The 57,671-nt window shown below is 54.2% G+C and carries 42 protein-coding genes, 2 other RNA genes and 3 pseudogenes (1 of these 47 running past the window's edge); 30 read left to right on the plus strand and 17 right to left on the minus strand.

Annotation, left to right across the window (positions count from 1 at the left end):
- The first annotated feature begins 27 nt into the window (after positions 1-27).
- Together ACLJZ5_RS10230 and ACLJZ5_RS10235 are read left to right on the plus strand one after the other, a co-directional pair.
- Positions 28-161: non-coding RNA, RtT sRNA (locus ACLJZ5_RS10230), on the plus strand.
- A gap of 35 nt (positions 162-196) precedes the next feature.
- Positions 197-315: non-coding RNA, RtT sRNA (locus tag ACLJZ5_RS10235), on the plus strand.
- On the opposite strand, the gene ACLJZ5_RS10240 is transcribed toward ACLJZ5_RS10235, so the two are convergent.
- Positions 306-1,313, minus strand: coding sequence for a substrate-binding domain-containing protein (locus ACLJZ5_RS10240; RefSeq protein ID WP_024798353.1), 1,008 nt, complete (start codon positions 1,311-1,313; stop codon positions 306-308). The two genes, ACLJZ5_RS10235 and ACLJZ5_RS10240, sit on opposite strands and share 10 nt — an antisense overlap.
- A gap of 149 nt (positions 1,314-1,462) precedes the next feature.
- On the opposite strand from ACLJZ5_RS10240, the gene ACLJZ5_RS10245 reads away from it, so the two are divergent.
- The 7 genes from ACLJZ5_RS10245 to dppF all read left to right on the plus strand — a co-directional run bounded on the left by ACLJZ5_RS10245 (position 1,463) and on the right by dppF (position 10,225).
- A complete protein-coding gene (locus ACLJZ5_RS10245) occupies positions 1,463-2,587 on the plus strand; it encodes an aryl-sulfate sulfotransferase (RefSeq protein WP_024798352.1) in 1,125 nt (374 codons plus the stop codon).
- 57 nt (positions 2,588-2,644) lie between these two features.
- Positions 2,645-3,970: a uracil-xanthine permease family protein gene (locus ACLJZ5_RS10250; RefSeq protein WP_001136076.1), complete on the plus strand. Its 1,326-nt coding sequence runs from the start codon at positions 2,645-2,647 to the stop codon at positions 3,968-3,970.
- A 555-nt stretch (positions 3,971-4,525) separates the two neighbouring features.
- Complete coding sequence (gene dppA, locus ACLJZ5_RS10255; RefSeq protein WP_000028047.1) at positions 4,526-6,133, plus strand: dipeptide ABC transporter periplasmic-binding protein DppA; 1,608 nt, start codon at positions 4,526-4,528, stop codon at positions 6,131-6,133.
- A gap of 156 nt (positions 6,134-6,289) precedes the next feature.
- Complete coding sequence (dppB, locus tag ACLJZ5_RS10260) at positions 6,290-7,309, plus strand: dipeptide ABC transporter permease DppB (RefSeq protein WP_000938843.1); 1,020 nt, start codon at positions 6,290-6,292, stop codon at positions 7,307-7,309.
- A 9-nt stretch (positions 7,310-7,318) separates the two neighbouring features.
- Complete coding sequence (gene dppC / locus ACLJZ5_RS10265; RefSeq protein ID WP_000084690.1) at positions 7,319-8,221, plus strand: dipeptide ABC transporter permease DppC; 903 nt, start codon at positions 7,319-7,321, stop codon at positions 8,219-8,221.
- Between the two features lie 10 nt (positions 8,222-8,231).
- Positions 8,232-9,215 (plus strand): dipeptide ABC transporter ATP-binding protein, encoded by a 984-nt coding sequence (gene dppD, locus ACLJZ5_RS10270; protein WP_024798351.1) that lies wholly within the window; start codon positions 8,232-8,234, stop codon positions 9,213-9,215.
- A complete protein-coding gene (dppF, locus tag ACLJZ5_RS10275; protein ID WP_024798350.1) occupies positions 9,212-10,225 on the plus strand; it encodes a dipeptide ABC transporter ATP-binding subunit DppF in 1,014 nt (337 codons plus the stop codon). Before dppD ends, dppF begins: the two co-directional genes overlap by 4 nt.
- Before the next feature lie 310 nt (positions 10,226-10,535).
- Here the strand turns inward: dppF and ACLJZ5_RS10280 are convergent, their stop codons facing one another.
- Both ACLJZ5_RS10280 and ACLJZ5_RS10285 read right to left on the minus strand, forming a co-directional pair.
- Complete coding sequence (locus ACLJZ5_RS10280) at positions 10,536-11,834, minus strand: aromatic amino acid transport family protein (RefSeq protein WP_001150163.1); 1,299 nt, start codon at positions 11,832-11,834, stop codon at positions 10,536-10,538.
- 117 nt (positions 11,835-11,951) lie between these two features.
- Positions 11,952-12,172 (minus strand): annotated as a pseudogene (locus ACLJZ5_RS10285) (PLP-dependent transferase); the annotation flags it as partial.
- 293 nt (positions 12,173-12,465) lie between these two features.
- Between ACLJZ5_RS10285 and ACLJZ5_RS10290 the strand changes: the two are divergent.
- The gene (locus ACLJZ5_RS10290; protein ID WP_001537650.1) at positions 12,466-12,573 is read left to right on the plus strand and encodes a type I toxin-antitoxin system toxin Ldr family protein; all 108 of its coding nucleotides are present in this window, start codon (positions 12,466-12,468) and stop codon (positions 12,571-12,573) included.
- A gap of 81 nt (positions 12,574-12,654) precedes the next feature.
- On the opposite strand, the gene bcsG is transcribed toward ACLJZ5_RS10290, so the two are convergent.
- The 3 genes from bcsG to bcsE are packed head-to-tail and all read right to left on the minus strand — an operon-like array spanning position 12,655 to position 16,090.
- Positions 12,655-14,334, minus strand: a complete 1,680-nt coding sequence (gene bcsG / locus ACLJZ5_RS10295; protein ID WP_024798349.1) for a cellulose biosynthesis protein BcsG — start codon at positions 14,332-14,334, stop codon at positions 12,655-12,657.
- Positions 14,331-14,522, minus strand: a complete 192-nt coding sequence (gene bcsF, locus ACLJZ5_RS10300; protein WP_000988321.1) for a cellulose biosynthesis protein BcsF — start codon at positions 14,520-14,522, stop codon at positions 14,331-14,333. The genes bcsG and bcsF overlap by 4 nt, the downstream gene beginning before the upstream one ends.
- The gene (gene bcsE, locus ACLJZ5_RS10305; RefSeq protein ID WP_023197652.1) at positions 14,519-16,090 is read right to left on the minus strand and encodes a cellulose biosynthesis c-di-GMP-binding protein BcsE; all 1,572 of its coding nucleotides are present in this window, start codon (positions 16,088-16,090) and stop codon (positions 14,519-14,521) included. Before bcsE ends, bcsF begins: the two co-directional genes overlap by 4 nt.
- Positions 16,091-16,334: 244 nt before the next feature.
- Between bcsE and bcsR the strand changes: the two genes are divergently transcribed.
- From bcsR to ACLJZ5_RS10350, 9 genes are all read left to right on the plus strand, one after another.
- Positions 16,335-16,538, plus strand: coding sequence for a cellulose biosynthesis protein BcsR (gene bcsR / locus ACLJZ5_RS10310; RefSeq protein ID WP_000282616.1), 204 nt, complete (start codon positions 16,335-16,337; stop codon positions 16,536-16,538).
- Entirely contained in the window at positions 16,539-17,291 is a 753-nt protein-coding gene (bcsQ, locus tag ACLJZ5_RS10315) for a cellulose biosynthesis protein BcsQ (protein WP_024798348.1), read from the plus strand.
- Positions 17,288-19,912, plus strand: a complete 2,625-nt coding sequence (bcsA, locus tag ACLJZ5_RS10320) for a UDP-forming cellulose synthase catalytic subunit (RefSeq protein WP_024798347.1) — start codon at positions 17,288-17,290, stop codon at positions 19,910-19,912. Before bcsQ ends, bcsA begins: the two co-directional genes overlap by 4 nt.
- Positions 19,913-19,922: 10 nt before the next feature.
- Positions 19,923-22,223, plus strand: coding sequence for a cellulose biosynthesis cyclic di-GMP-binding regulatory protein BcsB (gene bcsB, locus ACLJZ5_RS10325; protein WP_024798346.1), 2,301 nt, complete (start codon positions 19,923-19,925; stop codon positions 22,221-22,223).
- A gap of 3 nt (positions 22,224-22,226) precedes the next feature.
- Positions 22,227-23,336, plus strand: a complete 1,110-nt coding sequence (bcsZ, locus tag ACLJZ5_RS10330) for a cellulose synthase complex periplasmic endoglucanase BcsZ (RefSeq protein WP_000988802.1) — start codon at positions 22,227-22,229, stop codon at positions 23,334-23,336.
- Positions 23,318-26,860 carry a cellulose synthase complex outer membrane protein BcsC gene (bcsC, locus tag ACLJZ5_RS10335; protein WP_024798345.1) on the plus strand — a complete coding sequence of 1,181 codons (3,543 nt, stop codon included), beginning with the start codon at positions 23,318-23,320 and terminating at the stop codon, positions 26,858-26,860. Before bcsZ ends, bcsC begins: the two co-directional genes overlap by 19 nt.
- 173 nt (positions 26,861-27,033) lie before the next feature.
- On the plus strand, positions 27,034-29,040 hold the full coding sequence (gene hmsP / locus ACLJZ5_RS10340; RefSeq protein ID WP_001266348.1) for a biofilm formation regulator HmsP: 2,007 nt from the start codon (positions 27,034-27,036) through the stop codon (positions 29,038-29,040).
- 157 nt (positions 29,041-29,197) lie between these two features.
- On the plus strand, positions 29,198-30,484 hold the full coding sequence (dctA, locus tag ACLJZ5_RS10345; protein WP_000858228.1) for a C4-dicarboxylate transporter DctC: 1,287 nt from the start codon (positions 29,198-29,200) through the stop codon (positions 30,482-30,484).
- 219 nt (positions 30,485-30,703) lie between these two features.
- On the plus strand, positions 30,704-32,191 hold the full coding sequence (locus ACLJZ5_RS10350; protein WP_001163182.1) for a M16 family metallopeptidase: 1,488 nt from the start codon (positions 30,704-30,706) through the stop codon (positions 32,189-32,191).
- A gap of 53 nt (positions 32,192-32,244) precedes the next feature.
- Here ACLJZ5_RS10350 and ACLJZ5_RS10355 read toward each other — a convergent pair whose 3' ends face one another.
- On the minus strand, positions 32,245-33,174 hold the full coding sequence (locus ACLJZ5_RS10355) for a sugar kinase (RefSeq protein ID WP_000037583.1): 930 nt from the start codon (positions 33,172-33,174) through the stop codon (positions 32,245-32,247).
- A 228-nt stretch (positions 33,175-33,402) separates the two neighbouring features.
- Between ACLJZ5_RS10355 and pdeH the strand changes: the two genes are divergently transcribed.
- Positions 33,403-34,170, plus strand: a complete 768-nt coding sequence (gene pdeH / locus ACLJZ5_RS10360) for a cyclic-guanylate-specific phosphodiesterase (RefSeq protein ID WP_000595625.1) — start codon at positions 33,403-33,405, stop codon at positions 34,168-34,170.
- A gap of 109 nt (positions 34,171-34,279) precedes the next feature.
- On the plus strand, positions 34,280-36,340 hold the full coding sequence (locus tag ACLJZ5_RS10365; protein WP_000158671.1) for an AsmA family protein: 2,061 nt from the start codon (positions 34,280-34,282) through the stop codon (positions 36,338-36,340).
- A gap of 39 nt (positions 36,341-36,379) precedes the next feature.
- Here ACLJZ5_RS10365 and ACLJZ5_RS10370 read toward each other — a convergent pair whose 3' ends face one another.
- The 3 genes from ACLJZ5_RS10370 to ACLJZ5_RS10380 form a co-directional block, all read right to left on the minus strand.
- Positions 36,380-37,702 carry an MFS transporter gene (locus tag ACLJZ5_RS10370; protein ID WP_001148981.1) on the minus strand — a complete coding sequence of 441 codons (1,323 nt, stop codon included), beginning with the start codon at positions 37,700-37,702 and terminating at the stop codon, positions 36,380-36,382.
- 350 nt (positions 37,703-38,052) lie between these two features.
- Entirely contained in the window at positions 38,053-39,081 is a 1,029-nt protein-coding gene (gene yhjD / locus ACLJZ5_RS10375) for an inner membrane protein YhjD (RefSeq protein ID WP_000191235.1), read from the minus strand.
- Positions 39,082-39,153: 72 nt separating this feature from the next.
- Positions 39,154-40,053 (minus strand): LysR family transcriptional regulator, encoded by a 900-nt coding sequence (locus ACLJZ5_RS10380; protein ID WP_024798344.1) that lies wholly within the window; start codon positions 40,051-40,053, stop codon positions 39,154-39,156.
- Positions 40,054-40,683: 630 nt separating this feature from the next.
- On the opposite strand from ACLJZ5_RS10380, the gene ACLJZ5_RS10385 reads away from it, so the two are divergent.
- Entirely contained in the window at positions 40,684-41,286 is a 603-nt protein-coding gene (locus ACLJZ5_RS10385; RefSeq protein ID WP_023218886.1) for a helix-turn-helix transcriptional regulator, read from the plus strand.
- 5 nt (positions 41,287-41,291) lie between these two features.
- Here ACLJZ5_RS10385 and ACLJZ5_RS10390 read toward each other — a convergent pair whose 3' ends face one another.
- Positions 41,292-41,648 (minus strand): glycoside hydrolase family protein, encoded by a 357-nt coding sequence (locus ACLJZ5_RS10390; RefSeq protein ID WP_001120252.1) that lies wholly within the window; start codon positions 41,646-41,648, stop codon positions 41,292-41,294.
- Positions 41,649-41,928: 280 nt separating this feature from the next.
- Between ACLJZ5_RS10390 and ACLJZ5_RS10395 the strand changes: the two genes are divergently transcribed.
- Complete coding sequence (locus ACLJZ5_RS10395) at positions 41,929-43,518, plus strand: STY4199 family HEPN domain-containing protein (protein WP_000185014.1); 1,590 nt, start codon at positions 41,929-41,931, stop codon at positions 43,516-43,518.
- Positions 43,519-43,530: 12 nt separating this feature from the next.
- Here the strand turns inward: ACLJZ5_RS10395 and ACLJZ5_RS10400 are convergent, their stop codons facing one another.
- Positions 43,531-45,180, minus strand: coding sequence for an alpha,alpha-trehalase (locus ACLJZ5_RS10400; protein WP_000934254.1), 1,650 nt, complete (start codon positions 45,178-45,180; stop codon positions 43,531-43,533).
- Between the two features lie 325 nt (positions 45,181-45,505).
- Here ACLJZ5_RS10400 and ACLJZ5_RS10405 point away from each other — a divergent pair, with 325 nt between their 5' ends.
- The 3 genes and pseudogenes from ACLJZ5_RS10405 to ACLJZ5_RS10415 form a co-directional block, all read left to right on the plus strand.
- Positions 45,506-46,225: a GntR family transcriptional regulator gene (locus ACLJZ5_RS10405; RefSeq protein ID WP_023224158.1), complete on the plus strand. Its 720-nt coding sequence runs from the start codon at positions 45,506-45,508 to the stop codon at positions 46,223-46,225.
- 157 nt (positions 46,226-46,382) lie between these two features.
- Positions 46,383-46,607 (plus strand): annotated as a pseudogene (locus tag ACLJZ5_RS10410) (SIS domain-containing protein); the annotation flags it as partial.
- A pseudogene (locus ACLJZ5_RS10415) lies at positions 46,534-46,864 on the plus strand (asparaginase domain-containing protein); the annotation flags it as partial. The pseudogenes ACLJZ5_RS10410 and ACLJZ5_RS10415, both read left to right, overlap by 74 nt.
- A gap of 46 nt (positions 46,865-46,910) precedes the next feature.
- Here ACLJZ5_RS10415 and gorA read toward each other — a convergent pair.
- Positions 46,911-48,263 carry a glutathione-disulfide reductase gene (gene gorA, locus ACLJZ5_RS10420; RefSeq protein WP_000160773.1) on the minus strand — a complete coding sequence of 451 codons (1,353 nt, stop codon included), beginning with the start codon at positions 48,261-48,263 and terminating at the stop codon, positions 46,911-46,913.
- 104 nt (positions 48,264-48,367) lie between these two features.
- Positions 48,368-49,210: a 23S rRNA (adenine(2030)-N(6))-methyltransferase RlmJ gene (locus tag ACLJZ5_RS10425; protein WP_000954233.1), complete on the minus strand. Its 843-nt coding sequence runs from the start codon at positions 49,208-49,210 to the stop codon at positions 48,368-48,370.
- A 210-nt stretch (positions 49,211-49,420) separates the two neighbouring features.
- Here ACLJZ5_RS10425 and ACLJZ5_RS10430 point away from each other — a divergent pair, with 210 nt between their 5' ends.
- From ACLJZ5_RS10430 to rsmJ, 3 genes are all read left to right on the plus strand, one after another.
- Positions 49,421-50,692 (plus strand): acid phosphatase, encoded by a 1,272-nt coding sequence (locus tag ACLJZ5_RS10430; RefSeq protein ID WP_024797730.1) that lies wholly within the window; start codon positions 49,421-49,423, stop codon positions 50,690-50,692.
- A 181-nt stretch (positions 50,693-50,873) separates the two neighbouring features.
- Positions 50,874-52,916: an oligopeptidase A gene (gene prlC / locus ACLJZ5_RS10435; RefSeq protein WP_021000874.1), complete on the plus strand. Its 2,043-nt coding sequence runs from the start codon at positions 50,874-50,876 to the stop codon at positions 52,914-52,916.
- A gap of 6 nt (positions 52,917-52,922) precedes the next feature.
- The gene (gene rsmJ / locus ACLJZ5_RS10440; protein ID WP_001165127.1) at positions 52,923-53,681 is read left to right on the plus strand and encodes a 16S rRNA (guanine(1516)-N(2))-methyltransferase RsmJ; all 759 of its coding nucleotides are present in this window, start codon (positions 52,923-52,925) and stop codon (positions 53,679-53,681) included.
- A gap of 91 nt (positions 53,682-53,772) precedes the next feature.
- Here rsmJ and dtpB read toward each other — a convergent pair whose 3' ends face one another.
- Positions 53,773-55,245: a dipeptide/tripeptide permease DtpB gene (gene dtpB, locus ACLJZ5_RS10445; RefSeq protein ID WP_024797729.1), complete on the minus strand. Its 1,473-nt coding sequence runs from the start codon at positions 55,243-55,245 to the stop codon at positions 53,773-53,775.
- 324 nt (positions 55,246-55,569) lie between these two features.
- Positions 55,570-56,004, minus strand: coding sequence for a universal stress protein UspA (uspA, locus tag ACLJZ5_RS10450; RefSeq protein WP_000323565.1), 435 nt, complete (start codon positions 56,002-56,004; stop codon positions 55,570-55,572).
- Between the two features lie 387 nt (positions 56,005-56,391).
- On the opposite strand from uspA, the gene uspB reads away from it, so the two are divergent.
- Positions 56,392-56,727, plus strand: a complete 336-nt coding sequence (gene uspB, locus ACLJZ5_RS10455; protein ID WP_000626193.1) for a universal stress protein UspB — start codon at positions 56,392-56,394, stop codon at positions 56,725-56,727.
- Between the two features lie 140 nt (positions 56,728-56,867).
- Here uspB and pitA read toward each other — a convergent pair whose 3' ends face one another.
- Positions 56,868-57,671, minus strand: the 3' portion of a protein-coding gene (gene pitA / locus ACLJZ5_RS10460; RefSeq protein WP_000902764.1) for an inorganic phosphate transporter PitA. 693 nt of this gene lie beyond the right edge of the window; 804 of the gene's 1,497 nt are visible here — the last part of the coding sequence; its start codon lies beyond the right edge, outside the window; it ends in the stop codon at positions 56,868-56,870.

Here is a 57,671-nt window from a genome sequence, read left to right on the forward strand (position 1 = left end):
AAACCCTGCTCAACGAGCAGGGTTTTTTGCATCTGAAGCCTGACGAGGATGAGAACCTCCGGGGGCAAGAGGTTCGACTCGAGCGCAGCGAGAGAACGTTGCGTCAGCAACGGCCCGCAGGGCGAGCCACGCAGTGGCGAGTCATCCTCTATCACCGACCAAATTCAGAAACCCTGCTCAACGAGCAGGGTTTTTTGCATCTGAAGCCTGACGAGGATGAGAACCTCCGGGGGCAAGAGGTTCGACCCGAGCGAAGCGAGAGAACGTTGCGCCAGCAACGGCCCGCAGTGGCAAGTCATCCTCTGTCACCGGCAGGTTGACGCTCGCACCACCAGTTCAGGCATGATCCCGTCGCTGTAGCTGACCTTCTCACCCGACAGAACGGCAAACAGGAGCGTGATTGCCTGTCGCGCCACCTCATCAAGATGCATATTCACTGCCGTCAGCGGCGGCAGCGATTCGCGCGCGCGGATACCGTCATAGCGGGTAACCACCCGCATTTGTTCAGGTATGGCGATGTCTTGTTCCTGGAAAGCCCGTACCGCGCCGCTGGCAAAGGTGTCGATCAGCACCAGCACGCCGTCAACGTCGGGATGCGCCTGTAATAGCTGCTGCGCGGCCTGGTAGCCGGCATTTTCACCCTCGCTTTCATTGAGAGAGTAGACGACGGGGTCCTGGCGCCCCGCGCACCAGCGCTGGTAAGCCGCTTCGCTCTCCAGAACTGATGTTCGCCGTGTGTTACCGACAAATAACGCACATTTGCTGGCGCCGGAGGCCTCCAGATGCGTTAGCAGAAGCTGTGCTGTTGCCGCCGAGTGCAGCTCCACCCACGGCACAGGCGTGTCGGTCCCCGGCGTGCGGCCAATGGTGACGCAGGGAATGCCCGCTTGCGCCAGCGCCTGGAGCTGCGGGTCATTCTCCGCCGGCTCAATCAGGATCGCCGCGTCAAAGCTGACGGCATCCTGTGGATTTGCCCCCGGCGGCACCAGAATCAGCGCATGCTGTTTTTCCAGCGCCATCATCGCGGACGTTAACGCCACCTCCATCATAAATCCCAGTCGTGACGCGCCGGAGGCAATCGCCAGCGGCACCGAAGAGAGCAAGGCAATGGTATTGGTTTTGCCGGTTCGTAACTGGCGGGCGCGAATATTCGGCGTGTAGTTGAGCGCAACAATGGCCTCTTCAATACGCCGTCGCGTCTGCGGCTCGACAAAGCGGGTGTTGTGCAATGCATTGGATACCGTCCCTGGCGACACGCCTGCATGGCGGGCAACATCAATCAACTTTGCGCGTTTTTTATTTTGAACAGCCATCTGCTTCCTGACCTGCGAAAATTTGCGCACAGGGTAGCATATTTACCAGACGGTAACGTTTGCTTTTTTTCGGTGAGGATCGTAAAAAACTCTTCATTAAAACGTTTTAATGGGGTATTTTGGCGCAAATTTATTCCTCAGGAGGCGATGTGGCACACTTAACTCAGGATTCGACTTTCACCCTTGGACGCCGTCTGGCGGGCCTTATCTACGCTGATAAGGCGAAGAGCTTTGGCGGCTATACGCTTTTTGCGCCGCAAACCGCCGAAGGGCGGGTTTACCTGGTGGACGAGCAGGGCGAAGTCGCGCATCAGTGGCAGCTTCCGGTTCGCGCCGGGCGTGATGCGGTGCTGCTGCCGAACGGTAATCTGGGTTATAACGGCAGCCACCGCACTTCAGCGAACCTCTATCCGGCGTGGGATCTCTGGCACGGCGGCGACTTCTACGAAGTGACGCCGGATAACGAAATCGTCTGGCATTACGAAGATATTTACCATCACCATGATGCGCAATGGTTGGCGAACGGTAATCTGTTGTATACCGCCGCGTCGCCGTTACCTGCCGATATCGCCGCCCGTGTTACCGGCGGCGACCCGCGACGTGATGCGCCGGACGGCGTGATTCAGAGTGACGTCGTCAAAGAGGTCAATCGCGACGGTGAAGTGGTCTGGGAATGGCGTGCCTGGGAGCATTTGAATCCGGAAGATTTCCCGATTCATGATATTTTCGACCGCCGCCACTGGCCGATGATTAACGGCCTGTCCGTCACCCGTGATGGCCTGGTACTGATGAGCCTGCGTACCACTTCCGGCGTCATTGCCGTGGATAAAGAGAGCGGGAAGGTTATCTGGCATGCAGGGCAGGAAGTCGTAGCGCAGCAGCACACGCCGGTTGAGATGGAGAACGGGTCGATTCTGGTTTTCGATAACGGCAACCTGCGTCCCGGCGTCACCTCGCCGCATTCCACGGTGCTGGAGTTCGATCCGCAGACCAAAGCGATTACCTGGCAGTATCGCGATATCTTCCCGCCGGCGTTTTTCTCGCCGTATATGGGGAGCGCGCAGCGGCTGGCGAACGGCAACACCTTTATCTGTGAATCGGCGTTTGGCCGCCTGTTTGAAGTCACCCCGGAAGGCGAAACGGTATGGGAATATATCATTCCGTTCTTTAATGAATATCCGGAGCACCTCAGTAAAGGCATTATTCCTGGAAAACAGAACAGCGCCTTCCGTGCGCATCGCTATGCCGCTGATGCCATTAGTTGGTTGAAATAATACAGACCGCCAGCCCGCGCTGGCGGTTATTTTTTTGATGTTTTATGGGAGTTAATCATGCCGCAACCTGGCCTTACTACGCCGGATAACGATGCATTACCCTGGCAAACCACCTTACTTTTGGCGCTTCAGCATGTGCTGGTCGTTGCCGCCACCCCCATTACCTCCGTCTTTCTGATCGCCAAAGCGCTCCACTTTACCGATACGGTGACCGCCTCGGTACTTAGCGCGACCTTTCTGATGTGCGGTCTGGGCGCTATTCTGCAAAGCCTGGGTGTGAAAGGGGTGGGCGCGCGTTTGCCGTTTATTATGGTACCGGGGGGCGCGCCGATTGCGATTTTCGTTGCGATCGCTTTACAGACCAATATCCAGACCGCGATTGGCGCCGTAATTCTGACCTCGCTGTTCTACTTTATCGCGTTGCCGATTTTCCGCCGCTGCCTGCACCATTTTCCCCCCTTTATCATTGGCATCATGCTGCTAATGGTGTCGATTAACCTTATTCGCCTGTACGGCGGGTTGATCATTGGCCAGCCAGGGAGCGCCGACTTCGCTCATCCAACCAGTATCATTTTATCGCTGGGGACTATCCTGATAACGCTGATTTTCGCGCTGGCGTTTAGCGGTATTTTGCGCCAGCTGGCGGTGATGTTCGGCCTTTTAGCGGGAACGCTGCTGGGAATGGCGCTGGGCAGCACCGATTTTAGCGGTGTTGGTCACGGGCCGCTGTTTAGTTTCCCACAGCTTTTGCCGTTCGGCTGGCCGATTTTTGATCTCTCCGCCTCGCTGCCGTTGCTGATTTACGCGGTCATCTCTATGGCTGAAGCAACCGGGCAAACGATTGCGACCGCGGAAATAGTCAATTCCACGCAAAATGTGCAGCAGGCGATTCCACGTACCATTCGTGGTGATGCGGTAATGTCGCTGCTGGGGGGGATTTTTGGCACCTCCTTAATTATCACCTCCGGCGAAAATATTGGGGTGGTACGCACCACTAATGTGAAATCGCGTTTCGTGACTGCGGCTGCCGGAGGATTGTTAATCCTGATTGCCATATTCGCGCCGCTGGTACGTCTGGCGACCTGTCTGCCAGGTTCGGTGGTGTGCGGTACGGCGGTGATTGTCTTCAGCATTATCGGGGTTATCGGTATTGATATGATTGCGCGTGAGCCACTGCATACGCCGGGTAAAACCTACGCGCTGGCGATGGGGTTGGCCATGGGAATGCTTCCTATACTGGTACCCGGCCTGTATCAGAATTTTCCGGCGGGCGTACAGATGGTCTTTGGCAACGGCATGGCAGCGGGGACGTTGACGGCGATTCTGGTGAACTCGTTGTTTAACTGGAGCGAAAAGCGCACGCAGGCCAGGGTCAAAAGTTAGTTTTTGTGATCGCGGTAGGCCGCACGACGGCCTACTTATTTACAATTTTGTGACATATTCGATGGTGTTTTTCAATGTCCGTATAACTCTTTTTTGCACACGGCTTATGGATAACCTCAGCATTTTCGCCTGTGCGTTTTAGCGTTAGTGGTATTAATCGCTCAGATAATCAACATATCGAAAGAAATTTTTCAATTAATGTCTAATTGTTAATCACTAACTGTTGCAAAATATTAAGTGAATAACTCTGCCTTTCTGCCTATAGCACAAATTTCCCTGCTGAAAATACCCTTCTGAACTTTTTTTAATCTTTGTTTGTTAATTCTCACCGTTGTTGTAAAAGCTGGTTACCTGTATTGACGTTTTGACATTCTATTGACAGATTGTAGGGAATGAGGGGCATTTTATGGAGAATCCGCACTGCAACTCAGTCGATTATGCGAACGGAATCCCCACCTCTCACTACTGACCTGACCAGGTAAAAAACAAAAAAGGCCGGGCGGTAAAAGCCTTTGCAAAGGGCAAAACAACATACATCACAATTGGAGCAGAAGAATGAGTATTTCCTTGAAGAAGTCAGGGATGCTGAAGCTTGGTTTGAGCCTGGTGGCTATGACCGTTGCAGCAAGCGTGCAGGCCAAAACCCTGGTTTATTGTTCAGAAGGCTCGCCGGAAGGCTTTAACCCACAGCTCTTTACGTCTGGCACCACCTATGATGCCAGCTCCGTACCTATCTATAACCGTCTGGTTGAATTCAAAACCGGCACCACGGAAGTGATCCCGGGTCTTGCTGAGAAGTGGGATATCAGCGAAGACGGTAAAACCTATACGTTCCACCTACGTAAAGGGGTGAAATGGCAATCCAGCAAGGATTTCAAACCCACGCGCGAGCTGAACGCCGATGATGTCGTGTTCTCTTTTGACCGGCAGAAAAACGAGCAGAACCCGTACCATAAAGTGTCTGGCGGCAGCTATGAATACTTTGAAGGCATGGGGCTGCCGGATCTGATTAGCGAAGTGAAGAAGGTAGACGATCACACGGTGCAGTTTGTGCTGACGCGTCCGGAAGCGCCGTTCCTTGCCGATTTAGCCATGGACTTCGCCTCTATTCTTTCCAAAGAATATGCTGACAACATGCTGAAAGCCGGTACGCCGGAAAAAGTGGATCTGAACCCGGTCGGCACTGGCCCGTTCCAACTGGTGCAATATCAGAAAGACTCCCGCATTCTCTACAAAGCCTTTGACGGCTACTGGGGCACGAAGCCGCAGATCGACCGTCTGGTCTTCTCCATCACGCCTGACGCCTCTGTGCGTTACGCCAAACTGCAGAAGAACGAATGTCAGGTGATGCCGTATCCGAACCCGGCGGATATTGCGCGCATGAAAGAAGATAAAAACATCAACCTGATGGAGCAGGCTGGTCTGAACGTGGGTTATCTCTCCTATAACGTACAGAAAAAACCGCTGGATGATGTCAAAGTTCGCCAGGCGTTGACCTATGCCGTGAATAAAGAGGCCATCATCAAAGCCGTTTATCAGGGCGCGGGCGTTGCGGCGAAAAACCTGATCCCGCCGACAATGTGGGGCTACAACGACGATATTAAAGACTACGGCTACGATCCGGAAAAAGCGAAGGCGCTGCTGAAAGAAGCCGGTCTGGAAAAAGGCTTCACCATCGATCTGTGGGCGATGCCGGTACAGCGTCCCTATAACCCGAATGCGCGTCGTATGGCGGAAATGATCCAGGCGGACTGGGCGAAGATTGGCGTTCAGGCCAAAATTGTCACCTATGAATGGGGCGAATACCTCAAGCGCGCTAAAGATGGCGAGCACCAGACGGTGATGATGGGCTGGACCGGCGATAATGGCGATCCGGATAACTTCTTCGCCACGCTGTTCAGCTGCGATGCCGCCCAGCAAGGCTCCAACTATTCAAAATGGTGTTATAAGCCGTTTGAAGACCTGATTCAGCCTGCGCGTGCGACCGACGACCATAACAAGCGTATTGAGCTCTATAAACAGGCCCAGGTTGTGATGCATGACCAGGCGCCAGCGCTAATCATCGCTCACTCCACGGTTTATGAGCCAGTACGTAAAGAAGTTAAAGGCTATGTGGTTGATCCATTAGGCAAACATCACTTCGAAAACGTCTCTGTCGAATAATTAAAAGAGCGCTGCGCCCCGGTGTTGTGTAGGCCGGATAAGCGCAGCGCCATCCGGCGTAATGCTTTATCCGCGATGCAGTTTGCGTGGGATAAGATTTGTGAGCAATACAGACTCACGGTTCCAGGCCGTGGGTCATGAGAGAGAATTCGGGTTATGTTGCAGTTCATTCTCCGACGTTTGGGACTCGTTATCCCGACGTTTATCGGTATTACCCTTCTCACCTTTGCCTTTGTCCACATGATCCCCGGCGATCCGGTGATGATCATGGCGGGTGAGCGAGGTATTTCCCCTGAGCGTCATGCTCAACTGCTGGCTGAACTCGGTCTTGATAAACCGATGTGGCAGCAGTACCTCCATTATATCTGGGGGGTGATGCATGGCGATTTAGGCATCTCGCTGAAAAGCCGAATCCCTGTATGGGACGAGTTTGTGCCTCGCTTTAAAGCGACGCTGGAACTTGGCGTCTGCGCCATGATTTTTGCCGTCGCCGTGGGGATTCCGGTGGGCGTGCTGGCCGCAGTGAAGCGCGGTTCTATCTTCGATCACACTGCCGTTGGCCTGGCGCTGACCGGTTACTCTATGCCTATCTTCTGGTGGGGCATGATGCTGATCATGCTGGTCTCCGTCCACTGGAACCTGACGCCGGTTTCCGGGCGCGTGAGCGATATGGTGTTCCTTGATGATACCAATCCGTTGACGGGCTTTATGCTGATCGACACCGCTATCTGGGGCGAAGAGGGTAACTTTATTGATGCGCTGGCGCATATGATCCTGCCTGCGATGGTGCTCGGCACAATCCCGCTGGCCGTCATTGTGCGTATGACCCGTTCGTCGATGCTGGAAGTGCTGGGGGAGGATTACATCCGTACCGCACGCGCCAAAGGGTTGACCAGGATGCGCGTCATTATCGTTCATGCTCTGCGTAACGCCATGCTGCCAGTCGTCACCGTGATCGGCCTGCAGGTGGGTACGCTGCTGGCGGGCGCGATTCTGACAGAAACTATCTTCTCGTGGCCCGGTCTGGGGCGCTGGCTGATCGATGCGCTGCAACGCCGCGATTATCCGGTAGTGCAGGGCGGCGTGTTACTGGTAGCGACGATGATTATTCTCGTCAACCTGCTGGTAGACCTGCTGTACGGCGTGGTGAACCCGCGTATTCGGCATAAGAAGTAAGGGGCCATCATGTCACAGGTTACTGAAAATAATGTTAATGCCGCACCGGCGCCCATGACGCCATTGCGGGAGTTCTGGCACTATTTTAAACGCAACAAAGGCGCGGTCGTCGGGCTGGCGTATGTTCTCATCGTGATCCTGATTGCGGTGTTTGCCAACTTTATTGCGCCGTACAACCCGGCAGAGCAGTTCCGCGATGCGCTGCTGGCGCCGCCGGTCTGGCAGGAAGGCGGCAGTTGGGCGCATATTCTGGGAACGGATGATGTTGGTCGCGATGTCCTCTCGCGCCTGATGTATGGCGCGCGTTTGTCACTGCTGGTCGGCTGTCTGGTGGTCGTCCTGTCGCTGGTAATGGGGATTATTCTCGGCCTGGTCGCGGGCTACTTCGGCGGTCTGGTCGATAACATCATCATGCGCGTGGTCGATATTATGCTGGCCCTGCCGAGCCTGCTGCTGGCGCTGGTGCTGGTGGCGATCTTCGGCCCCTCCATCGGCAACGCTGCGCTGGCGTTGACGTTTGTGGCGCTGCCGCACTATGTCCGCTTAACCCGCGCGGCGGTTCTGGTAGAGGTGAACCGCGATTATGTGACTGCCTCCCGCGTGGCGGGCGCAGGCGCGATGCGTCAGATGTTCGTCAATATTTTCCCGAACTGCCTTGCGCCGCTGATCGTTCAGGCATCGCTCGGTTTCTCTAACGCCATTCTCGATATGGCCGCCCTCGGCTTTCTTGGCATGGGCGCACAGCCGCCTACGCCGGAATGGGGCACCATGCTCTCTGATGTATTGCAGTTCGCGCAAAGCGCCTGGTGGGTCGTGACCTTCCCGGGGCTGGCGATTCTGCTGACGGTACTGGCATTTAACCTGATGGGTGACGGTCTGCGTGACGCGCTCGATCCCAAACTGAAGCAGTAAGAGGTTCGAGATGGCGTTATTAAATGTAGATCAATTATCGGTGCACTTCGGCGACGAAGGCACACCGTTTAAAGCCGTCGACCGCATTAGCTACAGCGTGAAGCAGGGTGAGGTGGTCGGTATTGTCGGCGAGTCTGGTTCCGGCAAATCCGTCAGCTCGCTGGCGATTATGGGGCTTATCGATTACCCAGGCCGCGTGATGGCGGAAAACCTGCTCTTTAACGGACAGGATCTGAAGCGCATTTCCGAGAAGGAACGTCGCAACCTGGTGGGCGCTGAAGTGGCGATGATTTTCCAGGACCCGATGACCAGCCTCAATCCTTGCTATACCGTTGGCTTTCAGATTATGGAAGCCATCAAGGTACACCAGGGTGGGAACAAGAAAACCCGTCGTCAGCGAGCGATTGACCTGTTGAACCAGGTGGGCATTCCCGATCCGGCCTCTCGTCTGGATGTCTATCCGCACCAGCTTTCTGGCGGCATGAGTCAGCGCGTGATGATTGCGATGGCAATAGCCTGTCGACCAAAGCTGTTAATTGCTGATGAACCAACCACGGCGCTGGATGTGACCATTCAGGCGCAAATCATTGAGCTGCTGCTGGAGTTGCAGCAAAAAGAGAACATGGCGCTGGTGCTGATTACCCATGACCTGGCGCTGGTGGCGGAAGCGGCGCACAAAATTATCGTCATGTACGCCGGGCAGGTCGCCGAAACAGGCGCTGCGCAGGATATTTTCCGCGCGCCGCGTCATCCGTATACCCAGGCATTGCTACGTGCGTTACCGGAGTTTGCGCAAGATAAAGCGCGTCTGGCGTCGCTGCCGGGCGTGGTGCCGGGGAAATATGACCGACCGACGGGTTGTCTGCTTAACCCGCGCTGCCCCTACGCCACGGACAGATGTCGTGCGGAAGAACCTGCTCTCAACCAACTGGACGATGGACGTCAGTCAAAATGTCATTACCCACTCGATGATGCCGGGAGGCCCACACTATGAGCACGCATGAGGCCACCTTGCAACAGCCGCTGTTGCGGGCTATCGACCTGAAAAAACACTATCCGGTGAAGAAGGGGATCTTTTCTCCGGAACGGCTGGTAAAAGCGCTGGACGGCGTGTCGTTTAATCTCGAACGCGGTAAAACGCTGGCCGTAGTGGGGGAGTCCGGTTGTGGAAAATCCACACTGGGTCGCCTGCTGACGATGATTGAAGTGCCAACCGGCGGCGAGCTGTATTACCAGGGGCAGGATCTGCTCAAACACGATCCGCACGCGCAGAAACTGCGGCGGCAGAAAATTCAGATTGTGTTTCAGAACCCCTACGGTTCCCTGAACCCACGCAAGAAAGTGGGGCAAATTCTGGAAGAGCCGTTGCTGATCAATACCAGCCTGAGTAAAGCGCAGCGTCGTGAAAAAGCGCTGGCGATGATGGCGAAGGTGGGGCTGAAAACCGAGCACTACGACCGCTATCCGCATATGTTCTCCGGTGGCCAGCGTCAGCGTATCGCTATCGCCCGCGGTCTGATGCTTGATCCGGACGTAGTGATTGCCGACGAACCGGTCTCCGCGCTCGACGTGTCGGTGCGCGCTCAGGTGCTGAACCTGATGATGGATTTGCAACAGGATATGGGGCTGTCTTATGTCTTTATTTCGCACGACCTGTCGGTGGTGGAACACATTGCCGATGAAGTGATGGTCATGTACTTAGGCCGCTGCGTGGAGAAGGGCACGAAAGACCAGATCTTCAACAACCCGCGTCATCCGTACACCCAGGCGTTGCTCTCCGCCACGCCGCGGCTGAATCCGGACGATCGCCGTGAGCGGATTAAGCTGACCGGCGAGTTGCCGAGCCCGCTGAACCCGCCGCCGGGCTGCGCCTTCAACGCCCGCTGCCGCCGTCGCTTCGGACCCTGCACGCAGTTACAGCCGCAGCTTAAAGAGTACGACGGCCAGTTGGTGGCCTGCTTTGCCGTCGATCAGGATGAAAACCCGCAGAAACCGTTGAGTTAATTGCGTTTTATGCCGGATGGCGGCTGCGCCTTATCAAGCCTACACCGTACCTGTAGGCCTGGTAAGCGTAGCGCCACCGGGCAGGGCTCTCCGGTACGACTTAGAGCCTATCCCATTAGGGCTTATTTTACTTGCCATTTTGGTCCTGGGCAGTGCTCGCCAAAACGCGTTAGCGTTTTGAACGCCGCTAGCGGCGGCCCGAAGGGCGAGCGTAGCGAGTTAAACCTCACGTACTACGTGTACGCTCCGGTTTTTGCGCGCTGTCCGTGTCCAAACTGGCTGTGCCAATAACGCCTGGTGGGATAGGCTTTTATTCAATCAATTTTAATAACGGCGACAGGCACAACAATATTCCATATAACAGAATAAGCCAGGTTTTCAGGCCGCGTAATTTTTCCAGTTGCGCTACTTTATAAATCAGGAAAAAGGGAATAATACACGCGACAATGCCATAGAGCGGACTGCCTAACTGGAAAAAGACCAATACTGAGACGCGAAACGAAACCCAGATAACCAGAGTCACCACGATAAAGACACAGATTCCAGATGTCAGTAACAGTGGGTTGACGTTTTTGACATCCATAATACGACTCAATACATTCAGCACAATACCTTTAAGCGCTTCGTGAAAACCTAAATAAATACCAAAGAACGCGGTAAGTACGGCAAAAATATTGAGGATGGTAGAGGTAATGTGGATGATATGGCCAGGGATTACCTGAGCTGCCAGCGCAAGGGCGGAAATATTCTGCTCGAACGCTGATACCGCCTCTTCATGGCTAATCGAAAAGGTAAACGAGAACGAGAAAAAGAGAATAATGGCAATCAGCGTAATATAGCTAATGCGATGCGTGCGAATCGCCATCCGGGTGGCCAGCACACGGTCAGGTTCGCGCTTACGATAGGCGATGTTCATTGGGTTTAGCACCTGAATGAAGACCGCAGAAAAGAAGCAAAATGGGATAGTGAGCAGTACGTCGCGAAAGAAAACCGATGCGGCGGGAAAGGCGGAAATATTATCAAGATTCCAGTGTGGGATCATCGCAAAACCGAATATCAGAATGATCCCGACTTTTACCACCACCATCGGGCCGGAAATTTTAAATAATAACTTTTCCCCGCCGGAGGCAATCGCCACCAGCACGGCGAAAATCGCGACTTTATAGATAATAGACTGCGAAAGATCGGCCTCAGTAAGGCCGAAGGTTTTGATATAGGAGGCGCTATCAAACACCACCGACAGGGAATAAATAAACACCCCGTGGATAATCATAAGAAAATAGATTACACCGAGAAAAATGCCCCAGTTTTTGCCAAGATAGTGACTGATAATATCCGTATAATCGTCACAGGTTTCGCTTTCAGATAACGTTTTTAGATAAATATCCTGCACAATATAGGTAGCGGGATAGGCGATGATAAAAGCGGTAATAAATACCCAGATCCCCTTGAGACCGATTTGCACTGGCATTAAGACGGTACCGGCGCCGATCGCCATTCCGATACACAAGAGCACCCAGCCAAAATCATATTTTGTAAACGGTAATCTCGTTGAAAGCGGTGTGGTCGTAGCGTTACTGTTATTTAATGGTAATGTGTCGTCCTGCATAGAGCCCCCTGCCCAAAATATACGCAGCTCTCTCATAAAGAATGCTGCCTATAACCAGGCTATAGTGCCTTGATACCCGATGCGGCAAACCGGTGACAGCGGTTCGCCGAGCAATCGTCAGAATGCTGCTTTTCTGCTGGCGCGTTCAAGGTCATGAATAATATCGTCGGGATCTTCAGGTCCCGCTGAAAGACGGATAAGTTCGTCGGTAATACCTGCTTTTAGCCATTCCTCTGGCGCAACAGGCGAATATGTCATAGACGCAGGATGCTGAACGAGGGTTTCGGTATCACCGGGACTGGCCGCGAGGAGGCATAATTTACAGAATTGAGCGGCTGACTGCCAGCCTCAGAAATGCTGAATGTTAAAAGTAATCGTCTGCGAAGCGTCACGCAGATTGCACGTTAGCGCCGTGCCGTGCCGGGGATTTTGCCGTAATATCAGCAGCAAGCCGGGTTTACCCGGTGAGGCGCAATGTTGCGGGGGCTTGATCCCCGGCGGCATAGGTTGCTGGATAGAGAAAACCCCCGCACGTTGACTGGTATAAACCTGGCAACCTGACGGGGGCTAACTTGAACCTCAACACATCAAGGATAGCCGCGAACGGTTGCCATTGCAACAAGGCGGCTATATGACGCTTACGCAGTTGGGCGTGGCCTTCTGGCACGATCTGGCGGCGCCGATCATTGCTGGCATTATCGCCAGTGTGATCGTCAACTGGCTACGTGACAGGAAGTAACGCGTTTTGAGCGTCTGTCCGCCGTAATGGCAACATGCGCCCGAACCAGGCCGCAGGGGAAACCTTGCGGCCTTTTTCGGTTTACTGCGGGTAAGGCACCCAGTCGCCGCCATTCAGACGAACGTATGGCTTACCCTGGTACTGAATCACCACCGCATTAGCGTTTTCTGAAACCGGCGCGGTTTGCGGCAGATTGCTGGTCAGCTTGTTCCAGTTCACACTGTCTTTGGTAAAGAGCTTACCGTCCACGGCGCGTACGACCAGTTCGGAAATCGCCAGGTAGCTGCTCGGCTGGTTAATATCAATCGGCGCGCCCTCATGCGGGGCTTTCATGCCAAAAAATTTCACGCCCGCCGGGACGTTGGTGATGGAGGGGCTGGGAATATCGCGCAGGCCTGATATCTGCATTCTGTCGCCCTTCAGCGCGCCGCCGTGCTCCGGTACGACGACTACCATCACCTTACGCCCGGATTTCTCCAGTTCGGTAAAGAAGGCGTCCAGTTCATCGAACAGTTTCTGCGCGCGGATTTTATAATCCGCCGTTTTGCTGACGCCGGGAAAGTGGTTGCCATCGTGCAGCGGCAGCAGGTTAAAGAACGTCGCGGAACGGGAATTGGCTTCACGTTCTTCCCCTGTTAACCAGCGGTTCAGGACCGCCAGATCGTCATATACCGGCGAGCCGTCGAATGACAGCAGGGCGGTTGGCAGGCCGGACTGGTTCATCAGTTCGCTCTGCATACCGCCGTTTTCGCGAACTTCTTTCAGGAAGCCGCCAAATTCACCGTTATGATCCATCATCAGATGCTGAGTAAAGCCCAGTTTCGCCAGATTATCAAACAGATAACATTCATTATCGGCTGGTTGATAAAGTCGGGTATGCGATGGTTGACCGCAGCTGGCGCGCAGCAGACGAATGGCCGCCGGGCCGCTGTAAGACGTACCGGAATTAAAGTGTTTAAACAAAATGTCAAAGTGCGACCATAGCGGATGTGACATCAAGCCTGCCGCTTCGACATCCGACCAGGAGAGCGAACAAATATTGATGACCAATAGGTCGAACGGCTGCGCATCAGGCGGAAGCTGCGCCGGGAACGTCGTTTTCCGCTTTTCTTCCGCGGCATAGAAGGTGTTCAACCAGGCGTTCAGATTCGCGGTCGTCGGCGGCGCGGTTTGCGCAGGCATATCGCCGATGACCGGCTTATCGCCCGCTGTCGCGACGGTAGCGGCCGCATTACCGCCAGTCGTCGTCACCGTATCGGTTGGCTGGCCTGCCGGCCACAGCGTAAAAACCGGGCCGGTTAATGTCAGGACATTCAGCCATACCATGATGGCGACCACAAACACCGTGACCCGAATCCACTGTGATAAAAAAAGCCAGGCAACCAGCAGTACGAAGATGGCGCCGATCATTTGCCAGTTAATAAAACGGGCGATCAGATCGAGCAGATAACCGGAGCTGAATTCCGCCACCTGCGTCCCCTGGCTCATAATGCTTTGCGGGCCGGGCAGCCAGGTATCATGCCAGAACAGCGCGAAGCCGACGGGAATGGCAATCCAGTGGCGCAACCGGTGAAGGCGATACTTTGGTATTGGCATGAGCAGAAACGCCATGAATACCAAATTCAGTAAAGGATGAAAATTCAGATAGCCTGCCCACAGCAGGCCAAACTTGACCAGAAAATAGAAGTTCCAGCCGGAAAGACCGCGCCAGTACTGCCAGAGCGGAGAAGGCATTGAAGGAGTTTGAGTATGCTGAGTCATTTTTTGTCTGCCTTGACTTTCGTAGCGCGGCGCAGAGTTCCGGCTGGTTTTACATAACGAGGTTTGGCAAATAGCAGCCGGGTTGTATCACTGATACGGCGTAGCGAATGACGCGCCAGATACCCCAGCGGAAAGAAAATCAGCGCGCAAAAAAGAATAATTTGCACGATATCGCTGATGGTCATCATGATGCACGCTCCGCGGTGTCGTCGAGCAATCGCAGGGGTTCAGGAATACGACGCCAGATGCGGCCATCGTGTTCGGCATTTATTACCGGGTCGGCGCGTTTTGCCAGCGGTAGCGGCGTTCCCCACAGTTCCGGCGACAATAAGCGCATCTGCACCAGCTCGGCGCTGATTTGTTTATCTTCGAACCAGACCATACGATTAGAGAAAATATCGCCCGTCGGCAAAGGGAAAATATGGTTTAACGCGGTATCCAGATCGTTGACCCGGCAGAATGATAAAAACAGCACCAGACGGTTGCCGCCGATGGTCATAATATCGCCGGTTCGGCTTGGCCGACATAATGTTAACGCCTGCTCAACCCGAATGCCCGGTACCGGGCGCAGCGCGACCAGAACGCCTTTCCCGTCGGCGGGGAGCAGGGTGTTGCTCATCATCGTATGGATGGCATCGCAGAAGGTATCCCACGGCTGAAAACCGCGCAGTTTCAACGGCTGCGTCATTGACAGTAGCGTGGTGATGTCTTCCGGTACGTAACGGCTGAACTGCTGCCCCTGCACGCTTTCAATAAGCGTCAGACAGCGTGAAAGCGGGGCGTTCCAGGGAATGATCATATTCGCGCCGCAGCCCAGCAGCAGGCGCTCATCGGTGGCGCGCAAACTGGCGATATTTTCGCGCACGACAATTTTCAGCGCGCTTCCCCGCTGGCGCCGCAAAGTATGAATGCGACGAGCAAGCGGCTCGATTTGGTTGTTCTGTGTAAGCGAAAAAATAATTGTCGCGGCCTGCGCCGTGCGTGCGTCGTTGAATAGCGCTTCGTTATTGTCGAAAAGCGTCCAGTGTTCCGAGAGCGGCGGCGCGCCTTCAAGGACGGCGACGTGGCTAAGAATGCGTTTTTCGTCGCTACGCGGCTGAATTGCCGTCTCCTCCTGATGGGATAGCGTCCAGCGTTCGTCCTGCTGACACAGCAATAACTGCTGTCGGGCGCTGACGCCTTTTTCGTTACACCAGAAGGCAATATCGAACAAATGTTGGTCGCCCTGAAAACGTAAACTGGCGAGGCCGAAAAGTGAGCGATACTCGCCCATCAACAACGAGGACTGTTTATCGCTATTATTACAAGGGTTAATAACCAACAATGAACAGTGATGAAAACGAGTCCATTTATTCATTTTTTCCAGCCATTTATGCAGGCTTTCTGACGTTATATTCCGCCACGTGTTATTTGCACAAATAAGAATGAAAAAGTAATGCGTCGGGTTAACAGAACAAAGCAAATCGTGGGGCAAAGAGTATAGCCCTTTTTCTGAATCCGGCATGGTAAATAAGCGGATTTTCTCCGGACCGTGAGATTCATCTAATTTGATTACTTTGCCAGGATCGCCTTCCATGCCGATGACGGCGACATTTGCATTCTCCGTTTGTGACGCAATCGTTTGATTCACCAGGCTGATGGCATCTTGCTGGCGATCGGCGTTAACCCACCAGACGCCGCCGGTTGGCATATGGCGCAGTTCATCCCATAATGATGAGATGCCGAGAGAAAATACGGGGTCCACAGTGTCCCTCATGTCACTATTTTAACTGTTTATCAGTTTACTAGCGAAAGCACAGAAATAAACCTAACATTGAAATTAAAACGCATCAGATTTAGCATGTGAATCAATTTGTCCGGCAGGATGCCCTGTAACTCTGCGCTTTGCATTTTTACACATTATAAATGATGTCACGGAAAGATGAAAAATGCGCGTTCTCCCGTATTGACGACGGGGCGTAATGCTGCCAGTGAGAAATATTTAAAAAGGAGCAACCAGAATGTATAACAATGAACCTGGCGCTCAGTCCGATCCAACGTTGGGCTACACTTTTCAAAATGATTTTCTGGCATTAAGCCAGGCGTTTTCACTACCCGAAATAGATTATACCGATATTTCCCAACGCGAACAGTTGGCGGCGGCGATTAAAAGATGGCCACTCCTGGCTGAATTTGCGCAACCACATTCATTAAGGAAGCCATGAATGGCGATTCTGGGACTGCAGGGCGTGCGCGGCGGGGTGGGAACCACATCTCTCACCGCAGCACTCGCCTGGGCGTTACAAATCTTAGGGGAAAATGTCCTGGTGATTGACGCCAGCCCCGATAACCTGCTGCGCATGTCGTTTAACGTCGACTTCGTCCATCAGGGCGGTTGGGCGCGATCGTTGCTGGACGGCCAGGACTGGCGCGATGCCGGATTACGTTATACCTCACAGCTTGATCTACTGCCGTTTGGACAGCTCACCGCGCAAGAGCGGGAAAATCCGCAGGCCTGGCAGGAGACGCTGGGAGAGATCGGATCGGCTATCCAGGCGCTGAAAGCGAGCGGGCGTTATAGCTGGATTTTACTGGACTTGCCCTACGGCGCGTCACCGCTGACAGGGCAGCTGGTGAGCCTCTGCGACCATACGCTGGCGATAGCCCGGGTTGACGCTAACTGCCATATTCGCCTTCATCAGCAGGCGTTGCCTGCCGGAGCGCATATTCTGATCAATGACTTACGCATCGGCAGTCAGTTACAGGACGATCTGTACCAGGTCTGGCTGCAAAGCCAGCGCCGGTTGCTGCCCATTGTGATCCATCGCGATGAGGCGATGGCGGAGTGCATGGCGTCGAAACAGCCGTTAGGCGAATATCGCAGCGATTCGTTAGCTGCCGAAGAGGTGTTAACGCTGGCGAACTGGTGCCTGCTGCATGATGCGGGCGACAAAACGTCCGCCGGGAGCCTGCGATGAGCGCCCTTTCCCGGTGGCTGCTTATCCCGCCGGTTAGCGCGCGTTTGAGCGAGCGCTATCAGGGTTACCGCCGCCACGGCGCGTCGCCGTTTAGCGCAGCGCTCGGCTGCCTGTGGATGATTCTGGCGTGGATAGTGTTTCCGCTTGAGCATCCGCGCTGGCAGCGTATTCGTGACGGGCATAAAGCGCTTTATCCGCATATTAACGCCGCCCGCCCGCGCCCGCTGGACCCGGCCCGTTACCTCATTCAGACCCTCTGGCTGGTGATGATCTCGTCGGCTAAAGAACGTCATGAACCGCGCTGGCGGTCATTTGCGCGCCTGAAGGACGTTCGTGGACGTTACCATCAATGGATGGATACCTTACCGGAACGGGTGCGCCAAAAGACAACGCATCTGGAAAAGGAAAAAGAGCTGGGACATCTTAGCAACGGCGCCCGGCGTTTTATTCTGGGCGTTATCGTGACCTTTTCACTGATACTGGCGCTGATCTGTATTACGCAGCCATTTAACCCGCTATCGCAATTTATCTTTCTGCTGTTGCTGTGGGGCGTTGCGCTGTTGGTACGACGTATGCCGGGACGCTTTTCCGCGCTGATGCTCATCGTGCTGTCGCTAACGGTCTCCTGTCGTTATATCTGGTGGCGCTATACCTCGACGCTAAATTGGGACGACCCGGTCAGTCTGGTGTGCGGGCTGATCCTACTGTTTGCGGAAACCTACGCCTGGATTGTGCTGGTGCTGGGGTACTTCCAGGTGGTGTGGCCGTTAAATCGTCAACCGGTGCCGTTGCCGAAAGAGATGTCGCAGTGGCCGACGGTGGATATTTTTGTACCGACCTATAACGAAGACCTTAATGTGGTCAAAAATACCATTTACGCTTCGCTTGGCATTGACTGGCCGAAGGACAAGCTGAATATCTGGATCCTTGATGACGGCGGGCGTGAATCATTTCGTCATTTTGCCCGACATGTTGGCGTGCATTACATTGCCCGCGCCACGCATGAACACGCCAAAGCCGGCAACATCAACAATGCGCTAAAACACGCGAAAGGCGAGTTTGTGGCGATCTTCGATTGCGACCATGTGCCGACGCGCTCGTTTCTGCAAATGACAATGGGCTGGTTCCTGAAAGAAAAACAGCTGGCGATGATGCAGACGCCGCATCATTTCTTCTCCCCGGACCCGTTTGAGCGCAACCTGGGACGTTTTCGTAAAACGCCTAACGAAGGCACGCTGTTTTACGGACTGGTGCAGGACGGTAACGATATGTGGGACGCCACTTTCTTTTGCGGATCGTGCGCGGTGATTCGCCGTAAGCCGCTGGATGAGATTGGCGGTATCGCCGTTGAGACGGTGACGGAAGATGCGCATACATCGCTCCGGCTGCACCGGCGAGGTTATACCTCAGCGTATATGCGCATTCCGCAGGCGGCGGGGCTGGCGACGGAAAGCCTGTCGGCGCATATCGGGCAGCGTATTCGTTGGGCGCGGGGCATGGTGCAAATTTTCCGCCTCGATAACCCTCTGTTTGGTAAAGGCTTAAAACTGGCGCAGCGGCTGTGCTACCTCAACGCGATGTTCCATTTCTTGTCCGGCATTCCGCGCCTGATCTTTCTGACCGCGCCGCTGGCTTTTCTGCTGCTGCACGCCTATATCATTTATGCGCCTGCGTTGATGATTGCGCTATTTGTGATACCGCACATGGTCCACGCCAGCCTGACTAACTCGAAGATTCAGGGCAAGTATCGTCACTCTTTCTGGAGTGAAATCTATGAAACGGTACTGGCATGGTATATCGCACCGCCGACTCTGGTCGCGTTGATCAATCCGCACAAAGGGAAATTTAACGTCACGGCGAAAGGCGGGCTGGTGGAAGAGAAGTACGTCGACTGGGTAATCTCGCGTCCGTATATCTTCCTTGTCTTGCTTAACCTGCTCGGCGTGGCGGCGGGCGTATGGCGATACTATTACGGGCCGGAAAATGAAACGCTGACCGTCATCGTTAGCCTGGTGTGGGTCTTCTATAACCTGGTCATTCTCGGCGGCGCGGTTGCGGTTTCGGTAGAGAGTAAACAGGTCAGGCGCGCGCATCGGGTCGAGATTGCCATGCCGGGGGCCATCGCCCGCGAAGATGGACATTTGTTCTCCTGTACCGTACATGACTTCTCCGACGGCGGGTTAGGCATCAAGATCAACGGTCAGGCGCAGGTGCTGGAAGGGCAGAAAGTGAATCTGTTGCTTAAACGCGGGCAGCAGGAATATGTCTTTCCAACGCAGGTGGTGCGCGTAACGGGCAATGAGGTCGGACTACAACTGATGCCGCTCACCACCAAACAACATATTGATTTTGTGCAGTGTACCTTCGCGCGCGCCGATACGTGGGCGCTTTGGCAAGATAGCTTCCCGGAAGATAAACCGCTGGAAAGCTTGCTGGATATTCTGAAGCTGGGCTTCCGCGGATATCGCCACCTCGCGGAATTCGCGCCGCCTTCAGTAAAAGTAATTTTCCGATCGTTGACGGCGTTAATTGCCTGGATTGTATCGTTTATTCCGCGTCGCCCGGAGCGGCAAGCGGCGATACAGCCGTCGGATCGGGTTATGGCTCAGGCTCAACAATGATGATAATGCGATGAAAAGAAAATTGTCCTGGATGTGTGCGGCGGTAATAGGATTAAGCGCGTTTCCTGCTTTCATGACGGCGGCGGCGCCTGCGATGCCGCCATTGATAAATGCTGAACCCACCGAGCCTGCGCCGTCGCCCGCAACTGAGGCGCCCGTCGTGGCGCAGACCGCGCCTTCGCGCGAGGTCAAGCTGACCTTTGCGCAAATCGCGCCGCCGCCGGGCAGTATGGCGCTGCGTGGCGTTAACCCTAACGGCGGCATTGAATTTGGTATGCGCAGCGATGAAGTGGCGTCGAAAGCGGTGCTGAATCTGGAATATACGCCCTCGCCGTCGCTTCTGCCGGTTCAGTCGCAGCTTAAGGTTTATCTCAATGATGAACTGATGGGCGTACTGCCGGTGACAAAAGAGCAGTTGGGGAAAAAGACGCTGGCGCAGGTACCTATCAATCCGCTATTTATCACCGATTTTAACCGGGTGCGGCTGGAGTTTGTCGGCCACTATCGCGACGTGTGTGAAAACCCGGCCAGCAGTACTCTGTGGTTAGACATCGGGCGAAATAGCGCCCTGGATCTGACCTATAACATGCTGGCGGTGAATAACGATCTGTCCCACTTCCCGGTGCCGTTTTTCGATCCGCGGGATAACCGTCCGGTGACGTTGCCGATAGTGTTTGCTGACATGCCGGATCTGGCGCAGCAGCAGGCGGCTTCTATTGTCGCGTCCTGGTTTGGCTTGCGGGCGGGCTGGCGCGGTCAGCGCTTCCCGGTGTTGTATAATCACCTGCCGGATCGCAATGCGATCGTGTTCGCCACCAACGATCGACGCCCCGATTTCCTGCGCGATCATCCTGCGGTTAACGCGCCGGTTATCGAGATGATGAGCCATCCGGATAATCCGTATGTGAAGTTGCTGGTCGTGTTTGGTCGAGATGATAAAGACCTGTTGCAGGCGGCAAAAGGTATCGCGCAAGGGAATATTCTCTTTCGTGGTTCCAGCGTGGTGGTTAACGATGTAAAACCGCTGCTGGCGCGCAAACCGTATGATGCGCCGAACTGGGTGCGTACCGATCGCCCGGTCACTTTTGGCGAGCTGAAAACCTATGAAGAGCAGCTCCAGTCGAGTGGGCTGGAGCCGGCGCCCATCAACGTTTCTTTGAATCTGCCGCCGGACCTCTATTTGCTGCGTAGCAACGGTATTGATATGGATCTCAACTACCGTTATACCTCGCCGCCGACCAAAGACAGTTCACGGCTGGATATCAGTCTGAATAACCAGTTCCTGCAAGCCTTTAGCCTTAACAGCACGCAGGAAACTAATCGACTCCTGTTGCGCCTGCCGGTACTTCAGGGACTGCTGGATGGTAAAACGGATGTGTCTATTCCGGCGCTCAAACTGGGGGCGATGAACCAACTACGTTTTGACTTCCGCTACATGAATCCGATGCCGGGCGGGTCGGTGGACAACTGTATTACCTTCCAGCCGGTACCAAATCATGTGGTGATAGGGGATGACTCCACTATCGATTTTTCGAAATATTACCACTTTATCGCGATGCCGGATTTACGCGCGTTCGCCAATGCAGGTTTCCCGTTCAGCCGGATGGCCGACTTGTCTGACACGCTGGCGGTGATGCCGAAGACCCCAACCGAAGCGCAAATGGAAACGCTGCTGAATACGGTCGGCGCCATTGGCGGGCAGACCGGTTTCCCGGCAATTAATCTGACCATCACCGATGATAGCGCTCAGATAGCCGACAAAGACGCCGATCTGCTGATTATTGGCGCTATTCCGGGCAATCTAAAAGACGATAAGCGTATCGATCTGTTGGTGCAGGCGACACAAAGCTGGGTAAAAACCCCGATGCGGCAGACCGCTTTCCCGTCGATTATGCCGGATGAGGCCGATCGCGCGGCGGATGCGCAGTCCACCGTCACCGCCAGCGGCCCGATGGCGGCGGTGGTGGGCTTCCAGTCGCCGTTTAATGATCAGCGCAGCGTGATTGCTCTGCTGGCTGACAGCCCGCGCGGTTACCAGCTACTGAACGACGCCGTGAACGACAGCGGTAAACGCGCCGCGATGTTTGGTTCCGTGGCGGTGATCCGCGAGTCCGGCGTTCACAGTCTGCGCGTTGGCGATATCTATTACGTCGGACATCTGCCGTGGTTTGAGCGGCTGTGGTATGCGCTGGCGAATCACCCGGTGCTGCTGGCGGTACTGGCGGCCCTCAGTGTGGTATTACTGGCGTGGGTATTGTGGCGTCTGCTACGTATTCTCAGTCGCCGTCGTCTCGACCCTGACCATGAGTAACGCATGATGACTATGCTGCGCGGATGGATAACGATGATCGTCATGCTGACGGCAATAAATGCGCAGGCGGCCTGTAGCTGGCCTGCGTGGGAACAGTTCAAGAAAGATTACATTAGCCAGCAGGGACGCGTTATCGATCCGGGCGATGCGCGAAAAATTACCACCTCCGAAGGGCAAAGCTACGCCATGTTCTTTGCCCTGGCAGCGAACGATCGACCGGCGTTCGCGCAACTGTTTAACTGGACGCAAAACAATCTGGCGCAGGGATCGCTGCGTGAACATCTGCCCGCCTGGCTGTGGGGGCAAAAAGATCCCGACACCTGGTCGGTGCTGGACAGCAACTCCGCGTCCGACGGCGATATCTGGATGGCATGGTCGCTGCTGGAGGCCGGTCGTCTGTGGAAAGAGACGCGTTATACCGAGGTGGGCACGGCGTTGCTAAAACGCATCGCTCGCGAAGAGGTCGTGAATGTGCCGGGGCTGGGCTCAATGCTGCTACCTGGCAAAATCGGCTTTGCCGAGGCGAATAGCTGGCGTTTTAACCCAAGCTATCTGCCGCCGCAGTTGGCGCAATACTTTAGCCGTTTTGGCGCGCCGTGGTCGACGTTACGGGAAACCAATTTGCGGCTTTTGCTGGAAACCGCGCCGAAAGGTTTCTCGCCGGACTGGGTGCGTTATGAAAGCAAGCAAGGCTGGCAGTTGAAAGCGGAAAAGACGCTGATCAGTAGCTACGATGCGATTCGCGTCTATTTATGGGCGGGAATGATGCATGATGGCGATCCGCAAAAAGCGCGTTTACTGGCGCGATTTAAACCGATGGCGACGTTAACGATGAAAAACGGCGTTCCACCGGAGAAAGTGGATGTCGTCAGCGGGAACGCGCAAGGGACGGGGCCGGTCGGGTTTTCCGCCGCTTTACTGCCTTTCCTGCAAAATCGCGACGCCCAGGCCGTGCAGCGACAGCGGGTCGCAGACCATTTTCCTGGCAGCGATGCCTATTACAACTATGTGCTGACTCTCTTTGGACAAGGCTGGGATCAGCACCGTTTTCGCTTCACCGTCAAAGGTGAATTATTACCTGACTGGGGCCAGGAATGCGTAAGTTCACGTTAAGTCTCATGCACGCTTTTTTGCCGGCTGGCGGTCGAAACGCCTTACCTGGCAAAAGGGGCGTTTCTCGGGCATTGTTGGGTTTATCGCTTGGTATGGCGCTAACACCGCTTGCCGGCGCAGCGACCTCCGCGCAGCAACAGTTGCTGGAGCAGGTTCGGCTGGGCGAGGCCACGCACCGTGAGGACTTAGTCCGTCAGTCGCTCTATCGCCTGGAGCTGATCGACCCCAATGATCCACAGGTTATCGCTGCCCGTTTCCGCTATTTGTTGCGCCAGGGGGATAGCGACGGGGCACAGAAGCTACTTGACCGGCTGGCGCAACTGGCGCCGGAGTCGACGGCGTATCAATCTTCCCGCACCGCGATGCTGCTCTCCACGCCGCAAGGACGCCAGTCTTTGCAGGAGGCGCGTTTACTGGCGACGACCGGCCATACTGAACAAGCGATCGCCAGCTACGACAAGTTGTTTAAAGGTTATCCGCCGGAGGGCGAACTGGCGGTCGAATACTGGACGACCGTGGCGAAATTGCCCGCCCGCCGTCACGAAGCGATTAACCAGCTACAGAAAATCAATGCCGTCAGTCCGGGTAATAACGCTCTGCAAAATGCGCTGGCGCAACTGTTGTTCGCCAGCGGGCGGCGCGATGAGGGATTCGCGGTGCTAAAACAGATGGCGAAATCCAGTACGGGACGCAGCGCGGCCTCCGCCATCTGGTACCAGCAGATAAAAGATCTCCCGGTTAGCGACGCCAGCGTAAAAGCGTTGCAAGACTATCTGACGCAGTTTAGCGAAGGCGATAGCGTGTCTGCCGCCCGCGCCCAGCTTAGCGAGCAGCAAAAACAGTTAGCCGATCCGGCGTTCCGCGCGCGCTCGCAGGGCATCGCGGCGGTTAATGCCGGAGAAGGCGGTAAGGCCATTGCGCAATTGCAGCAGGCGGTGAGCGCCCGGCAGGACGACAGCGAGGCGGTCGGCGCGCTGGGGCAGGCATACTCACAGCGTGGCGATCGCGCCCGCGCCGTCGCGCAGTTTGAAAAAGCGCTGGCGATGGCGCCGCACAGCAGCAGCCGCGATAAGTGGGAGAGTCTGCTGAAGGTCAATCGCTACTGGTTGTTAATTCAGCAGGGCGACGCGGCCTTAAAAGCGAATAATCTGGCCCAGGCGGAGCGTTTCTATCAGCAGGCGCGAGCAGTGGATAACACCGACAGCTACGCGGTGCTGGGGCTGGGGGATGTGGCGATGGCGCGCAAAGATAATGCCGCCGCCGAACGTTATTATCAGCAGACGCTGCGTATGGATAGCGGTAATACCAATGCTGTACGCGGGCTGGCGAATCTTTATCGCCAGCAGTCGCCGCAAAAAGCCGCCGCGTTTATCGCTTCTCTTTCCGCCAGCCAGCTGCGCAGTATCGACGATATCGAACGCAGTCTGGAAAATGACCGTCTGGCGCAGCAGGCGGAAACGCTGGAAAGCGAGGGCAAATGGGCGCAGGCCGCAGAACTGCACCGTCGTCGGCTGGCATTAGATCCGGGGAGCGTGTGGGTGACGTACCGACTGTCACGCGATCTGTGGCAGGCCGGGCAGCACGCCCAGGCCGATGCGCAAATGCGCTCTCTGGCGCAGCAGAAGCCAAACGATCCGGAACAGGTCTATGCTTATGGGCTCTATCTTTCCGGCAGCGATCGGGACCGGGCGGCGCTGGCGCATCTCAATACCCTGCCGACCAGCCAGTGGAACAGCAATATTCAGGAACTGGCGGGCCGATTGCAAAGTAACCAGGTGCTGGAAAGCGCTAACCGCTTGCGCGATAGCGGCAAAGAACGCGAAGCGGAAGCGTTGTTACATCAGCAGCCGCCCTCTACGCGCATTGCGTTAACGTTGGCGGACTGGGCGCAGCAGCGTGGCGATAATGCGGCGGCCCGCGCCGCTTATGACGCCGTTCTGGCGCGGGAACCGGGTAATGTCGATGCCATGCTGGGGCGGGTGGAAATCGACATCGCACAGGGCGATAACGCTGCGGCGCGCGCTCAACTGGCGGCGCTGCCTGCGTCGCAAATCACCTCTATTAACATGCAGCGTCGCGTCGCGCTGGCGCAGCTCCAGCTTGGCGATATCACGGCGGCGGCGCGGACCTTTAACCGCATTACGCCGCAGGCAAAAGCACAGCCGCCATCAATGGAAAGCGCAATGGTATTGCGTGACGCCGCCGCTTTTCAGGCGCAAACGGGCGAGCCGCAGCGGGCGCTGGAGACCTACAAAGAGGCAATGGTCGCCGCGGCGATTACGCCGGTTCTTCCCCAGGATAACGATACCTTTACCCGCCTGACGCGCAATGATGAAAAAGATGACTGGCTAAAACGCGGCGTGCGTAGCGATGCGGCGGAGTTGTACCGTCAGCAGGATCTCAATGTCACGTTGGCGCACGATTATTGGGGGTCGAGCGGGACTGGCGGCTACTCCGATCTGAAGGCGCATACCACGATGCTTCAGGTGGATGCGCCCTGGTCGGACGGACGGGCGTTCTTTCGTACTGATATGGTGAATATGGATGTTGGCCGCTTCTCTACGGATGCGGATGGAAAATACGATAATAACTGGGGTACCTGTACGCTGGAGAAATGCAGCGGACATCGTAGCCAGGCCGATACGGGCGCGAGCGTGGCGGTCGGCTGGCAGAATGAGACCTGGCGCTGGGATATCGGCACGACGCCGATGGGCTTTAATGTCGTTGATGTGGTCGGCGGCGTCAGCTATAGCGACGATATCGGGCCGTTGGGTTATACCCTGAACGCGCATCGTCGCCCGATCTCCAGCTCACTGCTGGCGTTTGGCGGGCAAAAGGACGCCAGCAGCAATACCGGCACCAAATGGGGCGGCGTGCGGGCCAACGGCGGCGGCGTCAGTCTCAGCTATGATAAAGGCGAAGCAAACGGTGTCTGGGCGTCGCTCAGCGGCGACCAGTTGAGCGGTAAAAATGTGGAAGATAACTGGCGCGTGCGCTGGATGACCGGTTATTACTATAAGGTGATTAACGAGAATAACCGTCGCGTTACCGTCGGGCTGAATAACATGATCTGGCATTACGACAAAGATTTGAGCGGTTATTCACTGGGTCAGGGCGGTTATTATAGCCCGCAGGAATACCTGTCGTTTGCGGTGCCGGTGATGTGGCGGCAGCGTACGGAAAACTGGTCGTGGGAGCTGGGCGGCTCGGTATCCTGGTCGCACTCCCGCACCCGTACCATGCCGCGTTATCCGCTGATGAATTTGATCCCGGCGGATTATCAGGAGGATGCGCGTGACCAGACCAACGGCGGCGGCAGCAGCCAGGGATTTGGCTATACCGCGCGGGCGCTCATTGAACGTCGGGTCACTGCCAACTGGTTTGTGGGTACGGCTGTCGATATTCAGCAGGCGAAAGACTATACCCCCAGTCATCTGCTGCTGTATGTCCGTTATTCCGCGGCGGGCTGGCAGGGGGATATGGATTTACCGCCGCAGCCTCTGGTGCCTTACGCTGACTGGTAATTATTGCGTCAGGCCTACGAATTGACAGGCGTCGTAGGCCTGAGAAGCGCAGCGCCATCAGACGCTATCATTAACCGTTATTCAGAAAAGTCCTTTTCAGATACAGCCTCTCTTAATGCCGCTGCAATCGGGTATACTCAGGCGGCAGTCCGGGATATCCAGGGAGAGTCAATTTGCGCGTCAGCCGCTCGTTAACAATTAAACAGATGGCAATGGTTGCGGCCGTTGTCATGGTGTTTGTTTTTGTCTTTTGCACCGTTTTGTTGTTCCATCTGGTACAGCAGAACCGCTACAACACGGCTACGCAACTGGAAAGCATCGCGCGCTCTGTTCGGGAACCTCTTTCTTCCGCGATTTTAAAAGCGGATCTCCCCGGCGCGGAAACCATTCTGGAAAGTATTAAACCTGCGGGCGTGGTGAGTCGCGCCGATGTGGTATTGCCGAATCAGTTCCAGGCGTTGCGTAAGCGCTTCATTCCTGAACGCCCCGTCCCGGTTATGGTGACGCGTCTCTTCGAACTGCCGGTACAAATTTCTTTGCCGGTTTATTCGCTGGAGCGTCCCGCCAATCCGCAACCGCTGGCCTACCTTGTATTGCAGGCGGATTCGTACCGTATGTACAAGTTCGTCATGAGCGCGCTCTCTACGTTAGTGACCATTTACTTACTTTTATCGCTGATCCTGACGGTGGCCATCGCCTGGTGCGTAAACCGCCTGATTGTGCATCCGCTGCGCAAAATCGCCCGCGAGCTGAACGACATTCCGCAGCAGGAGCTGATCGGACATCAGCTGGCGTTGCCGCGTTTGCATCAGGATGATGAAATTGGAATGCTGGTGCGCAGCTATAACCTCAACCAGCAGCTTATGCAGCGTCAACGCGAGGAGCAAACGGACAACGCGATGCGTTTTCCGGTTTCCGAGCTGCCCAATAAAGCCTTTTTAATGGCATTGCTGGAACAGGTTATCGCCCGCCAACAGACCACCGCGCTTATCATCGTGACGTGCGAAACGTTGCGTGACACGGCAGGCGTGCTGCAAGAAACGCAGCGGGAGATTCTATTACTGACGCTGGTTGAGAAGCTGAAGTCGGTGCTGGCACCGCGCATGGTGCTTACGCAGGTCAGCGGGTATGACTTCGCCATTATCGCCCACGGCGTTAAAGAGCCGTGGCACGCCATCACATTAGGTCAGCAAATACTCACTATCATTAATGAACGACTGCCCATTCAGGGCATTCAACTGCGCCCAAGCTGCAGTATTGGCATTGCGATGTATTATGGCGATCTGACCGCCGAAGAGCTCTATGGTCGCGCCGTCTCCGCCGCCTTTACCGCGCGCCGAAAAGGTAAAAATCAGATCCAGTTCTTTGACCCGGCGCAGATGGAGGCCGCTCAACAGCGCCTTACCGAAGAGAGCGATATCCTTACCGCGCTGGATAACCATCAGTTTGCCATTTGGCTGCAGCCGCAGGTCGAGATGCGCAGCGGCAACGTATTAAGCGCCGAAGCCTTGTTACGTATGCAACAGCCGGACGGTAGCTGGGAATTACCAGATGGGCTGATTGAGCGCATTGAATCCTGCGGCCTGATGGTCACGGTGGGCCATTGGGTGCTGGAAGAGTCCTGCCGCCAGCTTGCCGCCTGGCAGGAGCGCGGCGTGACATTGCCGCTCTCCGTCAATCTTTCCGCGTTACAGCTCATGCACCCTGGCATGGTGTCGGAGCTGCTGGAATTGTTAAACCGCTATCGTATTCAACCGGGTACGCTGATTCTTGAGGTCACTGAAAGCCGCCGTATCGACGATCCGCACGCTGCCGTCGCTATCTTACGTCCGTTACGTAATGCTGGCGTGCGTATCGCACTGGATGATTTTGGCATGGGTTACGCGGGGCTGCGCCAGTTACAGCATATGAAGTCGCTACCGGTCGATATCCTTAAAATTGATAAAATGTTTGTCGATGGGTTACCGGATGATCACAGTATGGTGACGGCGATTATTCTGATGGCCCGCAGTCTTAATTTACAATTGATTGCCGAGGGCGTGGAGAACGAGGCGCAACGCGCGTGGCTGGAACAGGCGGGAGTCAACGTCGCGCAAGGCTTCCTGTTTGCTCGGCCCGTTCCCGCGGATATCTTTGAAGAACGGTATCTGTCGCACGAAAATCCTGATTACAAAAGTTAAAAAAGGTCGCGCTTGTGCGAGCCAGCTCAAACTTTTTAACATTTTTGTTTCAATTATGATCCTGGCGCATTTCTGTCATGTTGTGTGGGTGTTATTTTAAGGCCGCAGGTTACTCATAACCTTACAAGACCTGTGGTTTTTACTTCAAGGACACCCTATGAAAACCTCTCTGTTCAAAAGTCTTTATTTTCAGGTCCTGACAGCAATCGCCATTGGTATTCTCCTTGGCCATTACTATCCTGAACTGGGCGCACAAATGAAACCGCTTGGCGACGCGTTCGTTAAGCTCATTAAGATGATCATCGCTCCTGTCATTTTCTGTACTGTCGTGACGGGCATCGCAGGCATGGAAAGCATGAAAGCGGTGGGCCGTACCGGCGCGGTCGCGCTGCTTTACTTTGAAATTGTCAGTACGATTGCGCTGATTATCGGTCTTATCATCGTCAACGTTGTGCAACCTGGCGCCGGGATGAACGTCGATCCGGCAACGCTGGATGCGCAGGCGGTGGCCGTTTATGCCGCACAAGCCAAGGAGCAGGGCATTATTGCCTTCCTGATGGATGTCATACCGGGCAGCGTGATCGGCGCGTTTGCCAGCGGCAACATTCTGCAGGTCTTACTGTTTGCGGTGTTGTTTGGTTTTGCGCTGCACCGTTTGGGCAGCAAAGGCCAGCTCATTTTCAATGTGATTGAGAGTTTTTCGCAGGTCATTTTCGGCATCATCAATATGATCATGCGCCTGGCACCGATTGGCGCATTCGGCGCGATGGCCTTCACCATCGGTAAATACGGCGTCGGTTCTCTGGTGCAACTGGGGCAGCTCATTATCTGCTTCTATATCACCTGTATTCTCTTCGTGGTGGTGGTGCTGGGGACGATTGCACGGGTAACGGGCTTTAGCATTTTTAAATTTATTCGCTATATCCGGGAAGAATTACTCATTGTGCTCGGCACCTCCTCTTCCGAGTCAGCGTTGCCGCGTATGCTCGATAAGATGGAAAAACTGGGGTGCCGTAAGTCGGTGGTGGGGCTGGTGATCCCGACGGGGTATTCGTTCAACCTCGATGGCACCTCTATCTACCTGACGATGGCGGCGGTGTTTATCGCCCAGGCGACCAACAGCCATATGGATATCTTCCACCAGATAACGCTGCTGGTCGTGCTGCTGCTCTCGTCAAAAGGCGCCGCGGGCGTGACCGGAAGCGGCTTTATCGTGCTGGCGGCCACTATCTCCGCCGTGGGCCATTTACCGGTTGCGGGACTGGCGTTAATCCTCGGTATCGACCGCTTTATGTCCGAAGCGCGCGCGCTGACTAACCTGGTGGGTAACGGCGTGGCGACGGTGGTGGTTGCCAAATGGGTGAAAGAGTTAGATCACCAAAAGCTGGACGATGTGCTTAATAATCGTGCGCCGGATGGCAAAACGCACGAAATTTCCTCCTAATCTCGCCACTTATGCCCGTAGTCCCTTCCAGGACTGCGGGTGTTTGCGCATAATTGACCCCTGCGCCCAAAGCATACAGCATGATGCTTAGGGATTATTTCACTTCTTCCGTGACATTTTTAGGTTCTCGCGGTCTAACACGAAGTGTTTTTACGTCATATTCAGACATCCCTGCCGGGGCTGTCTTTTTATTACCAGGATTGTTGATCAGGGGTTCACATGCAGGGCACAAAAATTCGACTCTTAGCGGGCAGTCTGTTGATGTTGGCCTCTGCCGGCTATGTGCAGGCAGATGCGCTCCAGCCCGATCCGGCATGGCAACAGGGGACGCTGGCTAATGGGTTACAGTGGCAAGTGTTGGCTACGCCTCAGCGCCCCAGCGATCGTATTGAAGTTCGTCTCCAGGTTAATACCGGTTCGCTCACCGAAAGTACGCAACAGAGCGGGTTCAGCCATGCGATTCCCCGTATCGCGCTGACGCAAAGCGGTGGTCTGGATGCCGCACAGGCACGTTCTTTATGGCAGCAAGGGTTTGATCCGAAACGTCCCATGCCGCCCGTTATTGTTTCTTATGATTCCACGCTCTATAACCTCAGTTTACCCAATAACCGTAACGATCTGCTGAAAGAAGCGCTGACCTATCTGGCTAACGTCTCCGGTAAATTAACCATTACGCCAGAGACGGTGAATCATGCGTTAAGCAGCGAAGATATGGTTGCGACGTGGCCAGCAGATACGAAAGAGGGCTGGTGGCGTTATCGGCTGAAAGGATCGGCGTTATTGGGGCACGATCCCGCGGAACCGTTAAAGCAGCCGGTAGACGCAGCCAAAATTCAGGCTTTCTATGAAAAATGGTACACCCCGGATGCCATGACGCTGATTGTTGTCGGCAACATTGATGCGCGCTCCGTCGCCGAGCAGATCAATAAAACGTTCGGTACGCTGAAAGGTAAACGCGAAACGCCCGCCCCGGTGCCGACGCTTTCGCCGCTGCGGGCGGAATCAGTGAGCATTATGACCGATGCGGTGCGCCAGGATCGTCTCTCCATTATGTGGGATACGCCGTGGCAACCGATTCGCGAGTCGGCGGCGCTGTTGCGCTACTGGCAGGCGGATCTGGCGCGCGAAGCGCTGTTCTGGCATATCCAGCAAGAGCTTACTAAAAATAACGCGAAAGATATTGGTCTGGGGTTTGACTGCCGGGTTCTGTTCCTGCGCGCGCAGTGCGCCATCAACATTGAATCACCTAATGATAAGCTCAATACCAATTTGAGCCTGGTGGCGAATGAACTGGCGAAAGTACGCGATAAAGGTTTGTCGGAAGAGGAGTTTACTGCGCTGGTGGCGCAGAAAAATCTCGAATTGCAAAAGCTGTTCGCGACCTACGCGCGTACCGATACTGACATTTTGACTGGACAGCGTATGCGCTCGCTGCAGAATCAAGTGGTGGATATCGCGCCGGAGCAGTATCAGAAGCTGCGTCAGAATTTCCTCAACAGCCTGACCGTCGATATGCTCAATCAGAATCTACGTCAGCAGCTATCGCAGGAGATGGCATTAATTTTGCTGCAACCGCAAGGCGAGCCGGAATTTAATATGAAGGCGTTAAAGGCGACGTGGGATGAAATCATGGTCCCGACAACTGCCGCCGCTGTTGAAGCAGATGAGGCGCATCCGGAAGTGACGGAGACACCGGCGGCACAGTAAGCTGCCGCCTGCCGGCCCGGTAAGCGCAGCGCCACCGGGCAAGAGCAAATGACTTACTGCGGCATCGCGTCGTGCGGAATAATGGCCCCACGGTACTGAATTACCGTGCTGGCCGTCAGGTGTCCGCGCTTCGCGGCATCCGTCGCGCTGCCGCCCGTCAAACGAACGGCCAGATAACCGGCGCTGAAGGAGTCGCCTGCGGCAGTGGTGTCTATCACTTTCTCTTTCGGCAGTTTCACTGCCGGAACGTCAATGAGCGCCTCGCCCTGAATCGAGACCAGGCAAGAGTCCGCCCCGCGTTTTACCACCACTTCCTGCACGCCTGCCGCATGGGTGCGGGCAATGACCTCTTCCACCGGTTGTTGACCCCATAGCGCGTCTTCATCGTCCAGTGTCAGGAAGGCGATATCAGTACATTCCAGCATCTTTTGATAGACCTGCTGCGTTTCTTCGCGACTTGTCCATAAACGCGGGCGATAGTTATTATCAAAAATGACTTTCCCGCCGTTGGCCCGACATTCACGCAATAAAGACAGCAGCTTATCACGGCTGGTCGGGCTTAAAATCGCGAGGCTAATGCCGCTCAGGTAGAGATAATCGAAGGTCGCCAGCGTCTCGCAGATAGCCGCTGACTGCTCGCTCTCCAGCCAGAATTTCGCTGCCGCTTCGTTACGCCAGTAGTAGAAGGTACGCTCGCCAGTATCATCGGTTTCGATGTAATAGAGGCCTGGCAGGCGATTTTCCATCCGCTGCGTTAGCGAGGTATCCACATTTTCATGCTGCCACGCCTCCAGCATCTGTTGGCTGAAACTGTCGGTACCCAGCGCCGTCACATAGTGAACGGCCAGAGCGGCAGAATCGACCTGACGGGCAATATAAACGGAGGTATTCAGCGTGTCGCCGCCGAAGCCGCGCTGAACATCAGCGCCTTTCTGCGACAGCTCAATCATGCATTCGCCAATCACGGCAATCTTTTTAGACATAGTCGTGAACCTGATCTGTAAAAATTAGCGTTAGTGTGCGCTGTGGATGTTTAGTGGTCAATAATATTAAAACATCGGTCCATTATTTTTTTGAGCAAGTGCGTATTTTTGACAAGTTTCGGGGGCTGTTTTTATTTTGCCAGGGACCGAGGGTAAAGTTCTCTGCCTGAACGCCGATAACCTTTGACGAGTCCGGACAGTCACACTCCCATTAACAGGACAACTGAGATGATAAAGCAGGTTATCCAGCAGCTACGCGTTCCTGATGCAGGTATAGAGAATTTGCAGGAACGGCGCTATTGGCTGCAATGCGAGCGTGCCTATACTTACCAGCCGATATACCAGACGGATGGCCGTCTGATGGCGGTTGAACTTCTCACTGTCGTTACCCATCCTGATAACCCTTCCAGACGTATTGCCCCGGATCGTTATTTCGCGGAGTTGGCGGTTCGACACCGCATTGACGTAGTGAAAGAACAACTTCATCAGCTTGAACAAAAAGCGGATTTTTTCACTCGCCATCACTTATTGGCATCGGTCAATGTCGATGGCCCTACGCTGATTGCCATGCGACGACAGCCGGACATTCTGGCCGCGATGGAGCGCTTACCCTGGCTGCGTTTCGAACTGGTGGAACATATTCGTTTGCCGAAAGACTCCTCTTTCGCCTCGATGTGTGAGTTCGGCCCGCTGTGGCTGGATGATTTTGGTACAGGCATGGCCAATTTTTCAGCGCTGAGCGAAGTGCGTTATGACTACATTAAAGTGGCGCGCGAGCTGTTCGTCATGCTGCGTCAGTCTCCGGAGGGGCGCAACCTGTTCATTCTGCTGCTGCAACTGATGAACCGCTACTGCCGCGGCGTTATTGTCGAGGGCGTGGAGACGCTGGAAGAGTGGCGTGATGTGCAGCGTTCGCCCGCCTTTGCCGCCCAGGGCTATTTTCTTTCTCGACCCGTGCCGCTGATATCGCTCGAAGAGGTGATTCTGACCCTGTAACGCCAGACTGTTCCCGTAATACGTGGTATTACGAGGCGCGGTCATCCTCCTTTTTCGTCTGGCTGAACTATCTTTAGGACAGGCAAGGGAAGAAGTGAGGAAATAACACATGACTAAAGCAGGCAAAATAACCGCCGCCATCACAGGGACTTTCTTGTTGTTGATCGCCATAGTGATTTTGTTGATCGCAACATTTGACTGGAACCGCCTCAAACCGACCATCAACCAGAAAGTCTCTACCGAATTGAACCGGCCTTTCGCTATTCGCGGCGATTTAGGCGTGGTGTGGGAACGCCAAAAACAGGAGACCGGCTGGCGAAGCTGGGTACCGTGGCCGCATGTTCACGCGGAAGACGTCATTCTCGGCAATCCGCCGGATATTCCGGAAGTCACGATGGTGCATCTGCCACGCGTTGAGGCGACGCTTGCCCCGCTGGCGCTCCTGACCAAAACCGTCTGGCTGCCGTGGATCAAACTGGTGAAACCCGACGCGCGTCTTATTCGCCTGTCTGAGAAAACCAATAACTGGACCTTTAACCTCGCGCAAGACAAGAATACGGACCCCAATGCTAAACCTTCCGCCTGGTCCTTCCGGCTGGATAATATTCTCTTCGACCAGGGGCGAATCGCGATCGATGATAAGGTCAGCAAAGCGGATATCACTATTCTGATCGATCCGTTAGGCAAACCGTTGCCGTTCAGCGAAGTGACGGGAACGAAAGGCAAAGCAGACAAATCCAGCGTGGGCGACTATGTCTTCGGCCTGAAGGCGCAGGGGCGTTATAACGGGGAACCGTTGACCGGTACGGGCAAAATAGGCGGTATGCTGGCGCTACGCAGCGAAAGTACGCCTTTTCCTGTGCAGGCCGATTTCCGCTCTGGCAACACGCGGGTGGCTTTTAGCGGCGTGGTGAACGAGCCGATGAAAATGGGCGGCGTCGATCTGCGGCTTAAATTCTCTGGCGATTCACTGGGCGATTTATATGATTTAACCGGCGTGCTGCTGCCGGATACGCCGCCGTTTGAGACCGATGGGCGATTGGTGGCGAAAATTGACGCCGAAAAGTCATCGGTATTTGATTATCGCGGTTTTAATGGGCGCATTGGCGACAGTGATATCCACGGCTCCCTCACTTATACCACCGGTAAACCGCGCCCTAAACTGGAAGGCGATGTCGAATCGCGCCAGTTACGACTGGCCGATCTTGGGCCGCTGATTGGCGTGGATTCCGGGAAAGACGCTGAGCAGTCGAAACGGTCTGAACAGCGCAAAGGCGAGAAGAATGTTCAGCCGGCGGATAAAGTGTTGCCTTACGATCGCTTTGAAACCGACAAATGGGACGTTATGGACGCCGATGTCCGGTTTAAAGGCCGACGTATTGAGCATGGCGGCAGTCTACCGATTAGCGATCTTTCGACCCATATCATCCTGAAAAACGCCGACTTACGTCTACAGCCGCTGAAGTTTGGTCTGGCAGGCGGCAGTATTGTCTCCAACATCCATCTGGAAGGGGATAAAAAACCAATGCAGGGGCGGGCGGATATACAGGCGCGTCGGCTGAAGCTTAAAGAACTGATGCCGGATGTGGAGCTGATGCAGAAAACGCTGGGCGAGCTGAACGGCGATGCGGATATTCGCGGGACGGGCAACTCGGTCGCCGCGCTGCTTGGCAACAGTAACGGCAATCTGAAATTATTGATGAATGATGGATTAATTAGCCGCAACCTGATGGAAATCGTGGGGCTGAACGTCGGCAACTATATTGTCGGGCAGATTTTTGGCGATGACGAAGTGCGGGTTAACTGCGCGGCGGCGAATCTCAATATTGCGAACGGCGTGGCGCGACCGCAAATTTTTGCTTTTGATACAGAAAATGCGTTGATTAACGTGACCGGTACGGCGAGCTTCGCCTCTGAACAGCTCGATTTAACCATTGATCCGGAAAGTAAGGGGATTCGTATTATTACGCTGCGATCGCCGCTGTACGTGCGTGGGACATTTAAAAATCCGCAGGCGGGCGTCAAGCCCGGCCCGCTGATTGCGCGCGGCGCGGTTGCGGCAGCGCTGGCGACGTTGGTAACGCCCGCCGCCGCGCTATTGGCGCTCATTTCGCCCTCTGAAGGCGAAGCCAATCAGTGCCGGACGATTTTAACGCAGATGAAGCAGTAACGTGAAACGTAGCGCCGGATGACGCCATCCGGCGCCCTATTACAACGCCTGATGACGCGTCTCATGGGTTAACAGCAGTGCAATCAGCGTCAGCGCCGCCATTGACGCCAGGTAAACCCCTACCGCCGCCAGCCCGTAGTGGCTTTGCAGCCATGCGGCAATATACGGCGCGACGGAAGCGCCCAGAATCGATGACACATTGTAGGAAAACGATGCGCCGGTATAGCGCACTTCCGTCGGAAATAGCTCCGGCAGCAGCGCTCCCATTGGGCCGAAGGTCAGCCCCATCAGGCTCAGGCCCAACAACAGGAACACGAATACCAGCGCTGGATTGCCTGAACCCAGCAGCGGGGTAAAGGCGAACAACGCGAAGAGAATGATGAGCGTGGTAATGATGACCATGCTTTTCCGACGGCCAAATGCGTCCGCCAGCAGGCCGGCGACGGGCACCATCACGCCGAAACCAATCACCGCCATCATCAGCATCCACAGTATTTCATTGCGCGGCAAGCCAAGCCCCACCGGCGCGGCGGCCGTGCTGTAAGTCATGGAATAGACGGTCATGATATAGAACAGCGTGTAGGTCGCCAGCATAATAAACGTGCCGAGAATGGTTACGCGGACATGCTTCGTCAGCAACGTGCCCAGCGGTATTTTTACCTGTTTTTTCGCTGCGGCGACTTTCGCAAACACCGGCGTTTCATGCAGCGACACGCGCACATACAGGCCGATAATCACCAGCACCGCCGAGAAGATAAACGGCACGCGCCAGCCCCAGCTCATAAACTGCTCGTCGGTCAGCAGCCAGGAGAGCAACAGGAAGGTGCCATTGGCAAAAAAGAAGCCGATCGGCGCGCCCAACTGCGGGAAGGAGCCATACAGCGCGCGTTTGCGCGGCGGCGCATTCTCCGTCGCTAATAACGCTGCGCCGCCCCATTCGCCGCCCAGCCCCAGTCCCTGACCGAAACGCGCCAGCGCCAGCAGCAGCGGCGCGAAAATACCTATCGTCGCGTAGCCCGGTAACAGACCGATAATGACCGTGGAGATCCCCATCGTCAGCAGCGAAGCCACCAGCGTGACTTTGCGGCCTACCCGGTCGCCGAAGTGGCCGAATAGCGCAGAGCCGATCGGACGCGCCACAAACGCGATAGCGAAGGTGGCGAGCGATTGTAGCGTTGCCGCAGTGGGATCGCCCTGGGGGAAGAAGATAAGGGGGAACACGATCACCGCAGCGGTGGCGTAAATATAGAAGTCGAAGAACTCAATTGCGGTGCCGATAAGCGAGGCAATAACGACTTTATTGCGTGAGTTTACCGGAACATGTTCCTGCTCATGGTCGAGTGTTGTGGCGGTTGCTTGCATACTATTTTCTTATTTTTAGCGAACGAATAGCCATATTACGCACAGCAAAAGTTATATTTCAATGTGTAACAAAAGCCAAAAATGGTCAAAAAAAGCGCAAAAAGGGGATAATGTTTAAGCCAGCCATTTTGCGTCTATGAAATGCTTCACATAATTTTAGAATTAGTGGATAAAACTGGTTTATGGTTAAATAAAAGTTAATTACTGGATTTATATGCTGAAACAATGAGATGAGGCGGAAGGACGTGCCTGATTGTACCGCCGGGTACGCTTTGCTTGCCCGGCCTGGGACCACACGCCAGTAGGCCGAATGACGACGCCGTGCGTGCCATCCGGCAGCAAGCCGCAGACTAGCGTTGCGTTTTACCCGGCATTCGCGGGTCGTCCTTATATTCGGCGGTGGCTATCCAGGCCGCGCAGAATAACGTCAGGCGGGCAAAAAAGTAGAAGAAGGCCATCAGACCGAGTACGGAGCCAAACGCCGCGCCGGAAGGCGATTTCACCAGTGACGGCAGCGTATAGGTCATAATGATTTTAATCACCTCAAAACCGATAGCGGCGATAAATGTCCCGCGAATCAACGCTTTTTTACGGGGACGATGGCGAGGCAGTCGCCAGAAAATCCAGAAGAAAAGCAGATAGTTGGCAAAAATAGAGATGGCCAGACCGATCAAATGCCAGGCCGGTTTTAACCATTCGATGCTGTCGAGATACAAGGCGGAGATGATCATCTGCTGGGCGGAACCGGCGATGGAAGTAATGGACAGCGTAATGATTAAAGCGATTAATAATCCAATCAGCGAGATAAAATCGCGCAGATATTTGAGCCAGATTTTCTCCTGATCCTGTGGCTTGCGCTCCCAGACGTCCCGTGATTGGGCGCGAATCGCTTCCCGCAGGTTGCCCATCCAGTTAACGCCGGAATAGAGCGCGATACCCAGTCCGACCAGCCCTACCGTGGTACGCTGTTGAACCGCCGTATTAATCGTATTTTTAAGCGTGGACGCCAGCGTAGGATCGCTCACATTCATCAATATCTTGCTGAAAATATCTTCCAGTAGATTAGGGTGCGAGGCGAGGATAAAACCTGCCGCGGCAAAGGACACCATCATTATCGGGATCATCGACAGAAACGAAAAGTAGGTGATAGCCGCGCCAAACTGATTACCCAGTCGATCGTTAAAACGTTCGGTCGCGCGAATGAGGTGGGCCACCATTGGTTGACGCTGAATTTTTTGCATCAGGGTGGTGACGGAATGCAACGCCTGATTTGCCTTTTCGTTTTTTTCCGGGGCGTCATGCGGCTGCGTTTTTATTTTTTGTATCGGGTCGTGCTCCAGTTCCTGAATAGGGCGTTTTACGTCATTTTCCTGCGTCATCAGGTCGGTAGTCCTTCATCATTAATAGAATATGTCAGTATAGCTTCTCCCCGGTGGATGCTGAAAATGCGGCTACTCTGCGGCCTCTTTAATGGTTTCCGTCAGCCATACCATAAACAGGTGTACCCGGCGGGAAAGATTACGGCGATGGGGATAATGCAGCGTCACCGGCAGTGGAGCGGCGCGATATTGCGGTAAAATTTCAATGAGCGTTCCGGCGCGTAACGCCTCCCGTACAGCAATGCGCGGCGTCTGAATGATTCCTAATCCTGCCAGACAGGCCGTATGCCAGGTCTCCGTACTGTTTACCGTTAGCATTCCGCCGGTTTTTACCCACTGCATATCGTGGGGAGTTTCAAAGGCAAAACCCGGTGAAGAGACTCCCGGCGTTAATGAATAATGCACCACCGCATGTGAGGCGAGGTCGTCAAGGTTTTCTGGATACCCAAAGCGCGCCAGGTATTGTGGGCTGGCGCAGTTCACCCTTCTCAGTTTGCCAAGCGGGCGCGTAAGTATCCCTGGCGCATGTAGCGGATCTGTACGCACCACGCAGTCGAAATCTTCCCGTAGTAAATCGACCTGTCGATCGCTACTACAAAGTTCCAGCGCAATGCCGGGATACTGATGCAAAAAAGTGGGCAGGCGCGGCATGATGAGGCTGTTTGCGAGACATGGCGGTATATCTACCCGTATTTTGCCACTGATACTGGCGGGATCAGGCTGGAAAAGACCTTCCAGTTCATCCAGGTTACTCAACAAATCTTTTGCCCGTTCGTAGTAAACCATTCCGTCCTGAGTAAGCTGTACCCGCCGGGTGGTGCGGTGGAGCAGGCGGATGCCCAGTTGATGTTCTAACGCTTGTATTTGCCGTGAGACGCTGCCTTTGGGAAGGCCGATATCCTCTGCTGCACGGGAAAAACTTTCCCGTTCCGCCACGCGTACAAACAATTTCATTGCATATATTTTATCCATCATCAGGCTCTATTATTGTTTTTATTGAAACAGTGACGCTGAAGCGGCTGGTTTTATTGATTTTCTAGCATCTAATAAGCCCTTTCGCAATCATTGCTCGCGTGACGAATACGTCTGATCGCGTTGCGCGGCGGATTTATCGCCTTCCGGCCAGGCTTTTTAGCGCCAAAAAGCCGATAAACGGGACGAGAGCGGTAAAACACGCTGATAGCCGCGGGTGCAGTGGGAGAGAGAAATGCATGTACATACACGGTATTGTCATTGACCCATCGTCGCGGTTTTCAGGCGGATTGGCTATTTTTTAACAAAATGTGCTACTTTATTTTTTGTAACACATCAGGCGAAAAGCAGATATTTCCTTTGTGACACGCCAGGCGTACTCTTCATTAAATTAATATTCAAATTAGCCTTGGCTGTTCGCGCTAATAAGATATTCCTTACTTTAAAACGCTAATTTTAGCGAATTCTGTAATCCCGATGTTGAAGCTGTAAATATTCATAACCTTTCCCTTCCTCAACCAATGACTATCGGTAAAATGGCCTATACCAAATAGCGACTTCTTATTTTACCCTACGGGTAATACCCTTCCTCATCTTGAGACTATTATCTTACCCAGGTGGAGAAAAGTAATGCAGGTAATCATGTTTGACAGGCAGTCAATATTTATTCATGGAATGAAAATCAGTTTGCAGCAGCACATTCCAGGAATAAGTATCCAGAGTGTCGGTCAGGCAGAAGAACTCTGGCAAAAAATAGAAAGCGCGCCGGATGCGCTGGTCATGCTGGATAGCGGCCTGGATGCTGAATTTTGCCGCGAGGTGTTACAAAGAACCGCGCAGCAATTTCCGGAGGTGAAGATTATTATCACAGCGATGGGTGGCAGTCAAAAGTGGCTGCATGAAGTGATGCAATTTAACGTTCAGGCCGTGGTGCCACGCGATTCTGATGCCGAAACCTTTGTCCTTGCGCTCAATGCTGTCGCTCGCGGGATGATGTTTTTACCGGGGGATTGGTTAAATTCAACGGAGCTGGAGTCCCGTGATATAAAAGCGTTAAGCGCCCGCCAGCGGGAAATTTTACAGATGCTTGCCGCAGGAGAATCAAATAAACAAATTGGGCGGGCGTTAAATATTAGTACCGGGACGGTTAAAGCGCATCTGGAGTCGCTTTACCGGCGGCTGGATGTAAAAAATCGTACCCAGGCCGCCATGATGTTAAATGAATCGAATTAACGGCGTTAAATTCGCAGTCCGCTTATTTCTGGCTGTGAAATATCACCCGTATTGATTAATGATAAAAAACGCTGATGTCCGATGCTGAACATCAGCGCAATAAGCGTTTCGCGTTGAAACCGATCATTAAGTTCCGGCAAACAATTCTGTAGCAGCATATCGCAGCTATTGAGGTCATCCAGTAAGAATGCCTCCGCCTGTTCGGGCGTAATGAACGTCAGCGTCTCATCCGGCGTCAACATATGCCCGTAACCAATCACCCAGTTACCCTGCCGATCGCGATACTTTTCCAGCGACAGACCCTGCCACTGTTTAATAAACGCGATGCAGGCGGAGCTAAAGCGAGATGAAATGTGCGGCATGGCATCTTTCTCATAAAAAGCGCGATTATAAAGTGTGCTGCAAGCGTGGCTAGCGGTCAGACGGCCAAACGCAGGCAGGGAAAAGGTCTATGCCGTTCAGCGTCACGCCGCGTTGACAGAATGAAAAACTGATGTTTTTGGTTAGTAACCGATCTTCTTATAAATTTGCAATCATTAAGATTAAGTCACTGAAATGTGGCTAAATCTGTTATATCTATGAAAAAACATAATTAAAAGAAAACGAAGATCTCGTCGCGGGATCGTCTTTTTAGGGAAGATAATGACGAATAGCGCTTCGCAGGCGACACGCGCGCCTTTTGAACATAGCCTGGGGATTATCCGCCAGGCATCAATAGAAATCCTGCTGCTGCTGGGTATTCATACCACTGAGGGAAAAGAGCCCCGGTGGTTCATGGAACAACTTGAGCAGGCGCGTCTTAACCTGGGCGGTTGGGGCGCGGTGGCGAAAAAATTGCGGATAAATGACGCGCAGTTGAGCCAGTTTATGCTGCAACTGCGTCACCTTCAGCAGCATGTTCCCCAGTATGACAGCGGGCAAGAGGTGAGCGAAAATCAACTCCTTGCCGCGTTGCGTTTTGTCACCTCGCTGGAACATCTACGTCAGCAGCAGCCGCTACTGACGTATCAAACTGAGCTGGAAGACCCCGACCAGGAGGCGCATCTTGAGGCGCAGCGTCAGCTTCGAGCGATAGAACTGACGTTAAAAGCGCTTATTGCGCGCGCATGGCCGGATCGGGCGTCGCTGAATCACTACCTCAAGCAAAATTTTGGCCCGGACCGTTTGCGCCAGTGGTTAAAACAGGGAGAAGATCAACATGCGCTGGAAGGCATGTTGTTCAGCGAACTGGCGCTTATGGTGGTCGATAAAAAATTATTTGCCCGTCATTACGTCAGAATTTTTAATGACGCCTCAGCGTTAACGCTGTTCGCCGAGTCGCGCACCACCCTGCGTATGTTTCTGGATGATTGCCGCCTCGCGCGAAACGAGGTTATCGCCAGGCAGCCGCTCACCTCAGCGCAGCTTATGCTGCTAAACGTTCAGTATCAGCAAATCGTTCGGCCCATCCAGCGCGCCTATGCCGAAAAACGTACTCGCGTGAATCCCGCTTCGTTTCTGCTGGCGGATGAACGTGAATTGCGCCAGTTCTGGGAAACCGCGCGGCTTAAAGATCGGCAGGCCGGGGGAGATAAGCATGAGATTAGCGAGAGCATAGAACCACCGCGTAAACGGCCTCCGCGTACGCCTGAAGAGCGTGAGCAACTTATTTCCGGCGCTTTGTGGGGCGGGGTTGGCGTCATGACGCTGGCGATACTGGCGGGCGCGTTCTGGCTATTTAGTTCGTCGTCGCCAGGCTCCGATAACGGGCAAGCTCCCGCAATGGCGCAGGATGAACCGCCGCGCGAGGCGCCTTCCGCGCGGGAAACGCTCAATCATATGGGGATTACCTGGGATGCGTTTACCATGCGGGCGGCGATAGAGCGCAATGATACGCGGGTGACGGCGCTGTTCCTCCAGGGCGGAATGAACTGGCAGCTCGCGTGGACGGAGCAGGCGTTTGCGGCAGGACATACCGAGGTGCTGCAACTGTTGTTGCGTTATCCCGCGCTGATGGATGAGGTCAAACCCTGCCGACGATTTATCACAACGTTAAGTCATGACATGTCGAGCGGCGCGCCGCTGACCGCGATGCATAAAACCTATTTGCAAACGTTTTGCACCGTTCCGGCTGTTGTGACGCGCCAGCAGCACGATACGGAGCAGGCCCGACTGCGCGCTCAGGCCCGGCCCAGCGCAGACAATAAAAAATGGCTGAAAATTCAGTCAGCCATTTATGATGCGATTCACTGAGGCCGGAGCAGGTTAAGGCTCTCCGTAAAGGCCAATCAGGCGGCGCACCACGCCATTGGTCCAGCCGAATCCATCCTGTAGCGGATACTCGCCCCCGCCGCCTTCGCGGGGCGTACCGCCGGAAATATGGTATTTCTCGATCAGTTTATGGTGCTCCTGATAAAAATGGTTCACCGTTTTTAACCAGTTATGGGCGATTTCATCGCCCAGCATATCGTCGCCATACAGTTTGAAGCCCTGAATCGCCATCCATTGCAGCGGTGCCCAGCCGTTCGGTTTATCCCACTGTTCGCCGGTTTCGTATTCGGTCGCCATAATCCCGCCGGGCGTTAACAGACGGCTGCGTACCACGTTTGCCAGACGGTCGGCCTGCTCATGGTTCGCCATACCGACATACAGCGGCACGATACTGGCGGCGGAAAAGAGCGCCATTTCTTCGCGTCGCCAGTCATAGTCCCGATAACAGCCGTTTTCATCATCCCACAGATAATGGTTCACGGCGGCGCGTCGATCGCTGGCTTTCTGGCGAAATAGCGCCTCGGTGTCACGTTCGCCTTTCAGTGCTGAAATATTGGCGATAGCGCTCTCCAGTTTATACAGAAAAGCGTTCAAATCGATAGGGATAAACTGGGTCGTACGTATGCTGGCAAGCCGGCCCGCATCGCGTAGCCAGCGTGAAGAATAGTCCCAGCCGGACGCCGCCCCGGCGCGCAAATCCCGGTAGACTTCATTGGGCGGACGACCGGAGTGTTTTGCGGTTTCGACATCTTCCAGCCAGGACTCGTCGCGCGGCGTGTCGCGATCGTCCCAGTAGCGGTTCAGCAGGGAACCGTCCGGCATCCGCACAACGTGGCGATAAGCCTGGTTGAGCGCCAGCGATTCGGCGCCGTCCATCCAGAAGGCGTATTCCATTTTGAGATGGTCGAGATAACGCCGCGCGCCGCGTACGCCATCTTCTTCGAACAGTTCAACCATCAGGGCGAAAACCGGCGGCTGCGAGCGGCTCAGATAATAGGTCCGGTTGCCGTTGGGAATATGGCCATAGTTTTCAATCATCCAGGCGAAATTATCCGCCATACATTTAAGTAAATCTTCGCGCCCGCTTTCCGCCAGACCCAGCATGGTAAAATAAGAGTCCCAATAATAGGTTTCGCTAAAGCGGCCTCCCGGCACGATATAGGATTGCGGCAGCGCCAGCAGCGAAGACCACGGAATATGATCCTGCGGTTCGCGCGTCAGTATCGGCCAAAGCTGGTCAATATGTTCTTTGAGCGAGTTTTCGGGGTTAGAGACATACTCGCTGGATAAGGTTTCCGGTAGCCAGAAATGGTTCTCGACGAAGCGGCGTAAGTCAAAATCACGGTGGCGTCTGACCTTACGGTAGCGGATCAGGATATCAAGCGGGTCCATCTTCGGCGCGCAGTCCGGGAACGTTTTACTGTCTGGAAACAGTTTTGTTGACTGTACATGCTCGAACAGTTCGAGATACCGATCGGCAGGGGTCAGGGCGTCAGAGGCGGGAAGCCCCTCGATCATCTCCGGCTCCGGTTCCGCCTCGATCATTTCATCCAGCTTTAACTCGCACGGGTCTGTTTCATAAAGCAGATCGACATCAATAGTCAGATCTTCAGAAGGCGTGGGGTTTAATTTCTGGTTGAGCATAATGACAAGGACCTCCGGCTTGCGTCGTAAAAGATACGGGTGTTGCCCGGCTGTCTATTAAGCGTAGACATTCGCTTCGATACCTGAGTGGCAAAGTGTGCGATAGATCACATTTTGCAATTTGTCTCTCAAGAAAAACACTTCATAACTTACTGAATAGTATTGCGAAAATCCTATTTTCATGACGCCCGCCCCAGACCTAAAATCAGAACATTCGTTTCATAGCGGTATCACTACGTCGCCGCATGGCGTGGATTCACAAGCAAAGGTAACGTAAATAGTTATAATACAAGCTATGGCACCATGATAATACAAATGGATACAAATGATCGAGCAACCCGACAGTAAAAGCGCCAAACCGCTTTATAAGCAGCTTGAAGCCGCCTTAAAAGAGGCCATTGCGCGTGGAGAGTATAAACCAGGCCAGCAGATCCCGACGGAAAATGAACTGAGCGCGCGCTGGCAGGTGAGCAGGGTCACGGTCCGTAAGGCGTTGGATGCGCTGACGCGTGAAAATTTGCTGACCCGTGTCTCCGGCAAAGGCACCTTTGTCTCTGGTGAGAAATTTCAGCGCAGTATGACCGGCATCATGAGTTTCAGCGAGTTATGCCAGTCCCAGGGACGTCGCCCGGGGTCACGCACCATCAAATCCGTTTTTGAATCGGTAGACGATGAGACAAAAGCGTTACTGAATATGAACGATGGCGAAAAAGCGGTCGTCATTGAACGTATCCGCTATGCCGACGATGTGGCGGTATCGCTGGAAACCGTACATCTTCCCCCACGTTTTGCGTTTTTGCTGGACGAAGATCTTAATAATCACTCTTTGTATGAATGCTTACGCGAGAAACACCACTTATGGTTTACCCACTCCCGTAAGATGATCGAACTGGTTTATGCCAGCTTTGAAGTCGCCCATTATCTTAGCGTCAACGAGGGTTATCCGCTGATCCTGATAAAAAGTGAAATGATTGATAACAAAGGAGAACTCTCCTGCGTTTCGCAACAGTTGATTGTCGGCGATAAAATACGGTTTACCGTATGATGTCAGCATTACGCTAACGAAGAGCAGGCTGAATCGGGATCCAGATCGCGGATCCCGATTTTTTTTGGTTTCCACCTTGATAAAATGTCTTTAAATGTCATATAAAAATAACAATACATTATGATTCATTTATGGCGAATCCTCGCCTGTATCTTTAATGGAAATGCAATGGATACATTCCGCCTGTATTCATAGCGGTGAGTTTTTCCACGGGCCGTTTGAAATTACCGATGCGAATACGCCTTTCTTCTTCCAGTTTTCCGAGGGCAATACGCGGGCGGTGGATGAACGCGCGTTAAACTTCCTGAAAAAATATGGCCAGCGATATTATCCTGAAACTTTCACAGAAGGTGAATGCGTTATTGGCGCGGGACGATGTTGACGGTGTGGTCATTACTCATGGCACTGACACGCTCGATGAAACCGCCTACTTTCTTAATTTGACCGTGAAAAGCGACAAACCGGTGGTGTTTACCGCTGCAATGCGGCCCGCGTCGGCAATCAGCGCCGATGGCGCAAGGGCAGCCAGGGCTGGTGTCTGACTCGCTCAACCCGGCGAAGGCGCGAGTGTTGCTGATGACGGCATTAACTCAGACGCGTAATCCGGAACTGATCCAGAGTTATTTCAGTACGTATTAATCATGCAGGCTTGTGCGCCCACCCTTGAAGATGGGCGCACAAGATATTAACGCATGGTCACAAACTCTTCCGATGCGGTCGGGTGAATAGCGACGGTATTATCGAAGTCTTTCTTGGTAGCGCCCATCTTCAGCGCCACTGCGAAGCCCTGCAACATTTCATCCATGCCGAAGCCGATACCGTGGATACCCACAATTTTTTCTTCCGGCCCGACGCAGACCAGCTTCATACGGCACGGCTGGCGGTGCGTCGTCACCGCGGTATACATAGCGGTAAACGATGATTTATAGACTTTTACCTGCTCGTCGCCGTACTGCTCGCGCGCCTGCGGCTCGCTTAACCCGACGGTGCCGATAGGCGGATGGCTAAAGACCACGGTCGGGATGTTGCTGTAGTCCAGATGCTCGTCCGGCTTGTTGTTAAACAGGCGTTCGGAGAGACGGCGACCGGCGGCGACGGCGACTGGCGTTAACTCCACTGCGCCGGTGTTATCGCCAACGGCGTAAATGCCTTCAACGTTGGTATTCTGGAATTTATCGACAATGATGTAACCTTTTTCATTGGTTTTCACGCCCGCTGCCGCCAGATTAATATTGTCGGTCGACGGTTCGCGACCAATGGCCCAGATCAGGCAATCAACGGTTTCACTGCGGCCATCTTCCAGTTCCAGAGTCAGACTGCCGTCGGCGTTTTTCACCACCGCTTTCGGCACGGCGTGAGTATGCAGTTGCGGGCCTTCGGCGTTCATCACCTCAACCAGCGTTTCGCTAATCATCGGGTCAAAACTGCGCAGCGGCGCATGTTTACGGACAAACAGATGCGTTTTCGCCCCCAGCGCGTTGATAACGCCAGCCAGTTCAACGGCGATATAACCTGCGCCTACCACCGCGACCCGCTCCGGCAAGGCAGACAGCGCAAAGAAACCGTCGGAATCAATGCCGTATTCCACGCCTGGAATCTCAGGATGGCTCGGACGGCCGCCGGTAGCGATCAAAATATGGTCGGCGGTGATGGTTTCGCCGTTCACTTCAATGGTTTTGGCATCGACAAAGCGGGCAAAGCCTTTAATCACATCCACGTTATTTTTGCCCAGCACGTTGTCGTATGAAGTATGGATGCGGTCAATATACGCGGTACGGCTGGCAATCAGCTTGCTCCAGTCGAACTGATTAATCGTGGTGTCAAAACCGTAGTCCGGGCCATACAGATGAATCGCTTCACGAATCTGCGCGGCATGCCACATCACTTTCTTCGGCACGCAGCCCACGTTAACACAGGTACCGCCCAGCTCTTTGGCTTCGATGAGCGCGCATTTCTGGCCGTACATAGCGGCGCGGTTAATCGAGGCGATACCGCCGCTGCCGCCGCCGATAGCGATGTAATCATAGTGTTTGGTCATGACCGCTCCTTTATGTTCGTTGTCGGACGGATAGATTCTGCGCTACCCGCCAAAATATTCGCGATTGTATACCTGAAGGTGAAAGGTTCCACCGATGGCTGTGATTACTCCGGCACGATCCAGCTTACCGAAGTGTGTCCGTGACCGTTTGGCGCCAACCTGCTGTGCAGCCACGGTAGCACGTTGTTCATCTGCTGCTCCAGTTTCCACGGCGGGTTAACCACGATCATACCGGAGGCCGTCATCCCGCGCTGATCGCTGTCCGGGCGGATCGCCAGCTCAATTTGCAGGATTTTACGGATGCCGGTGGCCTCCAGATCATGAATCATGCGCTTAATTTGCTGGCGGAGCACCACCGGATACCATAGCGCGTATGTCCCGGTGGCGAAACGTTTATAACCCTCGCTGATGCCGCTGACTACCGCCTGGTAATCGGTTTTCATTTCATAAGGCGGGTCAATGAGGATCAGACCGCGGCGGGAAACCGGCGGCAATTTGGCTTTCAGTTGCTGATAGCCGTCAGCGCGTTCCACACGGGCGCGGTTGTCTTTTTGAAACTCCGCGCGCAACAGTGGGAAGTCGCTGGGATGCAATTCCGTGAGTTGCAGACTGTCCTGCTCACGCAGCAACTGGCGGGCGATTAACGGGGAGCCCGGGTAGTAGCGTAACTGCCCGCTGCGGTTGAAATGTTTTACGACGCTAATATACGGTTCCAGTTCGGCGGGCAGATCGTCCTGCTGCCAGATACGGGCGATGCCTTCCAGATACTCTCCGGTACGTTCAGCATGTTCGCTGCCCAACTGATAACGCCCCGCGCCCGCGTGCGTGTCCAGATAGAGAAACGGTTTTTCTTTCTCTTTTAGCGACTCGATGATCAGGCTCTGAACGGTATGTTTAAGGACGTCGGCGTGGTTGCCAGCGTGAAAGCTGTGACGATAACTGAGCATGGATGCAGATATTCCGGGAAGTAAACAAGTTAGCCGATAGTTTACCGCAGATCCGCGCAGATTACCCCAGTACCGCCATGTTGTTTCGCGCGTTGTGAAAGTATTGCAAGACGTGTTCGTATCATCAAACCGTCAACTGCGCAGGCCAGCATCGCCTGTGGGCAAGGTAGTAGTTTTGACCTGGCGTTATTTTTAATGAAAGGAACCATAATGAAACTACACATTACTGTACTGGCGTCATCTCTGGCGCTGGCGATGCCGGCACTGGCGAAAGATATTCCCCTGTCCCAGGCGGAGTCGATAGCGAAAAGCGTGACGCCCGACTCGGCGAGCGTCGCCTTTAATGACCTTGAGGCTCAATGGCTGACACAGTTGCGTAAGGCATTACAAGGCGATACCGCCGCGTTGACTCGCGACGCCCTGGCTCAGATGCGACAGAATTCCATCCAGGCGGATAATGCCTGGTTACAGGCTAGCGGTTATGATTTTCATACTACTGAGAATCAACAGATGGGGATTACCCTACTTTCCGCCTTCAATACATTGCCGGAAGCAGTATTGAAAGACAATCTGGCGACGGTGACGGCGATTAATCACGATGCCGATGTTAATACCCGTCACCAGGCGCTGGCGGATGCGGAAAGCGTGGAGTATCTCTATTTCCTGAGCGACGCAATGGGGCCGCGGCTGGGGCGGGCATTTCTCACCGCTTATGATAAAGGTGAGTTGGGCAAAGCGGCAGCGTTGATTAAAGCCTCGGAAGTCAGCACCGGCGCGGCGAAAAAATATTTTCATTACCCGCGTCCTTACCAGGTGCCGGGTAATACTATCCATTTGACGCCGGATGATGTGGTGGTAAAAGATGGTCATCCTTATACCGCAGGTGGCGGTGCTTTCCCCAGCGGACACACGAATACCGGTTATACGGATGCGCTGTTGATGGCGGAAATGATCCCGGAACGCTTTGATGCGCTGGTGATTCGTGGCGCGCGTTATGGCTATTCTCGCCTGGTTCTTGGCGTACACTATCCGCTGGATGTGATGGGCGCGCGGATGGTCGCGCAGCGTAATGTCGCGCATTATCTTAACGATCCGTATTACCGTACGTTATTCAACGAAGCTCGCGCCCAACTGCGCGAGGCGCTGGTGAAAGAGTGCGGTACGACGATTGTCGAATGCGCGGCATCGGCCGGAAAAGACGATCCGTACCGCGATCCGGCTATGCATACCTTCTACCGCTTCACCATGACTTATAACCTGCCGCAACAGAAAGGCGAGCATCAGCCGTTGAAAATACCAAAAGGCGCCGATGTTCTGCTACAGACAGCGCTGCCGAACCTGTCGCCAGCGCAGCGTCAGGCGTTAATGGAAGAGACGGCGTTACCGGCAGGATATCCGTTGTCGGGCGAGAACGAGGATCAACAGTTCTGGCAGCGTCTGGATCTGTCCGCTGCTTACGAGATGGCGAGAAAAACGCGCTGACGTTGTCACCCGGCTGATAAAACGTAAGCCGGGATGATGTTAAAGGGGCGGCTTATTGCAGCGATACCCACGTCTGTACGCTGTCCATCATTGAAATTCCCCTTACTATCCCCCATTCTAGATCTCATCGCGAGAGCGCCAAAAGCGCGCTCCACTCACCTTCTTCTACAGGACTGCGCATATGACCAATCCATTACTAACGTCTTTTTCACTGCCGCCTTTTTCTGCAATTAAACCGGAGCATGTGGTGCCTGCGGTCACCAAAGCGTTGGCCGATTGCCGGGCGGCGGTAGAAGGCGTTGTGGCGCATGGCGCGCCGTATAGCTGGGAAAACCTCTGCCAGCCGTTGGCGGAAGCCGACGATGTTTTGGGGCGTATTTTCTCGCCAATTAGCCACTTAAACTCGGTGAAAAATAGCCCGGAGCTGCGTGAAGCCTACGAACAGACGCTGCCGCTGCTGTCTGAATACAGCACCTGGGTTGGGCAACATGAAGGACTGTACAACGCGTACCGCGACCTGCGCGACGGCGATCATTACGCCACTCTGAATACCGCGCAGAAGAAAGCGGTTGATAACGCGCTGCGTGATTTTGAACTGTCCGGCATCGGCCTGCCGAAAGAGAAACAGCAGCGTTACGGCGAAATCGCCACCCGCCTGTCTGAGCTGGGCAACCTGTACAGCAATAACGTGCTCGATGCCACCATGGGCTGGACGAAGCTCATCACCAACGAAGCCGAGCTGGCGGGAATGCCGGAAAGCGCGCTCGCCGCCGCTAAAGCCCAGGCGGAAGCCAAAGAGCAGGAAGGTTACCTGCTGACTCTGGATATCCCGAGCTATCTGCCAGTGATGACCTACTGCGACAACCAGGCGTTGCGTGAAGAGATGTATCGCGCCTATTCCACTCGCGCCTCCGACCAGGGGCCGAACGCCGGTAAGTGGGATAACAGCCCGGTGATGGAAGAAATTCTTGCGCTGCGCCATGAACTGGCGCAACTGCTGGGCTTCGAAAATTATGCCCATGAATCGCTGGCCACCAAAATGGCGGAAAATCCGCAGCAGGTGCTCGATTTCTTAACCGATCTGGCGAAACGCGCCCGTCCGCAGGGGGAAAAAGAGCTGGCCCAGCTGCGCGCCTTCGCCAAAGCCGAATTTGGCGTTGAGGAGCTGCAACCGTGGGATATCGCGTACTACAGTGAAAAGCAAAAACAGCACCTGTACAGCATCAGCGATGAGCAGCTACGTCCGTACTTCCCGGAAAACAAAGCCGTGAATGGCCTGTTTGAAGTGGTGAAACGTATTTACGGCATCACCGCCAAAGAGCGTACTGATGTTGATGTCTGGCACCCGGAAGTGCGTTTCTTTGAACTGTATGACGAAAATAACGAGCTGCGCGGCAGCTTCTACCTTGACCTGTACGCGCGCGAACACAAACGCGGCGGGGCGTGGATGGACGACTGTGTCGGTCAGATGCGTAAAGCGGACGGCACATTGCAAAAGCCGGTCGCTTATCTGACCTGTAATTTCAACCGTCCGGTGAACGGTAAACCCGCTCTGTTTACCCATGACGAAGTGATCACCCTGTTCCACGAGTTTGGTCATGGCCTGCATCATATGCTGACCCGCATTGAGACCGCCGGGGTCTCCGGTATCAGCGGCGTGCCGTGGGACGCGGTCGAACTGCCAAGCCAGTTTATGGAAAACTGGTGCTGGGAGCCGGAAGCGCTGGCGTTTATCTCCGGCCACTATGAAACCGGCGAGCCGTTGCCGAAGGAACTGCTGGATAAAATGCTGGCGGCGAAAAACTATCAGGCGGCGCTGTTTATTCTGCGTCAACTGGAGTTCGGCCTGTTTGATTTCCGTCTGCATGCGGAATTTAACCCGCAGCAAGGAGCGAAAATTCTTGAGACGCTCTTTGAAATCAAAAAACAGGTCGCCGTGGTGCCGTCACCGACATGGGGCCGCTTCCCACACGCGTTCAGCCATATCTTTGCTGGCGGCTATGCGGCAGGCTACTACAGCTATCTGTGGGCCGACGTACTGGCGGCGGACGCTTATTCCCGCTTTGAGGAGGAAGGCATTTTCAACCGTGAGACCGGTCAGTCGTTCCTTGATAACATACTGACTCGCGGTGGTTCTGAAGAGCCGATGGAACTCTTTAAACGCTTCCGTGGCCGTGAACCACAACTGGACGCGATGCTGGAGCATTACGGGATTAAAGGCTGATTTTACGTGCAAATCTGCTTAATGGATGAAACGGGCGCCACAGACGGCGCCTTATCTGTTCTGGCTGCCCGCTGGGGACTGGAGCATGACGAAGACAACCCGATGGCGCTGGTATTGACGCCGCAACATCTGGAGCTGCGCAAGCGCGACGAACCGAAGCTCGGCGGTATTTTTGTCGATTTTGTCGGCGGCGCGATGGCCCATCGACGTAAGTTCGGCGGCGGGCGCGGCGAAGCGGTGGCGAAAGCCGTTGGTATCAAAGGCGATTACCTGCCGGACGTGGTTGATGCCACGGCCGGACTGGGGCGCGATGCGTTTGTGCTGGCGTCCGTCGGTTGCCGCGTGCGGATGCTGGAGCGTAATCCGGTGGTCGCCGCGTTGCTCGATGACGGTCTGACGCGCGGCTACGCTGATGCGGACATTGGCGGCTGGCTTCAGGAGCGTTTGCAGTTGATTCATGCTTCCAGCCTGACGGCGTTAACCGATATCACGCCGCGCCCGCAGGTGGTCTACCTCGATCCGATGTTTCCTCACCGGCAGAAAAGCGCGCTGGTAAAGAAAGAGATGCGGGTATTTCAGTCGTTGGTGGGGCCGGATCTCGACGCCGACGGACTGCTGGAACCGGCGCGTCAGTTGGCGACCAAACGCGTGGTGGTCAAACGTCCCGATTATGCGCCGCCGCTGGCGGATGTCGCGACGCCCAACGCCATCGTTACCAAAGGGCATCGGTTTGATATTTATGCCGGAACCCCTCTGACGGAGTAACGGATTGTCCGATGGCGTTGCGCTTATCGGGCCTACGATTCTCAATTATTTGTAGGCCGGATAAGGCGTAAGCCGCATCCGGCACTGAGTATTACTGTTCGGTAACTGGCGTATTAATCATTCGATTTAACCACGGCACCATAATGGCCATCACCACGGTGACCGCCAGCGTTACCAGACCAATTTTGCTAAAGACGCCGGTATAAATTGGCAGCGTCTGTAACGGATCGGTGATGTTTTCCGGTACGGCAGTGAAGGTCGCCACATAACCGCCGAGCAGGAAGGCGGCGGCCTGGGTCAGGAACCACATTCCCAGAATAAAGCCCATCAGATGCTGCGGCACCAGAGCGGCGACCATTGCCAGCCCCAGCGCGCTAATCAGCAGCTCGCCCAGACTCTGGAACAGATACACCAGCACGATAAACCACGGCGACGTCAATCCTTGCGCATCGGCAAACCACATCCCGGCGGCGGCGGCGGTCAGAAAACCCAGCGCGCAGAGGAACATGCCAAGCGTAAACTTCATCGGCATAGTCAGATCTTTGCCTTTGCTACCCAGTCGGGTGTAAATCGCTGCCAGTACCGGACTGGCGACGACCACCCAGAATGGGTTCAGCGCCTGAAAACTCACCGGGTTAATGGCGAATCCAAGAATTTCATGATGCACATTATTAATCGCAAAGAAGTTCAGCGAGGTAGGCATCTGCGCATACAGAATGTAAAACAGCACGGCTTCAATCATCAGAATAAACGCCACGAACATTTTATTGCGGCCGGTTTTATCCAGACGAAACGCTTCGCGAAAGAAGAAAATAGTGACGACGATAGAAAGGACGATGAGCACCAGATTGGCAATCTTAACGTTGTGCATCAGCCAGGCGCAGAGGAAAATCATGACGACGGTGCCGAGCAGTACCAGCAGTAAATTGCGAAAACGTAGCGGTTTATGATCCGGTTCAGAACCGATATTTTTCACCATGCCACGGCAGGCGAAGTACACCAGAAGCGCAACAATTAAACCAGCGCCGCACAGATTATAGGTCACCGCATAGCCAAATTTATCGGCAATCACCGGCGCCAGCGATAGCGATAACAAAGAACCGATGTTAATCGACATATAAAACAGGGTGAAAGCGCCATCCAGCCGGGGATCTTTAGGCTGATAGCATTTAGAGAGCAGGCTGGCGGGATTGGCTTTAAATAACCCGTTGCCCACGGCAATCGTACCCAGTGCGATAAAAATCAGATCGGGATTTAATAGCGACATACCGGTCATAAAATAGCCAATCGCCAGCACAATCGCGCCCAGGACCAGGGTGCGTTTAGTCCCTAACAGATGGTCGCCAACATAGCCGCCGATGGAGATCAGGCCATAAACCAGCGCCGCAAAAGCGCCAAAGGTAATAAAGGCCTGTTCCTGAGAAAAACCCAATTGTTTAACGAAAAAGACCGCCAGGATGCCCTGGACGCCGTAATAGCCAAATCGTTCCCATAATTCTACAAAAAAGATCATGAAGAATGGACGAGGTTGCTGCAGCAAGCCCGTAGGTGCAGTTGTATTCATATTCCTTCGCCTTTTAATGCCATCCCGAAACGTATGAGCGCGTATATCAAAACGCGCCGAAAAGACTTACCCTGATATAGACTGCGGTTATTAGCCTGATCAATAGGTTATTATACAAATGATACGCAAACTAATTAGTGGATCACACTAATTATGTTTGGTGTGATGGAATGATGTACTGAGTACTGCGAAGAAGGGGGGATAAACAAAACGCCCACATAAGCGGGCGTTGTTGTTGATAGCCGGAATTTGCCTGATGGTTCAGGCCAACCTGATTGACTATAGACCAGATGCGGTCTTAGCCGCCAGCCGGCACGGCAAGTATTACTCTTCTTCGTCGCGCAGTGGCACAATCAGCATGTCAACGTGAACGGTGTTGATCAGCTGGCGCGCAGAAGACATCAGTTTGCTCCAGAAGTCCTGGTGATGACCGCAAACGACCAGATCCATATCGTATTTCTTGATGGCGTCAACCAGCACCTGGCCCAAATCGCCGCTACCGCTCAGGGTTTCAGTGATAGGGTAGCCAGCGTTGGTAGACAGCTCGGTCAGCGCGTGGTGGGTTTCTTCGGAGATACGTTTCTGCATATCGCCCAGATTGACGTCAATCAGACCGGTGTACAGGTCTGAATAATTCACGTCAACGTGGATGAGGGAGATTTTCGCGTTGTAGGGGCGCGCCATAGAGACCGCTTTTTCAACCAGAACTTTACTTTCCGGGGAGAGATCAACTGCGATAAGAATGTGTTTATAAGCCATAGTGTTACTCCTTCCATAAGTTGTCGATGACCATTGAGCTACTGGCGTTTCTTATGCCGCCGCGTCACCCGCGTCCTGCGAACTCTATGCGCGGGGCTAGCTCAGCCGTTTACCATAACTATCCTTACATTATAGCGACCAGGATAATCCGTCAATCTGCCTTGCTTGCCAGTTAGTTAAACAAAATTTTCAGGGAATTGCATTGATAGTGATTAACCTTCTGGTAAAAAAATTAACTGATCTCCTACAATGTGTATAAGAGCCGTTCGAATGCGGAGCGCTAATATGGACGGCTTTCGTAGTACTCTTTCACTGATTGTCTGGCAGGGTATCGGGGAGCGGTAGTCCCGGAGAGGAACTCCGTGGGCGGGTCGCCGGGGAGGAGATATGATAAGCACCGTCTCACTATTCTGGGCTTTATGTGTCGTTTGCATTGTTAATATGGCGCGCTATTTCTCATCGCTACGCGCACTGTTAGTGGTACTTCGTGGTTGCGATCCTTTGCTCTATCAATATGTCGATGGCGGCGGCTTCTTTACCACGCATGGTCAGCCCAACAAACAGGTGCGCTTGGTATGGTATATCTACGCTCAGCGCTATCGCGATCATCATGATGAAGAATTTATTCGCCGTTGTGAACGCGTGCGCCGCCAGTTTCTGCTGACCAGCGCGTTATGCGGTTTGGTGGTGGTGAGCTTGATTGCGCTCATGATTTGGCACTGAATAAAAAAAGTGGGCCAGTTTCCTGACCCGCTTGTGTTAGATAAGCCTCCCGGATGACGCCGCTTGTAGCGGCCTGTCAGGCCTGTGTTGCTTTATTCTGACAGGCCGGATTAGCGACAGCGCTATCCGGCCCATTTGGCTTAAATAATCTTCAGGGAAAGCCAGTACAGCACGCCGGAAAGAATAATCGCCGCCGGTAACGTAAATACCCAGGCCATCAGAATGCTGGTCACGGTTTTACGCTGCAACCCGCCGCCATCAACGACCATGGTTCCCGCCACTGAAGAGGAGAGGACGTGAGTGGTAGAAACTGGCATACCGGTGTAGCTGGCAAGACCGATAGAGACTGCCGCCGTCATCTGCGCCGACATTCCCTGCGCATACGTCATGCCTTTTTTACCAATTTTCTCGCCGATAGTGGTCGCCACGCGACGCCAGCCGATCATCGTACCAATACCCAGCGCCAATGCCACTGCCATAATGATCCACACCGGCGCATACTCAATGGTGCTTAACATATCGGTCTTCAGCTTTTTCAGCAGGCGCTGGTCATCGCTGCTTACGCCAGGCAATTTCACGACTTTGTCGGTCGTGTCGGAAATGCACAGCATAATGCGACGCAACTGGCTACGCTGTTCAACGCTTAACTTGTCGTAGCTTTCCACGTTTGCCAGCATCCCTTTCGCACGGTTAAGCGCGTTAATGGTGTTAGCCGGATGGCAGTGGAATTCAGTCGGTTCAGTCGCGCCCGGCTCCGGAGAGGGAATCAGTTGGTCAACGCCGGTGACGGCTTTCAGCAGGTCAGGACGCTGCTCAAAGTACGTTTCGACATTGTTGATAGCATCGCGCGTACGGGTGATTTCGTAGCTGGAGGCATTCATATTGACCACGAAACCCGCAGGCGCGACGCCAATCAGCACCAGCATGACCAGGCCAATGCCTTT

The organism is Salmonella sp. 5800, from assembly GCF_046558195.1.
Taxonomy (GTDB): domain Bacteria; phylum Pseudomonadota; class Gammaproteobacteria; order Enterobacterales; family Enterobacteriaceae; genus Salmonella; species Salmonella enterica.

What these genes read in the sequence shown, in the direction of transcription:
- ACLJZ5_RS10240 (WP_024798353.1), bottom strand. Translation starts at nt 1,313, where the DNA reads ATGGCTGTTCAAAATAAAAAACGCGCAAAGTTGATTGATGTTGCCCGC.
- ACLJZ5_RS10250 (WP_001136076.1), top strand. Translation starts at nt 2,645, where the DNA reads ATGCCGCAACCTGGCCTTACTACGCCGGATAACGATGCATTACCCTGG.
- dppA (WP_000028047.1), top strand. Translation starts at nt 4,526, where the DNA reads ATGAGTATTTCCTTGAAGAAGTCAGGGATGCTGAAGCTTGGTTTGAGC.
- dppB (WP_000938843.1), top strand. Translation starts at nt 6,290, where the DNA reads ATGTTGCAGTTCATTCTCCGACGTTTGGGACTCGTTATCCCGACGTTT.
- dppC (WP_000084690.1), top strand. Translation starts at nt 7,319, where the DNA reads ATGTCACAGGTTACTGAAAATAATGTTAATGCCGCACCGGCGCCCATG.
- dppD (WP_024798351.1), top strand. Translation starts at nt 8,232, where the DNA reads ATGGCGTTATTAAATGTAGATCAATTATCGGTGCACTTCGGCGACGAA.
- dppF (WP_024798350.1), top strand. Translation starts at nt 9,212, where the DNA reads ATGAGCACGCATGAGGCCACCTTGCAACAGCCGCTGTTGCGGGCTATC.
- ACLJZ5_RS10280 (WP_001150163.1), bottom strand. Translation starts at nt 11,834, where the DNA reads ATGCAGGACGACACATTACCATTAAATAACAGTAACGCTACGACCACA.
- ACLJZ5_RS10290 (WP_001537650.1), top strand. Translation starts at nt 12,466, where the DNA reads ATGACGCTTACGCAGTTGGGCGTGGCCTTCTGGCACGATCTGGCGGCG.
- bcsG (WP_024798349.1), bottom strand. Translation starts at nt 14,334, where the DNA reads ATGACTCAGCATACTCAAACTCCTTCAATGCCTTCTCCGCTCTGGCAG.
- bcsF (WP_000988321.1), bottom strand. Translation starts at nt 14,522, where the DNA reads ATGATGACCATCAGCGATATCGTGCAAATTATTCTTTTTTGCGCGCTG.
- bcsE (WP_023197652.1), bottom strand. Translation starts at nt 16,090, where the DNA reads ATGAGGGACACTGTGGACCCCGTATTTTCTCTCGGCATCTCATCATTA.
- bcsR (WP_000282616.1), top strand. Translation starts at nt 16,335, where the DNA reads ATGTATAACAATGAACCTGGCGCTCAGTCCGATCCAACGTTGGGCTAC.
- bcsQ (WP_024798348.1), top strand. Translation starts at nt 16,539, where the DNA reads ATGGCGATTCTGGGACTGCAGGGCGTGCGCGGCGGGGTGGGAACCACA.
- bcsA (WP_024798347.1), top strand. Translation starts at nt 17,288, where the DNA reads ATGAGCGCCCTTTCCCGGTGGCTGCTTATCCCGCCGGTTAGCGCGCGT.
- bcsB (WP_024798346.1), top strand. Translation starts at nt 19,923, where the DNA reads ATGAAAAGAAAATTGTCCTGGATGTGTGCGGCGGTAATAGGATTAAGC.
- bcsZ (WP_000988802.1), top strand. Translation starts at nt 22,227, where the DNA reads ATGATGACTATGCTGCGCGGATGGATAACGATGATCGTCATGCTGACG.
- bcsC (WP_024798345.1), top strand. Translation starts at nt 23,318, where the DNA reads ATGCGTAAGTTCACGTTAAGTCTCATGCACGCTTTTTTGCCGGCTGGC.
- dctA (WP_000858228.1), top strand. Translation starts at nt 29,198, where the DNA reads ATGAAAACCTCTCTGTTCAAAAGTCTTTATTTTCAGGTCCTGACAGCA.
- ACLJZ5_RS10350 (WP_001163182.1), top strand. Translation starts at nt 30,704, where the DNA reads ATGCAGGGCACAAAAATTCGACTCTTAGCGGGCAGTCTGTTGATGTTG.
- ACLJZ5_RS10355 (WP_000037583.1), bottom strand. Translation starts at nt 33,174, where the DNA reads ATGTCTAAAAAGATTGCCGTGATTGGCGAATGCATGATTGAGCTGTCG.
- pdeH (WP_000595625.1), top strand. Translation starts at nt 33,403, where the DNA reads ATGATAAAGCAGGTTATCCAGCAGCTACGCGTTCCTGATGCAGGTATA.
- ACLJZ5_RS10365 (WP_000158671.1), top strand. Translation starts at nt 34,280, where the DNA reads ATGACTAAAGCAGGCAAAATAACCGCCGCCATCACAGGGACTTTCTTG.
- ACLJZ5_RS10370 (WP_001148981.1), bottom strand. Translation starts at nt 37,702, where the DNA reads ATGCAAGCAACCGCCACAACACTCGACCATGAGCAGGAACATGTTCCG.
- yhjD (WP_000191235.1), bottom strand. Translation starts at nt 39,081, where the DNA reads ATGACGCAGGAAAATGACGTAAAACGCCCTATTCAGGAACTGGAGCAC.
- ACLJZ5_RS10380 (WP_024798344.1), bottom strand. Translation starts at nt 40,053, where the DNA reads ATGGATAAAATATATGCAATGAAATTGTTTGTACGCGTGGCGGAACGG.
- ACLJZ5_RS10385 (WP_023218886.1), top strand. Translation starts at nt 40,684, where the DNA reads ATGCAGGTAATCATGTTTGACAGGCAGTCAATATTTATTCATGGAATG.
- ACLJZ5_RS10390 (WP_001120252.1), bottom strand. Translation starts at nt 41,648, where the DNA reads ATGCCGCACATTTCATCTCGCTTTAGCTCCGCCTGCATCGCGTTTATT.
- ACLJZ5_RS10395 (WP_000185014.1), top strand. Translation starts at nt 41,929, where the DNA reads ATGACGAATAGCGCTTCGCAGGCGACACGCGCGCCTTTTGAACATAGC.
- ACLJZ5_RS10400 (WP_000934254.1), bottom strand. Translation starts at nt 45,180, where the DNA reads ATGCTCAACCAGAAATTAAACCCCACGCCTTCTGAAGATCTGACTATT.
- ACLJZ5_RS10405 (WP_023224158.1), top strand. Translation starts at nt 45,506, where the DNA reads ATGATCGAGCAACCCGACAGTAAAAGCGCCAAACCGCTTTATAAGCAG.
- gorA (WP_000160773.1), bottom strand. Translation starts at nt 48,263, where the DNA reads ATGACCAAACACTATGATTACATCGCTATCGGCGGCGGCAGCGGCGGT.
- ACLJZ5_RS10425 (WP_000954233.1), bottom strand. Translation starts at nt 49,210, where the DNA reads ATGCTCAGTTATCGTCACAGCTTTCACGCTGGCAACCACGCCGACGTC.
- ACLJZ5_RS10430 (WP_024797730.1), top strand. Translation starts at nt 49,421, where the DNA reads ATGAAACTACACATTACTGTACTGGCGTCATCTCTGGCGCTGGCGATG.
- prlC (WP_021000874.1), top strand. Translation starts at nt 50,874, where the DNA reads ATGACCAATCCATTACTAACGTCTTTTTCACTGCCGCCTTTTTCTGCA.
- dtpB (WP_024797729.1), bottom strand. Translation starts at nt 55,245, where the DNA reads ATGAATACAACTGCACCTACGGGCTTGCTGCAGCAACCTCGTCCATTC.
- uspA (WP_000323565.1), bottom strand. Translation starts at nt 56,004, where the DNA reads ATGGCTTATAAACACATTCTTATCGCAGTTGATCTCTCCCCGGAAAGT.
- uspB (WP_000626193.1), top strand. Translation starts at nt 56,392, where the DNA reads ATGATAAGCACCGTCTCACTATTCTGGGCTTTATGTGTCGTTTGCATT.